The 43664-nt window shown below is 44.4% G+C and carries 40 protein-coding genes and 1 tRNA gene; 31 read left to right on the forward strand and 10 right to left on the reverse strand.

The window, feature by feature from the left end; all coding sequences use genetic code 11:
* Positions 1–79: 79 nt before the first annotated feature.
* Positions 80–1810: a hypothetical protein gene (locus ACHBIE_RS02930; RefSeq protein ID WP_257117154.1), complete on the forward strand. Its 1731-nt coding sequence runs from the start codon at positions 80–82 to the stop codon at positions 1808–1810.
* Between the two features lie 12 nt (positions 1811–1822).
* Positions 1823–4255: an LTA synthase family protein gene (locus tag ACHBIE_RS02935; protein ID WP_394732676.1), complete on the forward strand. Its 2433-nt coding sequence runs from the start codon at positions 1823–1825 to the stop codon at positions 4253–4255.
* Positions 4256–4308: 53 nt separating this feature from the next.
* Here the strand turns inward: ACHBIE_RS02935 and ACHBIE_RS02940 are convergent.
* Positions 4309–4390 (reverse strand) — tRNA-Leu (locus tag ACHBIE_RS02940).
* 262 nt (positions 4391–4652) lie between these two features.
* Between ACHBIE_RS02940 and ACHBIE_RS02945 the strand changes: the two genes are divergently transcribed.
* The 9 genes from ACHBIE_RS02945 (at position 4653) to purR (ending at position 12105) form a co-directional block, all read left to right on the forward strand.
* The gene (locus ACHBIE_RS02945; protein WP_394732677.1) at positions 4653–4964 is read left to right on the forward strand and encodes a cation:proton antiporter; all 312 of its coding nucleotides are present in this window, start codon (positions 4653–4655) and stop codon (positions 4962–4964) included.
* Between the two features lie 25 nt (positions 4965–4989).
* On the forward strand, positions 4990–5832 hold the full coding sequence (locus ACHBIE_RS02950) for a cation:proton antiporter (RefSeq protein WP_394732678.1): 843 nt from the start codon (positions 4990–4992) through the stop codon (positions 5830–5832).
* 135 nt (positions 5833–5967) lie between these two features.
* Positions 5968–6843, forward strand: a complete 876-nt coding sequence (gene rsgA / locus ACHBIE_RS02955) for a ribosome small subunit-dependent GTPase A (RefSeq protein WP_394732679.1) — start codon at positions 5968–5970, stop codon at positions 6841–6843.
* Between the two features lie 13 nt (positions 6844–6856).
* A complete protein-coding gene (gene rpe / locus ACHBIE_RS02960) occupies positions 6857–7516 on the forward strand; it encodes a ribulose-phosphate 3-epimerase (protein ID WP_257103987.1) in 660 nt (219 codons plus the stop codon).
* Complete coding sequence (locus tag ACHBIE_RS02965; protein WP_394732680.1) at positions 7509–8141, forward strand: thiamine diphosphokinase; 633 nt, start codon at positions 7509–7511, stop codon at positions 8139–8141. Before rpe ends, ACHBIE_RS02965 begins: the two co-directional genes overlap by 8 nt.
* The gene (locus tag ACHBIE_RS02970) at positions 8142–9380 is read left to right on the forward strand and encodes a DNA recombination protein RmuC (RefSeq protein ID WP_105136986.1); all 1239 of its coding nucleotides are present in this window, start codon (positions 8142–8144) and stop codon (positions 9378–9380) included. It abuts the gene before it with no gap.
* On the forward strand, positions 9370–10314 hold the full coding sequence (locus ACHBIE_RS02975) for a 3'-5' exoribonuclease YhaM family protein (protein WP_105122241.1): 945 nt from the start codon (positions 9370–9372) through the stop codon (positions 10312–10314). The genes ACHBIE_RS02970 and ACHBIE_RS02975 overlap by 11 nt, the downstream gene beginning before the upstream one ends.
* A 2-nt stretch (positions 10315–10316) precedes the next feature.
* Positions 10317–11195, forward strand: coding sequence for a phosphotransferase (locus ACHBIE_RS02980; RefSeq protein WP_172067719.1), 879 nt, complete (start codon positions 10317–10319; stop codon positions 11193–11195).
* Positions 11196–11286: 91 nt separating this feature from the next.
* Entirely contained in the window at positions 11287–12105 is an 819-nt protein-coding gene (purR, locus tag ACHBIE_RS02985) for a pur operon repressor (RefSeq protein WP_105111720.1), read from the forward strand.
* 121 nt (positions 12106–12226) lie between these two features.
* On the opposite strand, the gene ACHBIE_RS02990 is transcribed toward purR, so the two are convergent.
* On the reverse strand, positions 12227–12562 hold the full coding sequence (locus tag ACHBIE_RS02990; RefSeq protein ID WP_105111719.1) for a thioredoxin family protein: 336 nt from the start codon (positions 12560–12562) through the stop codon (positions 12227–12229).
* Positions 12563–12842: 280 nt separating this feature from the next.
* On the opposite strand from ACHBIE_RS02990, the gene relB reads away from it, so the two are divergent.
* The 6 genes from relB to pnuC all read left to right on the forward strand — a co-directional run bounded on the left by relB (position 12843) and on the right by pnuC (position 18336).
* Entirely contained in the window at positions 12843–13064 is a 222-nt protein-coding gene (relB, locus tag ACHBIE_RS02995) for a type II toxin-antitoxin system RelB family antitoxin (protein ID WP_105111718.1), read from the forward strand.
* A gap of 1 nt (position 13065) precedes the next feature.
* Complete coding sequence (locus tag ACHBIE_RS03000) at positions 13066–13326, forward strand: type II toxin-antitoxin system RelE/ParE family toxin (RefSeq protein WP_105111717.1); 261 nt, start codon at positions 13066–13068, stop codon at positions 13324–13326.
* Between the two features lie 179 nt (positions 13327–13505).
* Positions 13506–13964 (forward strand): CtsR family transcriptional regulator, encoded by a 459-nt coding sequence (locus tag ACHBIE_RS03005; RefSeq protein WP_105111716.1) that lies wholly within the window; start codon positions 13506–13508, stop codon positions 13962–13964.
* Positions 13965–13968: 4 nt separating this feature from the next.
* Positions 13969–16419 (forward strand): ATP-dependent Clp protease ATP-binding subunit, encoded by a 2451-nt coding sequence (locus ACHBIE_RS03010; protein ID WP_394732681.1) that lies wholly within the window; start codon positions 13969–13971, stop codon positions 16417–16419.
* A 60-nt stretch (positions 16420–16479) separates the two neighbouring features.
* Positions 16480–17517 carry an AAA family ATPase gene (locus tag ACHBIE_RS03015; RefSeq protein WP_394732682.1) on the forward strand — a complete coding sequence of 346 codons (1038 nt, stop codon included), beginning with the start codon at positions 16480–16482 and terminating at the stop codon, positions 17515–17517.
* A 15-nt stretch (positions 17518–17532) separates the two neighbouring features.
* Positions 17533–18336, forward strand: coding sequence for a nicotinamide riboside transporter PnuC (pnuC, locus tag ACHBIE_RS03020; RefSeq protein ID WP_394732683.1), 804 nt, complete (start codon positions 17533–17535; stop codon positions 18334–18336).
* 213 nt (positions 18337–18549) lie between these two features.
* On the opposite strand, the gene ACHBIE_RS03025 is transcribed toward pnuC, so the two are convergent.
* The 4 genes from ACHBIE_RS03025 to ACHBIE_RS03040 form a co-directional block, all read right to left on the reverse strand.
* Positions 18550–19104: a C39 family peptidase gene (locus ACHBIE_RS03025; protein WP_394732684.1), complete on the reverse strand. Its 555-nt coding sequence runs from the start codon at positions 19102–19104 to the stop codon at positions 18550–18552.
* 301 nt (positions 19105–19405) lie between these two features.
* On the reverse strand, positions 19406–20410 hold the full coding sequence (gene dusB, locus ACHBIE_RS03030) for a tRNA dihydrouridine synthase DusB (protein ID WP_105138349.1): 1005 nt from the start codon (positions 20408–20410) through the stop codon (positions 19406–19408).
* Complete coding sequence (hslO, locus tag ACHBIE_RS03035) at positions 20403–21269, reverse strand: Hsp33 family molecular chaperone HslO (RefSeq protein WP_394732685.1); 867 nt, start codon at positions 21267–21269, stop codon at positions 20403–20405. The genes dusB and hslO overlap by 8 nt, the downstream gene beginning before the upstream one ends.
* Before the next feature lie 56 nt (positions 21270–21325).
* Positions 21326–22096, reverse strand: a complete 771-nt coding sequence (locus tag ACHBIE_RS03040) for a DeoR/GlpR family DNA-binding transcription regulator (RefSeq protein ID WP_248055564.1) — start codon at positions 22094–22096, stop codon at positions 21326–21328.
* A 174-nt stretch (positions 22097–22270) separates the two neighbouring features.
* Between ACHBIE_RS03040 and ACHBIE_RS03045 the strand changes: the two genes are divergently transcribed.
* From ACHBIE_RS03045 to ACHBIE_RS03080, 8 genes are read left to right on the forward strand one after another with little or no spacing between them, the layout of a single operon-like run.
* Positions 22271–23698, forward strand: coding sequence for a rhamnulokinase family protein (locus tag ACHBIE_RS03045; RefSeq protein ID WP_394732686.1), 1428 nt, complete (start codon positions 22271–22273; stop codon positions 23696–23698).
* Positions 23682–25469, forward strand: coding sequence for an L-fucose isomerase (locus ACHBIE_RS03050; protein WP_394732687.1), 1788 nt, complete (start codon positions 23682–23684; stop codon positions 25467–25469). The genes ACHBIE_RS03045 and ACHBIE_RS03050 overlap by 17 nt, the downstream gene beginning before the upstream one ends.
* Positions 25470–25483: 14 nt before the next feature.
* The gene (locus tag ACHBIE_RS03055) at positions 25484–26128 is read left to right on the forward strand and encodes an L-fuculose-phosphate aldolase (protein ID WP_032498113.1); all 645 of its coding nucleotides are present in this window, start codon (positions 25484–25486) and stop codon (positions 26126–26128) included.
* A gap of 3 nt (positions 26129–26131) precedes the next feature.
* Entirely contained in the window at positions 26132–26560 is a 429-nt protein-coding gene (locus tag ACHBIE_RS03060; RefSeq protein WP_394732688.1) for an RbsD/FucU family protein, read from the forward strand.
* 25 nt (positions 26561–26585) lie between these two features.
* Positions 26586–27056 (forward strand): PTS sugar transporter subunit IIB, encoded by a 471-nt coding sequence (locus ACHBIE_RS03065; RefSeq protein ID WP_024419517.1) that lies wholly within the window; start codon positions 26586–26588, stop codon positions 27054–27056.
* Between the two features lie 17 nt (positions 27057–27073).
* Positions 27074–27847, forward strand: a complete 774-nt coding sequence (locus ACHBIE_RS03070; protein ID WP_277937364.1) for a PTS mannose/fructose/sorbose/N-acetylgalactosamine transporter subunit IIC — start codon at positions 27074–27076, stop codon at positions 27845–27847.
* Positions 27844–28644 (forward strand): PTS system mannose/fructose/sorbose family transporter subunit IID, encoded by an 801-nt coding sequence (locus ACHBIE_RS03075; RefSeq protein WP_277937365.1) that lies wholly within the window; start codon positions 27844–27846, stop codon positions 28642–28644. Before ACHBIE_RS03070 ends, ACHBIE_RS03075 begins: the two co-directional genes overlap by 4 nt.
* A 52-nt stretch (positions 28645–28696) precedes the next feature.
* On the forward strand, positions 28697–30982 hold the full coding sequence (locus ACHBIE_RS03080; RefSeq protein WP_394732689.1) for a glycosyl hydrolase family 95 catalytic domain-containing protein: 2286 nt from the start codon (positions 28697–28699) through the stop codon (positions 30980–30982).
* A 299-nt stretch (positions 30983–31281) separates the two neighbouring features.
* On the opposite strand, the gene lacB is transcribed toward ACHBIE_RS03080, so the two are convergent.
* From lacB to gshAB, 4 genes are all read right to left on the reverse strand, one after another.
* Positions 31282–31797, reverse strand: a complete 516-nt coding sequence (gene lacB / locus ACHBIE_RS03085; protein ID WP_394732690.1) for a galactose-6-phosphate isomerase subunit LacB — start codon at positions 31795–31797, stop codon at positions 31282–31284.
* 26 nt (positions 31798–31823) lie between these two features.
* Positions 31824–32246, reverse strand: coding sequence for a galactose-6-phosphate isomerase subunit LacA (lacA, locus tag ACHBIE_RS03090; protein WP_002941127.1), 423 nt, complete (start codon positions 32244–32246; stop codon positions 31824–31826).
* Positions 32247–32451: 205 nt separating this feature from the next.
* Entirely contained in the window at positions 32452–33219 is a 768-nt protein-coding gene (locus ACHBIE_RS03095; protein ID WP_024397918.1) for a DeoR/GlpR family DNA-binding transcription regulator, read from the reverse strand.
* A 247-nt stretch (positions 33220–33466) separates the two neighbouring features.
* A complete protein-coding gene (gene gshAB, locus ACHBIE_RS03100; protein WP_394732691.1) occupies positions 33467–35716 on the reverse strand; it encodes a bifunctional glutamate--cysteine ligase GshA/glutathione synthetase GshB in 2250 nt (749 codons plus the stop codon).
* Positions 35717–36106: 390 nt separating this feature from the next.
* On the opposite strand from gshAB, the gene ACHBIE_RS03105 reads away from it, so the two are divergent.
* From ACHBIE_RS03105 to ACHBIE_RS03130, 6 genes are all read left to right on the forward strand, one after another.
* The gene (locus tag ACHBIE_RS03105; protein WP_105122235.1) at positions 36107–37399 is read left to right on the forward strand and encodes an adenylosuccinate synthase; all 1293 of its coding nucleotides are present in this window, start codon (positions 36107–36109) and stop codon (positions 37397–37399) included.
* A gap of 473 nt (positions 37400–37872) precedes the next feature.
* A complete protein-coding gene (yajC, locus tag ACHBIE_RS03110) occupies positions 37873–38196 on the forward strand; it encodes a preprotein translocase subunit YajC (RefSeq protein WP_105111707.1) in 324 nt (107 codons plus the stop codon).
* 111 nt (positions 38197–38307) lie between these two features.
* A complete protein-coding gene (locus tag ACHBIE_RS03115; protein WP_105111706.1) occupies positions 38308–39063 on the forward strand; it encodes an isoprenyl transferase in 756 nt (251 codons plus the stop codon).
* Between the two features lie 9 nt (positions 39064–39072).
* Positions 39073–39879, forward strand: coding sequence for a phosphatidate cytidylyltransferase (locus ACHBIE_RS03120; protein ID WP_105122233.1), 807 nt, complete (start codon positions 39073–39075; stop codon positions 39877–39879).
* Positions 39880–39888: 9 nt separating this feature from the next.
* Complete coding sequence (rseP, locus tag ACHBIE_RS03125) at positions 39889–41148, forward strand: RIP metalloprotease RseP (protein ID WP_394732692.1); 1260 nt, start codon at positions 39889–39891, stop codon at positions 41146–41148.
* 195 nt (positions 41149–41343) lie between these two features.
* A complete protein-coding gene (locus tag ACHBIE_RS03130) occupies positions 41344–43197 on the forward strand; it encodes a proline--tRNA ligase (protein ID WP_105122287.1) in 1854 nt (617 codons plus the stop codon).
* Positions 43198–43664 lie beyond the last annotated feature (467 nt).

Raw genomic sequence — 43664 nt, forward strand, 5'->3', positions numbered from 1 at the left:
GAAAAATATTGTCTGCAAATTGGCAGAATATTTACAAAAACAAGAGAGGATTTCCCTCTTTTTTTATGAAGGTATCGATATGTTAAAAACTATGCTAAAAAAGCATCCCCATTTAGTAGCCCTGGGCCTATTTGTGGGCTTTTCTTTATTATTATTGGTTCCCCACTTGCTCACTAAGGGCATGGTGACAGGTGCGGACTTGATTTTCCACTACAATCGTTTCTATGATGCGGCTATGCAGATGAAGGAGGGGAATTTCTCCTATATCATCAGTTTGTATGGCTACCAGCAGTCAGGACGGATTGTCAATGCTCTCTATGGACCTTATTTTGCCTATTTACAGGGGGCGCTAGTTCTTTTAAGTGGGACCTGGTTCCGCTATCAGATTTTATCCAATCTTTTCTTGGGAACTCTGAGTGCAACCTCCCTCTATTTCCTCATGCGTGAGGTCAAGGTCAAATATACTCATTCCATTCTCTTATCTATGTTCTTTGTGACGACCTACTCCATTCAGTATTGGTGGGCAACCCAAGGATTTACCAGCTGGGGAGTGGCTCTCTTTCCGCTTTGTTTAATCCCTGCAGTGCGTTTCTTGCAGACCAAAAAAGTACCGAAATTCCTCATGGCAGGAGCGGTAGGGCTCATGTTGCAGGTTCATATGCTATCGACCTTGTTCTTGGTCATTGCCTATGGCATTCTCTTCCTTATTGGTTGGTGGAAATCAGACCAAAAAATGAAGATTATTGGGCAAGTAGCCCTGTCGGTAGGGATTTTTCTGCTCCTGACTATCAATATCTGGTTGCCACTGGTTTATATCAATGCAACCAACGCTTTGGTACCACCATTTGTTAACAAAAAATTTGTACTCAATACCGTAACGTGGCTCAAAACAGCCTTTCTATACTATCCATATCCATTGCCAATTTTCTTTGGGACCTATCTCTATTTCTTGGTGAAAAATTGGAAGAAACAATCGCTGGTTCTGGCTGGTCTTGCTTTTACCTACGCAGTATTTTTGATTTTGTCAACCAACCTCTTCCCTTGGCAATTAGTAGCTGGCAAGGGGATTGACTTAGTTGAGTTGATCCAATTTCCATTCCGCTTTTTCCTCTATGCCAATGCTCTTTTACTGGCAGTCGTAGGGGTCCAGGTTTCTGGTTTGTCAGAAAAAATGCAGAAAATCTTTTCTGGTTTGACGATTATTTCTTTGCTTGTTTCGGTTGGTTTCCTCTGGAATGAAAGTTATAAGGAAATCAATGGGCATTATTACAGTGATACTTTCCTGCAAAAACGAATTCATACGACCTTGTACGGGACGACGGAAGAGTTACAGGCTTCATTTCATTCTAAAGACTTGGGCGAATTTATCCAGATTGCTCAGAAATCCACGCCGGACTATGTACCAGATTTATCAGAAAAGACTGGACATCTGACCAACGAAGAGTCGGATAATACCTATTTTACCTATCGTGACCAAGTGATTTTACCAAATCAAGATTTTGCCAAAGAAGTTGATGGTAATCAGCTGGTGGTGACTTGGACGGCGTCAGAAGCAGAAGAAACTGCGGTACCAGTTATTGTTTACCAAGACAGTCAGCTTGTTTTGAATAACACCGTTTTAGATAGAGAGGCTGTAGAACTTTCCGAAATCGGTGTGCCAACGGTTACCAGCCAACCGGGGAAGAATACCCTTGTCCTATCCTACAAACAACAATGGTGGTTACTGCCAGTTATCATTATCAGTTTGACTGGATGGCTAGTCTGGTCGATGTACTACATCTTTATTTACCGAAAATCAAGCCTTTCCTAAGAGAGAAATGTTATGAAACAAATCAATCCAAAGGCAAGCAAGCAATTTATTCTGGTTATGATTATGACCGTTTTGCTGGCGATGGGTCGGGCTCTATTGCTAAGTGGAGTATCTTTCCCGCTCTGGTTTATCCCCCTGCCCTTGCTTGCCTATCTTATTTTTACTTTTTATATCTTGGTCCTGCTGGATAGGTATGAAGACTTTATCAAAACCAAGGTCTTTGCCAAGTATGTGGGCTACTTCATCGGTGGCCTCTATCTGGTCAATCTGGTCTATCGCCTCAACGCTAAGAAATTCCAGCCCTGGAACATCTTCCGCAACAATCTCTTCCAGTATGAGTTGGTGCTTATGTTGCTCCTGCCTCTTTTGCTGGCTATTTACTGGCGAAATAATGGGCGAATCCGTGGGAAATTGAGGAGCTGGTCAGACAAGTATCTGGTGGCAGATGGCTACCTGCTTTTGACCAGTCTCTTGTCCTTGAGCCCTCTGGCCATTTCCTACTGGAAGGACAGCCACTATGAAACGCTGGTGGAAAAAGGCATCTACAAGGACTTCTTCGTACAGGTACCGATTTTTGCGGTGCTACACTTTGTGGCGATCTATTTCTTCCTACGCTATCTGGTCAAGACCTGGCAGGAGTTTCGGGCCCACAGGACCAATGTCCACAGCATGGTCTTTATCAGTCTGGTGCTGGCAAGTCTGTCCCATATCGGCTATCAGGTCTCTATGGCTGGGGCGACGGGGTCTTATTTTACCCGCCATCTCTTCCCTGGTGCCATCATTTTTCAGATAGTCTGTCTCTTTTTGCTCAACGTCATCATCAGCCTAGTGCTCAATCGTCAGGTCCTGTCGGCGGCTGTTATTGCCAGCCTCAATGTGACCTTGATTACAGCCAATTTCCTCAAATTCCGCTACCGGTCAGAGCCTCTGACTCCAAATGATTTCAAGTGGATTGGAAATATGGGGATGATTCTCAGCTTCATCAGTTTGCGCATTGTCCTTGTATCAGTCGTCTTTCTAATCATCGCCGCTTATTTCTATCGTCGTATTCACAGGCGCTATTTCCTGGGGCCAATTGTAAAGACCTTCTGGAAGCGCTTGGTGACGGTTGCCATGATTGTTTTCTTGATTGTGGGAATGGGCTTTGCTATCCGCAAGGAAAAAGACCACAAGATTGCCAGTTGGATACCGATTTTGTCCCAGGTCAATAATTGGCGGAACGTGGATTGGAAGGGCTATGCTTTCGTGGCTCGTTATCGCACGCTATCCTTCCTCTGGCTGCAACAGTTGAGTAAGACCAGCATGGAAGAACCGCAGGGATATTCGGAGAAAACCATTAAGGCTATCGTCAAGAAATATGAAAAGCTGGCAGAGGAAATCAATGCTGAACGTGCCAATCAGCTGACCGACCAGACCGTTATTTACATTCTCAGCGAGAGTCTGGCGGACCCGAGACGGATTCCGGGTGTGATCTTGAGCCAGAATGTCCTGCCAAATATTGAACAGATTATGAGCCAGACGACCAGCGGTCTCATGAAGAGTGACCATTATGGTGGGGGTACGGCTAATATTGAGTTTCAGGTTTACAGTGGCTTGCCTTTTTACAATTACAATTCGTCCATTTCGTCTGTATATCTAGATGTGGCACCTCGGATGAAGAAGTTGCCAAGTATCAGTGATTTGTATGCGGACACGGCGCGTGTGGCCATCCATCCTTATTTTGATACCAGTTACAACCGCAATGCCATCTACCAGCAGCTGGGGATTGAGCAATTTTACACATTGAATTCTACGACCCATCCTATTGCGGTGACGGCTGAGGATTATCAGGGGAATTTTGTCAGCGATAAGAAGACCTATGATTTGATACTGGAGCAGGTGCGGTCAGGTAATCCTCGATTTGTCTCGGCTATAACCATGCAAAACCATGTCCAGTGGCACTCAGAGGAGCCTGTTGCCATTACAGGTACAGGGGTCAATTTCACGGCTGAGGAAAATGCCAATTTGACCAGCTATGCAAGACTGTTGTCCTTTACGGACCAGTCGACCCGTGATTTCTTGGACCAGCTCAAGCAGTTGGATCAAAAGGTAACGGTTGTCTTCTATGGCGACCACCTGCCGGGGCTCTATCCTGAGTCAGCTTTTGTGACAGACCCTAGCCTCCAATACAAGACGGATTACTTCATTTGGAGCAATTTTGAGACGGAGGACCGTCATTACGAGTTGGTCAATTCAAGCGATATGAATGCCCTCATGCTAGAGACCACCAATGCCAAGGTCAGCCCTTACTATGCCCTCTTGACGGAAGTCCTCCACAAGGACCGAGTGGGTTTGACCGAGCGCGATGCCAAGGTAGCAGAAGAACTCAAGATGGTCCAGTACGACCTATCGACAGGCAAGGGCTACCTGCTCAAACAAAAGAATTTCTTTAAGGTTACGGAATAACACTAAAACCCAAGCCAGTTGTCTGACTCGGGTTTTGAGTTTTTATCATGATATGCGGAGGAAGGGATTTGAACCCTCACACCCGATGGGCACATGCGCCTGAAGCATGCGTGTCTGCCGTTCCACCACCTCCGCTTATAGATACTATTATACTACGTTTTTCTTCATTTGGCTAGAGGCAAATGCAACTTTACATCTTTCTCTATTTGGCTTATACTGGGAGTGGGCCAGAACTCAGAAAGTTGAAAGAGTTCGTTTGCCCCCACAGCTTCAAAGGTTCCTCGAGCCTTTTGAACAATCAACCCCTGCGCTAATGTGTTTCTCCTAATCAAATAGTTTGGTGTAGGAGTTTATACCAATCTAGATTTGAATTTTTCTTGGAGAAATGAGGGGGTTTATGTTATTGTCTTTGGCCTTAATTTGTATAGCAGCGGTTACTGTTTCTTGGCTATGCCAAAAGGGTGGTCTGCCTAAAATCATTGGTTTCCTGCTTGTTGGTATGATGCTGGGACCCTATGTTGGGAATTGGATTGATAGGAGTTTATTGGATAATTCAGCAGATATTCGTAAGATTGCCCTGATTATTATTTTGATAAAGGCAGGTTTGACCATAAAATTATCGGATTTCAAGACCATTGGTCGGTCAGCCGTGCTTATGTCCTTCCTACCAGCCTGTGCAGAGTTGGTCGGCTGCGCCTCTTTTCTTTGACCTGTCCTATGGGGAGGCCGCTCTGATGGGCAGTGTCATGGCAGCAGTATCTCCTGCGGTTTTTGTTCCGCGCATGGTGGACTTGATTGAAAATAAAGTTGGCCATCAGAAGAAAATTCCCCAAATGATACTGGCGGGGGCCTCATTTGACGATGTGGTGGTGATTGTCCTGTTTACGGCCTTCCTTAGCCTGGTTCAGAAGGGGGATTTCCAAGTCCTATCCCTGGTCAATATTCCACTGACTATTCTGACCAGTATGCTAGTGGGGGTCTTGGCAGGCTTAGCCTTTGCCAGGTTCTTGAAAACAATTCGCCAGTCTGACAGCCTTCCTCCTATCTACCAATACCTCTTGCTCTTTAGCTTGTCCTTCTTGTTGGCGACGATTGAGGCCCGCTATGCCAATCAGTTTCCATTCTCAGGCTTGTTGGCTATTCTGGTGGCGACCATGGTGGTCAATCGTCAGGCCTTGCCGGTTGAGGTTGCAGGGTTTGCTGGTTTCTTTAGCCGTTTGTGGGTCATTGGGGAAATTTTCCTCTTTGTCTTGGTCGGGTCCATCGTGGATATTTCCTACGTTGCAGTGGCTGGTTTGCCAGCGCTGGGCTTGATTGCTCTGACCCTGGTCATCCGCTCCCTGGCTGTCTGGCTTAGCGTCAGTGGCAATGGCTTTAGTAAGCGGGAAAAGCTGTTCTGTGTTATTGCCTATCTGCCCAAGGCAACTGTTCAGGCGGCTATCGGTGGTATTCCCCTGGCGGCCGGTCTGGCTAGTGGGCAATTGATTTTATCTGTGGCTGTTTTGGGGATTCTAGTCACCGCACCTCTAGGGGCTATCCTGCTGGACCGATTTGGCAAAGAATTACTAGAAAAATAGCCGTAAGTAGAAAAACGCACTATGGATAAAAAGAGTCAGTTTTTAGATGAGGGAGTAGCAGTTAAACACCTGTTATTCCCTTTTTTCTAGGGAATTTTGGTATAATACTTATAAGAATACCCAAAGGAGTCTTGTTTGCAAGGAAGAATTATTAAGGCCTTGGCTGGTTTTTACTATGTCGAGGCGGATGGACAGATTTATCAGACCCGAGCGCGGGGAAATTTTCGCAAGAAAGGCCAGACGCCCTACGTTGGAGATTTTGTGGACTTTTCGGCTGAGGAGCAGTCGGAGGGCTACATTTTAAAAATCCATGAGCGCAAGAATAGCTTGGTGCGGCCACCCATTGTCAATATTGACCAAGCGGTCGTGATTATGTCGGCCAAGGAGCCGGATTTTAATACCAATCTCTTAGACCGTTTTTTGGTGCTCTTGGAGCAAAAGGAGATGGAGCCGATTGTTTACATTTCCAAGATGGATTTACTGGAGGACCATGCGGAAATGGATGCCTTCAAGGCCATCTATGAAAAAATTGGCTATCCCTTCATTTACAGCTTGGAGGAGCTGACGCCGCTCTTGACCGACAAGGTCACGGTCTTTATGGGTCAGACAGGTGTGGGCAAGTCGACCTTGCTCAATCGCCTTGCGCCAGATTTGGCCTTAGAAACGGGGGCGATTTCAGACAGCCTTGGTCGCGGTCGCCATACGACACGTGCGGTCAGTTTTTACAATGTATTCGGCGGGAAAATTGCGGATACACCGGGCTTTTCATCCTTGGACTACGAGGTCAAGGAGGCAGAGGCTCTGACGGATTGTTTCCCAGAAATTGCGGAGGCCAGTCAGGCTTGCAAGTTCAGAACTTGTACTCATACTCACGAGCCGGACTGTGCAGTCAAGGCTGCGGTAGAAAGCTCTGCCATTTCCCAAAGTCGCTTTGACAATTACCTGCAATTTTTGAGCGAAATCCAAAATCAGCGCGAAACCTATAGCAAAGTTAGTAAGAAATTCAAATAGAAAGTTGGTTCCTATGTCACATTACAAGATTGCGCCATCTATCTTGGCGGCAGATTATGCAAATTTTCAATCAGAACTGGAGCGCCTAGAGGCGGTTGGTGTTGAATATGTCCACATCGACGTCATGGACGGTCATTTTGTGCCCAATATCAGTTTCGGTGCCGACGTGGTGGCTGCCATGCGTCCCCATAGCAAACTGGTCTTTGACTGCCATTTGATGGTGTCCAATCCAGAAAATCATATCGAAACCTTTGCCCGTGCGGGTGCGGACATTTTAACCATTCACGCTGAGGCGACCCTACATCTGCATGGAACCTTACAGAAAATCCATGCGGCGGGTATGAAGGTTGGCGTGGTTATCAATCCGGGTACGCCTTTGGTGACCATTGAGCCTGTGCTCAATTTGGTAGACCAAGTGCTCCTGATGACAGTCAATCCGGGCTTCGGCGGACAGGCCTACATTCCAGAGGTGGCTGAAAAGATTGCAGCCTTGGTGGAAATGCGCAAGGCTAAGGGATTGGATTTTGACATCGAGGTCGACGGTGGTATTGACGATAAGACCATTCATTCTGCCAAGGACGCAGGCGCTAACGTCTTTGTGGCTGGCTCCTTCCTCTTCAAGGGTGACTTGGAGGCCAATGTTGCCAAGTTGAGAGCTGCTCTTCGTGATTAGGGCCGCAGTCGTCGCTGGTGGACAGTTTGACAGCTTGCCTGCGCCTGGGGACCTATATGTGGGGGTAGATGCGGGTTGTTTACGGCTTTTGGAAAATGACCTTCCTCTTGATATGGCAGTTGGCGATTTTGACTCGGTCAGTCCAGCGGATTTATCGCGGATTGAGGAAAGAGCAGAGCTGGTTATCAAGGCCCCAGCTGAGAAGGATGATACGGACTTGGAATTGGCGCTCAAGGAGATTTTCAAGCGGCATCAAACGGTACAGGTTCAGATTTACGCAGCCTTTGGCGGTCGAATGGACCATGCCATGACCAATTTGTTTCTGGCAGCAGAACCTGATTTGGCGCCATTTATGGAGCATATCGAGCTAGTGGACCAGCAGAATGTCATTCGTTTTCGGCCGGCTGGACAGCACAGGATTTCACCGATTGCGGGTATGACCTATATTTCCTTCATGCCGTCCGACGGCAGTCGCTTGACCATCAAACATGCCAAGTATCCCTTGGAAGACGAAAATTATTTTTACAAAAAATGCTACGCCTCTAACGAATTTATAGGTAGGGACATGGACATCAGTCTGGACACAGGCTATGTGGTCCTGATTTACAGCAAGGATAAGGATTAGATGGAAATACTACAAATCATCTTGCTGCTTTTGGTGGTGGTCGGTTTGGTCTTTCTCTATGGAAAATGGCAGAGCTTGTCTCTGATGTTACAAGACCAGGCCGAGGACACTGCTGACCAATTGTCGGACCAGTTGACCTATCAATTGGAATCAACCAGTCTCAAGCAGCAACAGGTTCTCAGCCGTGAAGTCAATGAACTCCGGCGTGAACTCTATCAACAATTAACAGACATTCGGCAGGATATTCACCACAGTCTCCTGCAAAATCGTGATGCCACTGACCAGCGCCTCCAAGCTATTCAGGAGTCCAACGAAAAACGCTTGGAAGAGATGCGCCAGACGGTGGAAGAAAAATTAGAGAAAACCCTGCAAACTCGCCTGCAAGCCTCATTTGAAACAGTGTCCAAGCAGTTGGAATCTGTCAATCGTGGATTGGGTGAGATGCAGACAGTGGCGCGTGATGTTGGTAGCCTCAATAAGGTTTTGTCCGGAACCAAGTCGCGAGGCATCATGGGTGAGCTCCAGCTGGGACAGATTATCGAGGATATTTTGACGCCCAGCCAGTACGAGAGGGAATTTGCGACGGTTAAGGGTTCCGGAGAGCGGGTCGAATATGCTGTCAAGTTGCCGGGGCAATCAGCAGAGGATTATGTCTACCTGCCCATTGACTCCAAGTTTCCCCTGGCGGATTATTACCGTTTGGAAGATGCTTATGAAACCGGCGACAGGGACCAAATTGACTTTCATCGCAAGCAACTGTTGGCGGCTATCAAGCGCTTTGCCAAGGATATTCAGAGCAAGTATCTGAACCCGCCTGAAACGACCAATTTTGGTGTGCTCTTTTTGCCAACCGAGGGGCTCTATGCGGAAGTGGTCCGCAATCCCATTTTCTTTGATGACCTGCGCCGGCAGGAAAACATTGTAGTGGCAGGTCCGACGACCCTATCTGCCTTGCTCAATTCCCTGTCCGTCGGCTTTAAGACCCTCAATATTCAGCGGTCGGCCGACGACATCAGCAAGGTCTTAGGCAATGTCAAGCTGGAATTTGGCAAGTTCAGCGATCTATTAATCAAGGCCCAGCGCCAGATTAACCAAGCTAGCTCCAATATTGACAAGCTCCTGACGACACGGACGTCAGCCATTGAGCGGACCCTGCGCACCATTGAACTCTACGAAGACGACCAGACCAAGGGTCTGCTCGGCATTTCTCCATTAGAAGAGGATTTAGATGAAAATTAACCAAATGAAAGTAGATGAGTTCTTCGAAGGATTTTATCTGATCAAGTCATCCGATGTTCGTCAGACCAGAGCTGGCAAGGATTATCTAGCCCTGACTTTCCAAGACGATACGGGCGAAATTGATGGCAAGGTTTGGGATGCCCAACCGGGAAAAATCAAGGATTTTGTGGCTGGAGTGGTCGTTCATGTCCAAGGACGCCGCGAGGTTTACAATAATACGCCTCAGGTCAATCAGTTGGTGATCCGTTTGCCGAAAGCTGGCGAGCCAAATGATCCAGCGGATTTCAAGGAAAAACCGCCTGTTGATGTCAAGGACACCAAGGACTACCTGAGTCAGATGATTTTCCAGATTGAAAATGCGACTTGGCAGCGCATCGTTCGGGCTCTCTACAGCAAGTACGAAAAGGAATTTTATTCCTATCCAGCGGCCAAGACCAATCACCATGCCTTTTACTCCGGTTTGTCTTTCCACACGGCGACCATGGTTCGTCTGGCGGACAAGATTGGCGATGTCTATCCGCAGCTCAACAAGAGCCTGCTCTTTGCCGGGATTATGTTGCACGACTTAGCCAAGGTCATTGAATTGACAGGTCCAGACAATACGGGCTATACTGTTCGGGGCAATTTGATTGGGCACATTTCCTTGATTGATGAAGAAATTACCAAGGTTCTGATGGAATTGGGCATTGATGATAGTCTGGAAGAAGTAACCGTTCTCCGCCATGTTATTCTCAGCCACCATGGTTTGCTGGAATATGGTAGCCCAGTTCGTCCGCAAATCATGGAGGCAGAAATTCTCCACATGATTGACAACATTGATGCGGAAATGATGATGATGCTGACGGCTCTGGAAAAGGTGGGACCGGGCGAGATGACCAGCCGTATCTTTGCCATGGACAATCGCGCCTTCTACAAACCGGATATTGACCAATGAAGATGAAAACCAAATTGATTGCGTGCCAGCCCATCACCAAGGGCTGGTCTGCTGACCAAAAGTTTCTGGCTGTGGATGAACATGGTCAGAAATTTTTATTACGGATTGCGCTTGTGGAAAAGTTGGCCGATAAGCAGGCTGAATTTGCCCTACTCAAAATCTTGTTTGAGAGGAATTTGCCAGTGCAAAAAACAGTCGAATTGACTTATGATGGTCAGTCAGTCTACCAGATTTTTGAGTGGATTGAGGGGGAGGATTTGAGACAAGCGGCTCCGAATTTGTTGGATGAAACTCTCTATGAGCTAGGTTGCCAAGCGGGGAAGCTATTAAAAGTCCTTCATCAAATCCCAATTGACCAGACTAGCTTGAATTGGGAGAGCTATTATCAGGCTAAAATTGACAAAAAGACTGCGGCTTACCAGACTGCTAGCCATGCTTATGAGCAGGGGCAGGCTATGTTGGAGTTCATCGAGCGCAGTCGTCACTTGGTAGGGGGTCGTCCGATTGCTTATCACCACGGGGATTTCCATGATGGGAATATGTTGGTGGGCCAGGATGGTCAGCTTTACCTGCTGGATTTTGATCGTTTTGACAAGGGCGATCCTTGGGAGGAGTTCAATCGACTGATATTTACAGTGGAAACTTCTCCAGCTTTGGCTCGAGGGATGCTGGATGCCTATTTTGAAGAGACTATTCCAGAAGAATTTTGGCAGCTGCTGGCCCTTTATCTGACGGTCAATAGCATTGGAGCCTTGGTCTGGGCGGAAGAGGTGAATCCAGACCAGATTTCTCTGATGAAAACGCAGGCTAAACAGCTTTTTGATTGGTATCAGGGCTATAAGGAGGTCATTCCCTCCTGGTATCTAGGTAAAAATAGATAAAAAACGAAAAAAGCGGACTTTCTTGATAGAAAAAGTTCGCTTTTTGTGTGTTGGTGTGGTATAATGAAAAAAAGTGAAAGAGGAAATCGTTATGAAATTAAGAAGAAGTGAACGGATGGTGGTTATTTCCAATTACCTGATTAACCACCCCTATGAATTAACCAGTTTGAATACCTTTGCGGAAAAGTACGAATCAGCCAAGTCTTCGATTTCAGAGGACATTGCCATTATCAAAAAAGCTTTTGAAGAGAGCTCTATCGGACATATCGAGACCATTACGGGTGCTAGTGGGGGTGTTGTCTTTACGCCGTCTATTTCTAAGGAAGAGTCGATTGAGATTGCCCAGAGTCTTCGCAATCAGATGGCGGAAAGTAGCCGTATCCTGCCTGGTGGCTATATTTATTCGTCGGATTTGCTGTCGACGCCCCATGTATTAAAAAATGTTGGCCGCATTATCGCGGATGCCTTTAAGGCAGAGAAGATTGATGCTGTTATGACCGTGGCGACCAAGGGGGTTCCTTTGGCCAATGCCGTTGCCAACGTCCTCAATGTTCCCTTTGTTATCGTTCGTCGGGACTTGAAAATTACTGAAGGTTCGACCGTTTCGGTCAACTATGTGTCGGGTTCTAGCGACCGGATCGAGAAGATGTTCCTCTCTAAGCGCAGTCTCAAGGCCGGTAGCCGGGTGCTCATTGTCGATGACTTTTTGAAAAATGGTGGCACTATCAACGGTATGATTAGCCTCTTGACAGAGTTTGACTCGACCTTGGTCGGTGTAGCAGTTTTTGCGGAAAATCAAAAAGGCGACCGCAGTGTGGCTAACTACAAGTCTCTGCTAGCCGTGACCGATATCAATGTCAAAGAAAACCGAGTGGACGTTGAGTTGGGAAATATTTTTGATAGCAAGTAATAATCCGTCTCAAGACCGATGGAGAGATGGAAAATTTGGGGTATACTAATACCAATCCTAAATATTTTTCATAATCTCCTTAAAAAGCACTGGCCGTGATGGTCAGTGCTTTTGTGCTGAATTAAGAAAGGAAATTCAAAATCTCTTCTTCCGTCATGCTAGAGTCGCAACGAACTTGGACACCGTCTGCTTTGGCGACGAGGAGACCTGGTACAGTTGGGACACCGTAGTGGTCACGAAGGTTTTGAAGAGCTGGGCTCATCTGGCTAGAGTCCAGGAAGTTGACGGTCAGCTGATTTTCCTGAGCGACCTTGTGGAGTTTCGGTACAAAGCGATTGCAGTAGGGGCAGGTGGCGCGACCGATGAAGAGAATGTCCCCCTCTTTATCTGCCAAGAGCTTTTCAGCCTCTTGCACAGTAACAGTTGTAAAATCTTCGATGTAAGTTTGGAAATCCATAATGTTCCCCCCTTTTTTTCTTACATTATAGAAGAATTTAGCAAGAATTACAAAAGTCTGCTACGTTGGGAGCTTTATCTTCTGTAGTTATTGCTCTTGTCCCGTGTTTGTAACTCCTGAACCGTCTTCTAATTCTTGAGGTCACTGGCCTCCTAGAGCGTCGGACAGGGTGGGGAAAAATAGAGGGCGCAGAATTAGCGTAAGTAGAACCATATAAGAGGGGGGATAGTTTGCCTTTTTTGGCAAATGTGCTACAATGTAACACAAAAGAGGGAAAAGCATGGGTACAGTGACAGTTCGATTGAACCAAGAAGAGGAAACTTTTTTCAAAAGTTACGCGCAGTTGACAGGCCAAAGCCTCTCGAGTTTATTTAAGAAGGCGCTGGAGCGGACTATAGAAGATGAGTTTGATTTAAAAATCTACCACCAAGCCTATAAGGAGTACCAAGACGACCCTGAAACCATTTCGCACGCTGACTTCAAGAAAGAGCTAGGTTTTTAACATGTACCGTATTGACTATTCCAAAAGAGCACAGCGTCAGATTCGTAAAATGGATAAGCAGGTACAGAGGTTACTATTTGCCTGGATTGACAAACATCTGGACGGTACAGAAAATCCTAGGCAGCATGGCAAGGGCTTGACAGATAAGCGAGCTAATGAATGGGGCTATCGTATCGGAGATTACAGACTGATTTACGATATTCAAGAGGATAAGATGGTTATTCTAGCCCTTGAGTTTGGATACCGGAAAGATGTTTATTAGGCTGGTTTGACCAGTCTTTATTGTTTTCCTTGCTTGGTAGATATTTTGAAGAAAAACTAAAAAATAAATGTTTTTCAGGCATATTATATGTTCCCATTTGCTTGGAAAAGAGTTTTACTTTAAAAAATCCTCTTTTTAGGGTATAATGGTCAAAGAAAGTCAAAGAAAGAGGCGATTCCATGGCGATGAAAAATACATCAGACTATATCGAAGAGCATATCAAGGCTATCTTGGAGCAGGTCAATGTGGCGGAACTCCGTCGGAGTGAATTGGCTAGTCGGTTTGAGGTCGTGCCCAGTCAGATAAACTATGTCATTAAGACACGGTTTACAGCCAGTCGGGGTTATATTGTGGAAAGTAAACGCGGTGGCGGAGGCTATATTCGAATTGGCCGCATTACCTTTTCGGACAAGCATGAATTGGTTCGTGATTTGTTAAATAATATGGGCGACCAGTTGTCTGCGACCGTTTATAATGATATTTTACAGCTCTTGTTTGATGAGAAATTGATGACAGAGCGCGAGGGCAATTTGTTTCTTGCGACGGGTACAGATGAGGTGCTCGGCAAGGAAGCAGCAGGTATCCGGGCCCGCATGATGCGTCAGATTTTACGCCGTTTAGATAGGAAAGAGGATTAGGGGAATGAATATTTCAAAGGGATTGAAACGGGTCTTTGAGGATGCCCAGCTGATTGCCCAACGTTATAGTAGTGATTTGTTGGAGACCTGGCATGTGCTCTTGGCCTTTGTTATCAACCAAGATACAGTGGCTGGAGCGGTCCTGGCAGATTATCCACCTAGTGTGGCAGACTATGAGCATGCTACCTTTGTCGTGACCGAAAAAGTCTATCAGGAGGACATAGAGTCCTTCAAGATTTTGCCGTCGTCCAAGCGTTTGGATGAGAAGGCAGCCAATGCCAAAACCATTGCGCAGGCCGTCAAGGCTAAGGAAGTAGGAACAGAGCATCTTTTCCTAGCCATGCTTTTGGACAAGAAAACAGTGGCCAGTCAGATTTTGGACAAGGTTGGTTTTCACCATGAAGACTCGGATGATAAGATTCGCCTGCTAGATTTGCGGAAAAATCTTGAGACCCGTGCAGGCTTCAACAAGGAAGATCTTAAGGCCATTCGTCTGGCCTTGAAGGGGCGCAAGGCTCCTCAACAGACCATGGGGCAGATGATGGGTGGCGGTATGCCTCAGCCCCAGACAGGTGGTTTGGAAGATTACACCCGTGACTTGACTGCCTTGGCTCGTGAAGGCAAGATGGAGCCTGTTATCGGTCGTGATACTGAGATTTCGCGTATGGTGCAGATTTTATCGCGCAAGACCAAGAATAATCCTGTCTTGGTCGGTGATGCGGGTGTCGGGAAAACAGCCCTGGCCCTGGGACTTGCTCAGCGTATAGCGTCGGGAGATGTTCCGCCTAGTCTGGCTAAGATGCGGGTCTTGGAGCTGGATTTGATGAGTGTGGTTTCTGGGACCCGTTTCCGTGGGGATTTTGAGGAGCGGATGAACAATATCATAAACGACATCGAAGAAGATGGTCAGGTGATTCTTTTCATTGATGAGCTTCATACTATTATGGGCTCTGGTTCTGGGATTGATTCGACCATGGATGCGGCCAATATCCTCAAGCCTGCTCTGGCGCGTGGCACTCTGCGGACGCTTGGTGCGACGACCCAGTCGGAATATCAGAAACATATCGAAAAGGATGCTGCTCTGGTTCGCCGTTTTGCCAAGGTCATCATCGAAGAACCAACAGTGGCGGACAGCATTGCCATTTTGGCAGGTCTCAAAGGGACTTTTGAAAAATACCACAGGGTCCAAATCACAGATAGTGCTGTCGAGACGGCCGTGACCTATGCCAAGCGGTATTTGACCAGCAAACGCCTGCCGGATTCAGCAATTGACTTACTAGACGAATCAGCGGCAAGGGTGCAGAACCGTGTCAAGGGTCAGCCAGTTGCGACAGGCTTGACAGTCCTTGACCAGGCCCTCATGGCTGGCAAATACAAAACGGTCAGCAAGCTCCTCCTGGCTGAGAAAGAGGCTGTTAAAGCCGGCCAAGGTTACGACTTAGAAGTGACGGAGGCAGATATTTTGGAGACCCTCAGTCGCCTGTCGGGTATTCCAGTGCAGAAACTCAGCCAGACAGATGCCAAGAAATACCTGAACCTGGAAGCAGAACTCCACAAGCGGGTCATCGGTCAGGACCAGGCCATCTCAGCCGTCAGCAGAGCCATTCGACGCAATCAGTCTGGCATTCGGACCGGTCGCCGTCCAATCGGTTCCTTTATGTTCCTGGGGCCAACAGGTGTCGGCAAGACCGAGCTGGCTAAGGCCCTGGCAGAAGTCCTCTTTGATGATGAGTCGGCACTAATCCGCTTTGATATGTCCGAGTATATGGAGAAATTTGCGGCCAGCCGCCTCAACGGTGCGCCTCCAGGCTATGTTGGCTATGAAGAGGGTGGCGAGTTGACGGAAAAAGTCCGCAACAAGCCTTACTCTGTCCTTCTCTTTGACGAGGTTGAAAAGGCCCACCCAGATATTTTCAATATCCTCCTCCAGGTCTTGGACGACGGTGTCTTGACAGACAACAAGGGGCGTAAGGTAGATTTCTCTAATACGATTATTATCATGACCTCCAACCTTGGGGCAGCTGCCCTGAGGGACGATAAGACGGTTGGTTTTGGTGCCCTTGATTTGTCCAAGAGCCAGGAGCATGTGGAAAAACGGATTTTCGAGGAATTGAAAAAGGCCTACCGCCCAGAGTTTATCAACCGTATTGATGAAAAGGTTGTATTCCACAGTCTATCTGAAGCGGATATGCAGGATATTGTCAAGGTCATGGTGCAGCCGCTGATGGCCATCACGGCCGAGCGTGGTCTGACCCTCAAGTTGCAACCGTCTGCTCTCAAACTCCTAGCGACAGAAGGCTACGATCCAGAAATGGGTGCCCGTCCGCTCCGCCGTCTCTTGCAGACCAAGCTGGAAGATTCATTGGCAGAAATGCTCTTGCGTGGTGACCTGGTTGGCGGTCAAACCCTTAAAGTGGGCGTCAAAGCTGGCCAATTGAAATTTGACATAGTGTAAGAAGAAAAGGGAGAACGCATTCGCCATTTTCCTAAAATATAAAATGTAAATAGGTATCTTATGAAAAAAACTGTTGCTGTTATTTTTGGGACCTTTGCGCCTATGCACAAGGGTCACATTGACCTGATCCAGCGGGCCAAGCGAGCCTGTGACCGAGCGGTGGTCATCGTATCTGGTTATGAAAATGACCGTGGGGACAAGATTGGCCTGGGTCTGCAAAAGCGTTTTCGCTATATTCGTGAAACTTTTAATGACGAGTCCTTGATTTCGGTTTATAAGCTAGACGAAACAGGCATGCCTCCTTATCCAGAAGGTTGGACGCCCTGGCTAGAGGCCTTGCAACAGCTGGTGCAGGCTGGCGAAGACGAGGAATTGGTCTTCTATGTTTCTGAAAAAGAATACTCTGCGGAGCTGGAAGAGCGTGGCTTCGGAGCATCTTTCACCGAGCGTAATTTCGGTATTTCGGCTACCCTGATTCGGGAAAATCCAGCCAAGCACTGGAACCTGATTGCCAAGCCCTTCAGACGGCATTTTTCAAAAAATGTCTTGGTGGTTGGTTCGGCCTCAAACGGCAAGACTACCCTGGTCAAGGATTTGGGACGCTATTATTCCTGTCCTGTCTCCCTAGAGTACGCCCGCTATTACCAAAAGCGCTACAATGTTCGTGACGATGAGTTGACAGGCAAGGATTACAATTACTTGCTGACGGGCCAGTATCGCCAGACCTCTGACTTGATTGACTCAGACACCAATCGTGGGCTGGTCATTGCGGATACCAATGCGACTGTGACCGAGGCCTACTATAACTATTATATCGGCGAAAGCTCCAGCTCCTTCCATTCCCTTTGTGCTGACACGGTCAAGAATGAAAAGTGGGACTTGATTATCTTTGTCCTGCCGACAGGTAACTATGTGGACGACGGTTTTCGGGACATGTCTATGGCCGACCAGGAAGTTCGCCATGCTTTTACGGAGTTATTGAAAAAATTAGTGGCAAAAAATCACCCAGATGCGCATTTGGCCTTTATCGGTGGGTCCTATCTGGAAAACTATCAAAAATCCATTGATCTGATTGATGCCATCTATCAGGAATTTTAGGAGAAAAGAGGAGATATGGAAAAAGTAAAACAGATGCTGACTGGCTGGGTGGAGGGCATCCGAAATGTCCCTGCCACCTTTGCGAAATTAGGACAGGCAGCCAAGGAATTAGGATTTTTCGGGCTCTTGAAGGCAGACTTTGCGGATATGTTTTTGGGACGGACAGCCTTTCAGTGGCTCTATCTCATCGGCCTATCCAGTGTGCCGCTGATTTTAGAGTTTACCAGCGGTAGCGACAAACACGACTGGATGGGGCTCTTTGCCTCCTGGACAGGGATTGTTTGCGTCATTATGGTAGCAGATGGCCGGGCTAGTAACTATGTTTTTGGTTTTATCAACAGTCTGATTTACTTTGTGCTTTCCTATAATAGTGCCTTTTATGGGGAAGTGATGACAGCTGTTTTCTTCTTGGTCATGCAGCCTATTGGCCTTTATACTTGGTTGGCTGCCCGTGTCAATGAAACCGAGGATGAGACGCCTGAAATCAGCGAATTTGAAACCCGCAGTCTGTCTTTCTTTGGCTGGGTCAAATGGCTGAGCTTCACGGCTCTTGTCTGGGGGATTTTTGGTCTTCTCTACCAATCTATCGGATCTGCCAGACCCTTCCGAGATTCTGTGACAGACGGAACCAACTGGACAGGGCAATTTCTCATGACTTATCTTTACAGGGAACAGTGGCTCTTCTGGATTGCGACCAACCTCTTTTCTATCTACCTCTGGTGGGGAAATTCCATCCACATGCAGGCCATGTACTGGGTCTACGCTCTCAATAGTGTCGTCGGCTGGTACCAATGGTCCAAGGCTATGAAAAAGGGATAGGAAATTAAAAACGTAAATACAAAAACAACCTCCGAGTTAGCATTCGGAGGTTTTACTATTGCTACCACCCATAATTTGGCTCTTCACAGGTCATCAGGGCTTGGAATAGTTCTTCGGGCGTAGTGACTTTCAGCCCACCGTATCTAGGGTCCTGGACATTGGGAGAGGGGGCGAGGTAGTAGAGCTGCTCAATATCCTTCCCGTCTTCTGTGGTCAGATAGCCAATACCAATGACGTTGTGCTCCCCTTTTTACTAGGATACATCACAGCGGAGTCAAAAGTATAGTACATAGGGTAGCCAGCATCAATATTTTCCCTGACCCTCTGCTTAAACAAGGCTATCTCTTGTCCAGCTGGATTAGGGTCCGTCACCGTCGCCAGCCGATAGCCAGCCTGACCATCTGTGGGATATTCATAGCCGAAAAGATGTTTGTTGAGGATGCGAATGGCGTCACTATTATGGGTGCCAAAAGGCTCGTAGGTTCTCATTTCAAACGCCAACTGCTTCTGCCCAACATGGACGCCCTGACTAGATAGCATCATACTGACAGTCGTCGGAGCGCAGTAGTTCCAGACAGTTTGGATTTGCGGTTGGACACTCAGCTGTTTTTTGATTTGCTTGGATGCCGGCTTCACCTGCTCTGGTTCGAAACTCGGTGTGGTCTCATTTGGTTCATTTTCTTGGGTAATGGCAGAGCTACTGGAGTTTGAAGAGCTAGGGTTTTTAGTCTGTTCTCCACTTGTTTTGACAACAGAGCTACTTGTCACCTTTACTTCAGGGGAGGTCTGCTCCTGCCGAGGGATAAGCAGAAAAAGCTGGTAGAGGCAAGAATGAGAGCTAAAGAAGACAGACAGAGACTGATAAGAATAGCTTTTGATTTCATAGCCACCTCCTGGAGGATTTTGTAAATCATTTCATAATATTAGCATATTATAATTATATGTATTTAGCAAGAACTATCCATAAAAAATGGCTGAGGCATGCCCAACCATTTCCTTATATTTTATTTAGTAACATGTCTTTTGCGGAGATGACAAAGGAGACCAGCTGGAACTGATCTCCTTTTGTTTATTTAACTTGTTTTGCCTGATAGGCAGCGCGTGCTTGGTCGAAGAGTTCTTGGACTTCTTCGATGGTTTCGGCACGGGATACGGCGCCACGGATCTTGGCAGCACCTGCTGAGCCACGGAGATAGTGGGGAGCTAGGCCACGGAATTCGCGGACGGCAATGCTTTCGCCCTTGAGATTGGTCAATCGGGTTAGGTGGTCAAAGGCGACATTGAGCTTGTCCTCAAAGGATAGGTCGGGTAGGATTTCACCCGTTTCCAGATAGTGGTTAATCTGGTTGAAGATGTAGGGATTTCCCATTGCGGTCCGGCCGACCATGACAGCGTCAGCCCCAACTTCCTCGATACGCTGACGGGCGTCTTCCACATTTCGGATGTCGCCGTTTGCGATAAATGGAATCTTGGTCAGGCTGCCAGCTACTTTGGTCAAGGTCTCTAGGTCAACGGTTCCTGTGTACATCTGCTCGCGGGTCCGTCCGTGCATGGCCAGGGCAGCTACACCGCCACTTTCTGCGGCCAGGGCATTTTCGACCGCTAGGTCGGTATTGTTCCAACCCGTCCGCATCTTAACGGTCAGGGGAATATCGAGGACCGAGGTTACTTCCTTGATGATGTGGTAAATCTTGTCAGGGTCTTTGAGCCACTTGGCACCTGCCTCGTTCTTGATGACCTTGTTGACAGGGCAGCCCATGTTAATATCTACGATATTGGCCTTGGTGTTTTTCTGAATGAAGTCAGCTGCACGTTTGAGGCCCTCAGCCTCGCCACCGAAGAGCTGGATAGACATAGGGTATTCGTTATCGTCTATATGGAGCATGTGGAGGGTCTTCTCGTTGTTGTAGAGAAGGCCTTTTTCAGAAATCATTTCCATAACCACCAGACCTGCACCCATTTCTTTGGCAATGGTGCGGAAGGCCGAGTTGGTCACGCCAGCCATTGGGGCCAGCACGCAGCGATTGGGGATTTCCACATCACCAATCATGAAAGGAGTGTTGAGATTAGCCATTGATGAGTTCCTCCAAATCGTTTTCGTCAAAGTGGTAATGGGTCTGGCAGAATTGACAGGTGATGTCCACGCCCTTGTCCTCGTCTTTCATCTCTTGCAGGTCCGCTTTTGGCAGACTGGCCAGAGCATCGAGGAAGCGGTCCTTAGAGCAGTCGCAGACAAAACCGATTTCTTCTTCTGATAGGCGTTTGAAGTCGTCGTCGCCATAAATGGCGGATAGCAGAGCTTCTATATGGTTTTCAGAAGCCAGTAAGCTCGAAATGGCAGGCATTTCTTGGATGCGTTTTTCGAAACGGGCAATTTCAGCCTCGGTCGCACCTGGTAAAACTTGCAGCAAGAAGCCACCAGCTACCTTGACAGTTTCATCTTCATTCAGGAGGACATTGAGTCCCACTGCAGACGGTGTTTGCTGGCTATCCGTCAGGAAGTAGGCAAAGTCTTCACCGATTTCACCAGAGATCAAGGGGGTCATGGAGTTGTAAGGGCGACCTGTTCCGTAGTCTGTGATAACTAGGAATTGGCCTGTTCCTACAAGTGGTCCAACAATAACTTCTCCAGTTGAGCCACGCTTATAGTCGAGATTCGGGTTTTGGATGTAGCCCTTGACCTGACCTTTGGTATTGGCAACGGCGATGATGGCCTTAGATGATCCGTTTGCCAAAATTTTCAAGGTGATTTTTGTGTCTCCCTTTTCATTAGCAGCTAATATTTGGCTTGCAATTAAGGTTCTTCCAAGTGCAACTGTTGAGGATGGCCAAGTGCCATGTTTTTCCTGAGCGGTCCGAACTGTTTCAGTACTGTCCAATACATAGGCACGGAAATGCCCGCTCTTTGATAGTGTTTTAATAATTTTATCCATAAGGATTATTATAGCACAAGTGGGGAAAATGGGGAAAGGGAGAGGTTTTGAGAAGGTTATTTATAAGATAGCCACTCAACGCCAGATTTTTCAGCTTCTTCTAACATAAGCTCATCAGGAAGTTGGTCGGAAATAATAGCCTTGTACTGTGAAAGATTGTTGATTTTGAAGAATCCTGTCTGGTGAAATTTGGAACTATCTATGAGAAGGATGGTTTCTTTTGCACGATCAATGACGCTTTTCTTAGCCAAGGCTTGACTGAAAGATGCTTCATAAACAAACTCTTTATCTATACCACGCGCGGAGCAGAAAGCCAAGTCAACACTGAAGTGATCTAGCAAAGTATTTTCGATGGCATGATTCACAACAGAAGCAGAGTGATGTTTAATTTCCCCACCAGTAATGAAGATTTTCATTGTTGGATTAGCAAATTCTGACAAACGTTGAGCAGTGTTCAGTCCATTTGTAAAAATAATTAAATTATCAATTTTTGTGAGGAAGTTACAGAGTTCGTAAACAGTGGTGCTAGAATCCAGATAGATACACATGCCTGGGCCTATAAAATCTTTTGCCATATCCGCAATCATTTTTTTAGCTAGTCTATTTTCTGATTCTCGAATGGTGTGAGATAGTTCAATCGTGTTGAAGGAATTTAAGATGACCTCTCCATGCTGTCGTTTAAGAAAACCTTGCTGTTCAAGGAAAATCAAATCACGACGTAAAGTTGATACACTGGAATAGGTCGATTTCTCCAATTCTTTTACCCCTATACGTTTTTTAACTTGTAAGATAGCCTTGATTTCTTGGATTCGCTGTTCTTTGCTCATGGGAGAACCTCCTTTTTTGTTATATTATACATAAAAAACCAATATTTTTGAACAATATTTCAATATATTTTTGAAAAAATGACCATTTTCCAACTTTCTGTTCAAGTATTGAAACGAAGTGTTCAGGAATCTATAATAAAAAATGTAAGCGATAACATTCTAGGAGGAAGACCTATGGAATCTGTTTTAGCAATTGATCTAGGAGCTACCTCGGGCAGGGGAGTCCTTTACTGGATAGAGGAGGGATTACTGAAGGCAGAGGAATTGAGTAGATTTGAAAATATTCCAATCAAAGAAAGAGGGAATCTCTGCTGGAACAGCCATCAATTAATGGAACATATTGTCCATGCTATTAAGCTAGCCCAAGAGAAAAGTGACCTGCAATCGGTAGGTATAGATACTTGGGGTGTGGATTTTGCTTTATTAGATAGTCAGGGAGAATTGATAGCTCAGCCGGTTCATTATCGTGACAGTCGGACCAATGGAGTGCTAGAAGAAATAGGGAGCTACTCCTCCTTAGAGGAGCTCTACTATAAAACAGGTAACCAAATCATGGAAATCAACACACTATTCCAGTTGATTCGTTTAAAGAACAGGCAACCTGATCAGTACTATAAGGCAGATAGATTAGTGATGGTGTCTGACTATCTGAACTATATGCTTACAGGACAAATAGCCATTGAGAAAACCATTGCTTCTACAATGCAGCTACTCAACCCTTATACCAGAGAATGGAATAAAGAGTTATTAGCTAGTTTTGAAATAGCTGACAATCTATTTCCATCCTTGGTTAAACCCGGAAATATTCTTGGAAGGATACAAAAAAAATGGGGGCTACGTGCTTCCAAAGTCATCAATGTCTGCCAACATGATACGGCAAGTGCTATTGCATCTATTCCAGATGATGGGGATAAGGTACTCTATATTTCATCAGGGACATGGTCTTTAATAGGGACTATTTTAAGCTCCCCTCTAATTAGTAAGGAAAGTTACGACAAAGAATTTACGAATGAATTTGGATTAGATGATAGCATAACCTTCTTGAAGAACTGTACAGGTTTGTGGATTTTTGAAGAATTAAGAAGACAGTTTAAGGAGCAGGGACAAGAATACTCGTTCCAAATGATTACAGAAATGATTGGAAATTGCCAAGAAGATGTTGCTAGGATTGATACAGAAAATCCAGAGTTTGCTAGTGCAGGTAATATGATAGAAAAAATTACCGCCTATGCAAATAGGACCAACCAAGTTCTGCCATCCAGTCCAGCTCACTATTTCAAAATAGCTTATTATGGTTTGGCTGAGAAATACAAGCAAGTGATTTCTGAACTGGAAGATCTGTTAGGTTATTCTTTTGAAAAACTCTATCTACTGGGCGGTGGTTCCAAGTCGAACTATTTCTCACAATTAGTAGCAGATGTTACAGGTAAGACGGTGGTTACTGGTCTGTATGAAGCAACCTCAATCGGTAATGCCCTCGTTCAATTTAAGGCACTTGGCTATGTTGAAGATATGAAAGAAGCCAAGAAACTTGTAAAAGAGTCTATAACATTTAACCATTTTTATCCAAAGAAGGAGGAAAAAAATGACACTTTATCCTAAAATTGGAATCCGTCCAACTATTGATGGTCGACAGGGCGGTGTAAGGGAATCCTTAGAAGAAAAAACCATGCAAATGGCTCTAGCTGCTAAGGATTTGATTGAGTCCAATTTGCGTTACGCAGACGGAACCCCTGTACAGTGTTTGCTGGCCAGTCGAACCATTGGTGGTCAAGGGGATGCTGGGATTGTCTATGACGAGTTTGCTCGTGACAATGTGGTCGCTACCCTTTCTGTCACACCAAGTTGGTGCTATGGGACAGAAACCATGGATATGGATCCACACACGATTAAAGCTATTTGGGGCTTTAATGGGACAGAGCGGCCTGGAGCAGTTTATCTAGCCGCAGCCATGAGTGGCTACGCTCAAAAGGGTTACCCAGCATTCAAGATTTATGGTCATGATGTTCAGGATCTGGATGACAATAGCATTCCTGCTGATGTAGCTGAAAAAATCTTGCTATTTGCCAAGGGAGCCATTGCTGCTGGTCAGATGAAAGGCAAGTCCTATGTCAACATTGGAGCTTCTTCAATGGGAATTGCGGGTTCTCAGGTTACCACTTCCTTCTTTGAAGACTATCTGGGAATGTTGGTCGAATTTGTGGACATGACTGAGATTCTTCGCCGTATGGAGTTGGAAATCTACGATAAAGAAGAATATGAAAAAGCTCTTGCTTGGATTAAGGAATATTGTAAAGAGGGTGTTGACATCAATGCAGGAAAGGAATTCCCAGAAGTGATTACCAAGTCCAAGGTGATTCCAGCTGACAAGGATTGGGAATTTATTGCCAAGCAAACCTTGATTATCCGTGATATTCTCTTTGGAAATCCTCGCTTGGCAGAGATTGGCTGGGAAGAGGAAGCTCGTGGCAGAAATGCAATTTCAGGTGGTTTCCAAGGCCAACGGCAATGGACTGACTGGCTACCAAATGGTGATTTTGCTGAAGCGATTCTGGCTTCCACTTTTGACTGGAATGGTCCACGTCCTGTGACTGCCTTTGCAACAGAAAATGATACTTTGAATGCGACCGCCATGTTATTTGGAACCCTCCTAACCAATAAGGCTCCAATTTTCTCTGATGTTCGGACTTATTGGAGCCCAGAGGCGGTCAAACGGGTGACAGGTCAAGAGCTAACAGGTAGGGCTAAGGATGGCATCCTCCACCTTATTAACTCAGGAGCTTCAGCCCTTGATGGAAGTGCTGCAGCACGAGATGAAGCTGGTCAGCCGACCATGAAAGAATTTTGGAATATGACGGAGGTGGATGTCAAAGCCTGTCTGGAAGCGACAGACTGGTGTCGAGCTAACTATGAATATTTCCGAGGAGGTGGCTATTCTTCTCACTTCAAAACTCAAGGTGAGTTACCTGTGACCTTGATTCGTGTCAATCTAGTCAAGGGTGTTGGTCCAAGTTTGCAAATTGCAGAAGGCTACACCTGTCCATTGGATGATGAAGTGCACCGTATCTTGGATGAACGGACAGATAAAACCTGGCCAACAACCTGGTTTGCTCCGAATCTTGGAGAACCTGGTTTTGAAACCGTCTATGATGTCATGAACCATTGGGGTTCTAACCACGGTGCCTTTGTTCATGGGCACATTGGTGCAGAAGTTATCACTCTGGCTAGTATGTTGCGAATTCCTGTAGCCCTCCACAATATTCCAAGGGAACGAATTTTCCGTCCAAGCATTTTTGATGGTGTCGGTACTAAGGATTTGGAAGCGGCAGATTTCAAGATGTGTGAGGTTTTAGGACCGCTATATAGTAAATAGAAGGAGAACACTTTATGTTCATGGAAAAAGAAAGAAAGGAACTTATAAAGTACGGCAAAAAGTTAGTTACTGAAGGCTTAACCAAAGGTACTGGTGGGAATCTGAGCGTATTTAACCGTGAAAAAGGTCTAATGGCAATCACTCCATCTGGAATTGATTTCTTTGAAATCAAGGAAGAAGATATTGTCATCATGGACTTGGAAGGACAAGTAGTCGAAGGAGAAAAACTTCCTTCAAGTGAGTGGTATATGCATCTAATTCAATACCAGCAAAGGGAAGATATTGATGCAGTCATTCATGCCCACACAACTTATGGAACTGTTTTGGCAGTACTAAGAGAGCCATTACCAGCTAGCCACTATATGATTGCGGTAGCTGGAAAAGATGTCCGAGTAGCAGAATACGCTACATACGGAACGAAAGAACTAGCCGAAAATGCTGCGGAGGCTATGAAAGACAGACGTGCAGTCTTTCTTGCCAACCACGGTATCTTGGCTGGTGCTCAAGACTTACTAAATGCCTTCAATATCATTGAGGAGGTTGAATACTGTTCTAAAATTTATTGTGTTGCCAAAAGCATGGGAGAACCAGTCATCCTCCCAGATGAAGAAATGGAATTGATGGCTGAAAAATTTAAAACTTACGGACAAAGGAAATAAAAAATGGTTTTAAGACATATACCTAAAAACTTATCTCCTGAATTGCTTAAAGTATTGATGGAAATGGGGCATGGTGATGAAATTGTTTTGGCAGATGCGAATTATCCAGTGGTTTCAAATGCTAAAAGAGTAATCCGTTGTGATGGTTTAGGAATTCCTGAAATCCTGAAGTCTATCTTATACTTGTTTCCTTTGGATACTTACGTGTCTAAATCAATATTTTTCATGGAACCAGAGGATGGGGATGACCTTCCTATTATCTGGGATGAATATATAAATATACTTAGAGATTCAGATGTAAGTGAATATCAAATTGAATATTTGGATCGTATAGATTTTTATTATCAGAGCAAGAATGCTTTTGCAATCGTAGCAACTGGTGAAACTGCACTTTATGGGAATATTATATTAAAAAAAGGTGTAATTAAATAGCAATTTAGAAGTAGGGAGGAATAAAATGACAATATCATTTGTTAGAATTGATGACAGACTTGTACATGGACAAGTTGTGACAACATGGTTAAAAAAATATGATATTGAACAAGTCATTATTGTTAATGACGATATAGTTCAAGATAAAACGAGGCAAACAATCTTAAAACTTTCAGCTCCTACGGGTTTAAAGATCATTTTCTTTAGCATAGATCGGTTTGTCGAAGTTTTAAGTACAGTTCCAATAAATAAAACAACTATGCTTATTTATACTAACCCTCAAGATGTATATAGGTGTGTCGAAGGTGGTTTAGAATTATCTTATCTTAATGTAGGGCAAATGAGTAAGAGAGAGGATAATACCAAGATAACAGGAGGTGTAGCAATTAGTTCTAAGGATAAGGAATATTTTAAAAAATTAGTAGAAAAAGGTATTAGGGTAGAGATTCAAATGGTCCCTAACGATAAAGTGACAATGTTGGAAAAATTTATATAAAATAGGAGGGTACTACAATGTTCATGCAGGCTTTACTGATAACATTGGTTGCTATAGTTGCTACGATTGATTATAACGGGCCGTTATTTATGATTCATCGTCCTTTAGTAACTAGCGCTATGGTAGGTCTTGTACTGGGGGACTTGGTACAAGGAATTATTATTGGCTCAGTATTAGAGCTAACTTGGTTAGGTGTAACGGGAATAGGAGGCTATACTCCACCTGATACAATTTCAGGAGCAATTGTCGGGACAGCTTTTGGTATTATGTCTGGTCAAGGTGTAACGGCAGGTATTGCTATTGCGATTCCAATTGCTGTTGCAACTCAACAGTTAGATGTATTGGCTAAAACGGCTGATATATACTTCGCGAAGAAGGCAGATGCAGATGCTAGAAAGGGAGATTATAGCAAAATTGGTTTTTATCACTATTCTAGTCTCATACTAATTATTTTATTTAAGATAGTTCCTATATTTTTAGCGATTATGTTGGGTGGCGAATATGTAGCAGATTTATTTGCTAAAATTCCTCCAATTATTATGCAAGGTCTAAATTCAGCAGGGGCTTTATTGCCTTCAATTGGTTTTGGTATGTTGCTCAACATGATGCTTAAGAAAAAATTATGGGTATTCTTGCTAGTTGGTTTTGTATGCTCAGTTTATGGAGGGATATCCACTATTGGTATCTCACTTGTCGGAATGATTGTAGCATACTTCTATGATTTAATTCTGAATCAGCAACTTCAATCAGCTAATATAAATGTTACTAATGAGGAGGAACTAGATTTATGAAAAAGATAAAATTAGACAAGCAAGATATTCAGAAGGTATTTCTAAGAAGTTTTATGTATGGAGCTTCTTGGAACTATGAGCGTATGCAGAATCTGGGTTTTCTTTACACTATTTTGCCTGTACTGAAAAAATTATACCCGGATAGTAAGAGTGCTTCGCCAGCTATGCAACGACATTTGGAGTTTTTTAATACTCAACAGAGTGCAGCACCTTTTATATTAGGTGTGACAGCAGCGATGGAAGAACAGGAAGGAAACAGCGGTGCAGATTCAGTTACAGGTATCAAGGTAGGTTTGATGGGACCGTTGGCGGGTCTTGGAGACAGTTTGATATGGTTAACTCTAGTTCCAATTTGCTTTAGTATAGGAGCTTCATACTCAAAAGATGGTAATGTTCTTGGATTGATCTTGGCTCTAGGTATTTTCAATCTAATTAATATTCCTTTGAAGTATTTTGGATTAAACTTTGGATACAAAAAAGGTTCTGAATTAATAACAGCCAATGCTTCCAGAGGAATGCTCGAGCGTATAACCAACATGGCGAGTGCGCTAGGTTTAGTATTGGTTGGTGGATTAATACCACAGATGGTTGGAATTAATTTTGGATTGGAATTTAAACAGGGAGAATTGGTTATTTCAATACAGGAAATTATTACAAAATTGATTCCGGGTTTTATTCCTATGGCTCTAACTTTACTAATGTGCAGATTGATCCGCAAAGGTAAGAATCCTGTCGTTTTAATTTTTACTCTTATGACAATAGGGGTTATATTAGTGGTTTTAGGAATCTTGAAATAAATAAAGTTAGGAGATGATGTGGGATCATCTCCTTTCCGTAGAAGAGGTAAGTATGAAGATATGGTATCAGCAACCAGCGTCTCAATGGAATGAAGCATTACCGATTGGAAATGGTCATATTGGTGGTATGATCTATGGAACACCTGTTAGAGATTGTGTTCAGTTAAATGATGAGACCATTTGGTATCGTGGTAAAACTGATCGAAATAATCCAGATTCATTCGAGAATCTATCTAAGATTAGAAAACTTATTTTGGAAGGAAAGGTTGAGGAAGCAGAAGAATTAGTTAAGTTGACAATGTTTGCTACGCCAAGAGACCAGAGTCATTACGAATTACTTGGAGAATTGTATATTGAGCATACTAATCTAGAAGTTGAAGATGTAATAGATTATCGAAGGGAATTAGATTTGGATACTGCAATATCCAGTGTAGAATTCTTATCTAATAAAACAGGAGTTAGATACAATCGTCAGTATTTTACAAGTTTTTCTGATAATGTTTTGATTTGTAAAATCTCTTCTTCTAAATCAAAAATGTTACAACTTAAAATAAACCTAGGTCGAAAGAAACGATTTAATGATGGTGTTTCAAAAATTGGCACCTCTGGAATTTGTATGTATGGATCTGCTGGTGGAAAGAACGGAACTAGATTTAAGGTTATATGTTCAGCGCAAACAGATGAGGGAACTGTTTCTGTTCTAGGAGAGACACTATTAGTTACAGATGCAACAGAAGTAATACTCGTGTTGAGATCGCTATCAAATTATTGGGATCCGGATAATTGGGAAGAAATTGAAGATTTACAACCATCTGTATCCATTACTAGACATATTACGAGCTATCAGAAGCAATTTAAGCGCATAGAATTTTTATTAAGCTATTCTAAAGCATCTGAAATAATTCCTACAGATAGACTGTTGGTAGATTATAAAAATCATGAGCAATATTTGACTACATTAATGTTTCATTATGGTAGATATTTGTTAATATCATCTAGTCAACCTGGAGGTCTTCCATCTAATCTTCAAGGAATATGGTGTGATGAAATTAATCCTATTTGGGGCTCGAAATATACTATTAACATTAACACTCAAATGAATTATTGGATGGTAGGCCCTTGTAATATGGCTGAGGTTGAATATCCACTTTTTGAAATGCTTGCCAGAATGATGGAACAGGGAAGCGAGACAGCAAAAAAAATGTATGGTTTAGAAGGTTTTACAGCTCACCATAATACAGATGGTTTCGGAGACACTGCTCCCCAGTCACATGCCATAGGTGCAGCGATCTGGGTTATGACCGTCCCTTGGCTATGTACACACATTTGGGAGCACTATCAATACTTTCGAGATATTTCTATTGTAGAAAAGTATTTTAATTTAGTAAAAGAAGCTTTTAAATTTATTGAAGGGTATTTATTTGAAGTTGATGGAAAGTTATTAACTGGTCCAACTGTATCTCCAGAAAATAGTTATTTTCTTCCAAATGGTAAAACTGCTAGCATTTGTTTGTCTTCTACAATCGATAACCAAATACTTAGATATTTTTTTGACTCTTGTATAAAGATGAATTTGCTATTAGGAGGAGAAGTTGATTTTGAAAATAGAATAAAACAACTAAAACATAAATTACCATTAACTAAAATTGGTAAATATGGACAAATCCAGGAGTGGTTGGAAGATTATGATGAAGTAGAGCAAGGGCATAGACATATTTCACCACTATTTGGTTTATATCCATATGATGAAATTGATATTGTTAAAACACCCGAATTAGCGAACGGGGCCAGAATAACAATACAAAGAAGATTAAAAAATACTTCATTTTTGGATTGTAATAATCGAGAACAGGTGATTACGGATTGGCTTGATGGAGGTCTTCACGAAAATACTCAAACAGGATGGAGTGCAGCATGGTTAATACACTTTTTTGCTCGCTTACAGGAAGGTGAAGAAGCCAGGAAGATGATTCTTGAATTATTTAGAACAGCTACTTTAGGTAATTTATTTATGGATCATCCACCATTTCAAATTGATGGGAATTTAGGCTTAGTGAGTGGAATATGCGAACTATTGGTTCAAAGCCATAGAGAAGAAATTGATATTTTGCCAGCATTGCCTTTGGAATGGACTACAGGGATTATTAAAGACATTAGAGTAAGAGGAGGCTACAATTTACACATTGAATGGAGTAATTGTAAGATTGATAAATTGTTTATATATGGAGGTTGTCCAGGTGAAGAAGTTAAAATCAACGTTTATAATAGATGTCTAGGTTCAAAAGAACAAATAATATTAAAATTTGATAGCAACGGAAATGCACAGTTTAAACAATAGTGAAATTATATGAATATTTATCTGAGAGTAATTGATAAGTTATTGAGGTAGTCAATATATCTTACTAAAAAGGTTCTTGATAACAAACTGCACCCCAAAAGTTAGAAAACAAATCTAACGCAAGGGGTGCAGTTATTCTGTAATTAGATTATAAAGAAAAGATTAAAATGTATTACTGAATATAGTATCATGTATATAGGTCCATCAGCAATAAAAATTTAATGCGAAGTAAATCGCATAAAGTTAGTGATCCGACTGATAGATATATTGTTTGCAAATTTCAAAATCATGTGAGCCTCCTAGTCGTGGTATTCTCCACGATCCCACTTTTCAAGAAATTCAGTAAAGAACTCTGGATTAGCCTGCTCTTGATTGAGCGTTTCAACTGCAGCAATCTTTTCAATCAAACGTTGGTTTTCTTCAGTCGGTTTGTATTCTGCTTTAATGAAGGCTTCAATGATGTCGCACATGAGCAACTCACCTGTAATCTTTCCTCCAAAACCAATGACGTTGGCATTTAACTCTTCTTTTGCATAGAGTGCAGAGGTCATATCACGAACCAGGGCTGATCGAACGCCAGGTACCTTGTTTACAGCATTGTTGATTCCAACACCTGTTCCACAAATACAAATTCCCAAATCTGCTTGCCCGCTCACAACTGCTTCACCAACTTTTTTACCAAAGATTGGGTAATGAGTACGAACATTGTCATAAGTCCCAAAGTCCAATACTTCATATCCTTGATTTTTCAAATAATCTACCACAGCAATTTTTTCATAGGTTACAATGTGGTCACAACCGATTGCAATTTTCATCTCTTATTCTCCTTTGATTACAACAATTAGCACATTTTATTTAGCATATCAACACGAATTTGGTGACGGCCGCCATCATACTCACCTTCAACAAATCCTTTAACGATATTTTTAGCAATTCCTTCTCCTACAATCTCACTACCGATTGTAATAATACGCGAATTGTTGTGTCCTCTTGTCATATAGGCAGAGCGTTCGTCTGAAACTTCTGCTGCGATCATCCCTTTGACTTTAGTTGCGGTCATAAATGGACCAACACCATAAGCATCAATCACAATGCCAAGATTTCCTTCCTCTTGATTAACTTCTGCAACTACTGCCAAAGTTGTATCAACAAAATCACTTCCATCACTGACATCTTTAAAGTCATATGATTTTTCTAGCAAATAATCTTTAATAACGTCTTTTAGTTTTGAACCCGCTGGATCAGCACCGATAATGATTGTCATAACCTATCTCCTAACAAAAATAGAAAGTTGTAGCCATATTTGGCAGAAAATCTTTGTTTTGCAAAACTTAGAAAAAGCGTTTTCGCTTTTTATGTTTAAATTATACAACCAAACAAACACAAAGTCAACATATTTTGTTTTATTTTTGTTTATTTTTTTCGTATACAAACAAAAAACCAACATTTCACTGTTGGTTTTGATAACTTTATGATTTTGTAGTGATAATTTCGATGTGCTTACTTAATAATTGGTAATTTTCATCCTTTGCAGTCATATCTGTCACTAGAGCAGTTACATCATTCAAATCACAAAAGGAAGTAAAATCATCTTTTCCAATTTTCGAGGCATCCAGTAGTAGATATTTTTCTAAAGAATGTTTAATGGCAATATTTTGCGTATAGGCTTCCGCTAGGGTAGAGGTCATGACATCAGTTCCCTTAAGTCCGTTACCTGAAAAGAAAATCTTGCTGAATCGCATTTTTTCTAAACTTGTATTGGTAATTTCTCCTACAAAAGATTCTGTCACTTGACGATATTCTCCCCCCAAGAGAAAGACTTGAAACTCCTCGGTCTTCTTTTGAGATAGGATGGTAAAAACAGGCATACAGTTTGTGATGACCGTTAGGCGAGGATTTTTAATGGCTTCAGCCAGAAAGGCCACTGTTGTTCCTGGGCCTAAGAACACCGTGTCTCCATCTTCTATCAGTTGTGCTGCTCTTTCCGCTATCTCTTGCTTGGCTTCCTTATTCTGAATGTGTTTCTCAGAATGGGAATATTCCCGATATTGAAAAGCCTTATTACTTCTAGCACCGCCGTGAATTTTTGTCAAGACACCTTGCTCTTCCAATTCAATAAAATCACGTCGAACAGTCATATCAGTAACATTTAGCAATTCAACAATCTCAGAAATTCGAACTGTGCCTTTTTTGTTTACCAATCGTGTAATTTCTTCTAGTCGTTCTCGTTTATTCATGTTTAATCCTTTGTTGTTTTATTACATTATATCAAAAATAAACAAGAATATGTTGGATTTTTGAACATTTGTTGAAAAGAATTAGTCGGAAGAGTCAGAAAGGTAATGGTTTATTAAGAAAAATAGGTAAGAAATAGATGAAATCCCCCCAAAAACTTCTCAAAGTCCTTTCTTAAAGTAATTTTTGAAAATATTTTTTTATCTGTAGGTGCTCGGTAATAATTGTAGTAATCGCTAGTTTAAATTTTTATATTTCCCCAAACAACTTCCGCAAAATCTTCGGCGTAATGCTCTGACCAGGTCCTGCGTAGGTATAGGTATGCAGGTACATGGCTGGGTTAAAGTTAAGCTCGATACAGGTGCAGTTGGGCTCTTCCTTGCTGGCGGGCTTGGTGCGGTCAGGAATAATCAAATCTACACCGCAGGCCCAGGCTCCCATAGCAGTCGCCATATCAGCAGCCAGTTGTTTGTAGGATTCATCCATTTGGTCGGTCATGTCAATGGAGTCGCCACCGGTGGAGATATTGGAATTGCCACGCAGAAAGGCTTGGACGCCTTCTGGCAAGACCGTATCAGGCGTATAGCCTTGTTGCTCCAACATAAGCAGTTCGATATCACCCAGATTGATGATTTCAAGCGGTGAGCGGTGATCTCGACCCCGCAGGGGGTCTTGGTTTTTCTTGTTTACTAATTCACGAATGGTTGACTGTCCATCCCCAACGACATTGGCTGCGACGCGGAGCAGGACAGCCTCGCACTTGCCGTCAAGGATAAAGAAACGGTACTCTGTTCCCGCTACAAACTCCTCAACTAGTACATGGCTATCTTCTGAAAAGGCGATATCCAGAGCTTTTTCATAGTCCGCTTGGCTGGCTGGTTCTTGGAAGATAGAGATGCCGAGGCCGAAGTTGGTGGATTTTGGTTTGACAACAATAGCAGAGCTGGCTACCTGTCCGTAATAGCGCTGGGCATCTTCCTTGTTAGAAAATTCCGCTCCCGCAGGCACTGGGAAACCAGCCTGGTCTAGAATCTTCTTGGTCACCACCTTGTTGGCCATGGCCAGAGGGATGACGTAGTTGTCCTTGGAGGTCATGTTGCCATTTTTGATGTATTCAACATGATCACCATGCCAGAGCTTGAGAAACTGGTCTTCTTCATCCAAAATCTCGACATGCAAGCCCATTTGAATGGCGTCAAAGAGAATCATCTGGGTGGAGAGTTCCATGTTTTCATAGCCCTTGAGGGCGTAAGGGGCTGTCCAAGCATAGTCATGGAAGAGCTGGCCTTGCTGCTGGCCAAAGTGTTCCAAAGACCCGTCTTCAACCTGCTCTGCTATTTTTCCAGAAAGGGTCAAACGAGGGTCTTGAAGGGCTACCTCCACCTGAGCGACGAGCTGACTGTAGTAATCATCTAGTCTGAAATGCTGAACGATAGCCTTCATGGTGGTCAGGATAGGGCTGGCGTCTGCCTCTGCTGGTAGGGGGGTGTGGGGATGACTGAGGGTGATGCGGTTGTTGAGGTCTGCTGCCTGAGCTAATTCCTTGTCAACCTGGTCCATGTCATCAAGCCAGAGCAGAGCTAAGGCAAAGAGGTGGGTGGTGTCGAGGGTTTCTTGGCTAATGGCCAGAGGCTCGAAGGGGTTGAGGTCGAAGTTGCGGAACTCCAGATAGGTGATGCCCTTGGTCAAAAAGTCCCGGCTGGTCTTGGCACCGCGGAGGCGAACCGCAGAGTAAAATTCCTTTTCAGCAGACAACTGCCCGCTAGCCACAGCCTGCTCGATGTCGGTCACGTATTGCTCTAGGGAAGAGAAGGAGATGTGGACATCGGGGGCGTTGACATAGCCGTAGTTGGAATTGCGGATAGACCGCACGCAGCCAATTTCCTCTGTCAAAAATCCTTTTTCAGCCAGACTACTTGCTCCGTAGAGGTAGGTCAAGAGCCAACGGTAGCGTAAGAAATTCTGGGCCAGTTTGAGATAGAGGGCGTTTTTGAAGGGGATGAGGTCGTCGTAATCGCTGGCTTCAAAGAGTTGCTGGGTCAGGTCCTTGCCGAGTTCAAAGTTGTAGTGGATGCCTGACATAGATTGAAGTAGCTTGCCGTAGCGTTCTGCCAAACCAACACGGTACTGATACTCATAGTCACTTTCCAGTTGAGCAATCTGAATTTCATCCGCTGAAATCACAGGTGGCATAGACAGAGGCCAGAGGTATTCCGTTTTTTCCATAGACCGCACTGCTACATCCGTGATAGCTCCGAGGAAACGGCGGGCTTCCTTGGTCGAATGAGCTACTGGTGTAATCAGTTCTAGTTGCGGCTCGCTGTAGTCCGTTTGGATATAGGGATGAAAGCTGCGCGAGCCCAAGCTCTCAGGGTGGGGCGTTTGAGCCACACGGTTGTCGGAGTTGATGCGTAAGGATTCTCGTTCCAAACCAAAGGTGGCTTGGAGGATGGGTGCGGTAGAGGGCAAGTGTTTCAGCATAGTGTCTATTCCTGTCATTTTCTTATTCCAATTTTATCTAGTTTGTTGAAGAAATACAAATTTTCGCTACGTTTTGGCTTGAAAATCCAGAGAAACCGACCAAAGGCAAGGTTCAGACTTCGGAATTTTCCATCAAAGGACATAATATTTTTGTAAAAACAGCACCAACAATCGTATTTTGCTTATTTTAGAAACAGTCAAAAAATAAAAGTTCGTAATTTTTGAAATACGGGCTATTTCTTGATGAAACGTTCGTTTTTTGATAGAATAGATTGTAAACGAAACTTGCAGGTGAAATTCCTGCCAGAAGTGTTTGAAAGGAATTGGACACCAAGGAAAAGTTGGAGCTGTCAAAGGTTTAAAGGCAGACTTTCTAGTCGATTTGTGGTGTTCTAGGTATCTTAAATTATGACATCAGTAGTTGTTGTTGGAACCCAGTGGGGCGATGAAGGAAAAGGCAAAATCACGGATTTTCTCTCTGCCAATGCGGAAGTCATCGCACGTTATCAAGGTGGTGACAATGCCGGTCACACCATCGTCATCGACGGCACCAAGTACAAATTGCACCTGATCCCGTCAGGAATTTTCTTTCCAGAAAAAATCTCTGTCATCGGTAACGGTGTCGTGGTCAATCCAAAATCCTTGGTTAAGGAAATCAACTATCTCCATGATTCAGGTGTGACGACAGACAATCTGCGCATTTCAGACCGCGCTCATGTCATTTTGCCATACCATATCAAATTGGACCAATTGCAGGAAGAAGCCAAGGGGGATAATAAAATCGGGACAACCAACAAGGGTATTGGTCCTGCTTACATGGACAAGGCTGCGCGTGTGGGTATCCGTATCGCCGACCTCCTGGACAAGGATATTTTTGCAGAACGTCTCCGTACCAACTTGGTTGAGAAAAATCGTCTTTTCGAGAAAATGTATGAATCAACGCCAATCGAATTTGACGAGATTTTTGAAGAATACTACGCCTACGGTCAAGAAATCAAGCAATATGTGACCGATACGTCTGTCATCCTCAACGATGCTTTGGATCAAGGCAAACGCGTCTTGTTTGAAGGTGCGCAAGGGGTTATGTTGGATATTGACCAAGGTACTTATCCATTCGTTACCTCTTCAAACCCTGTTGCCGGTGGTGTGACGATCGGTAGTGGCGTCGGTCCAAGTAAGATTGATAAGGTTGTCGGTGTATGTAAGGCCTATACCAGCCGTGTTGGTGATGGACCATTCCCGACAGAACTCTTTGATGCAACGGGTGACCGTATCCGTGAAATCGGTAAAGAATACGGGACAACAACTGGCCGTCCGCGTCGTGTAGGCTGGTTTGACTCTGTTGTCATGCGCCATAGCCGTCGTGTATCAGGTATTACAAACTTGTCACTCAATTCTATTGATGTTCTATCAGGCCTTGAAACAGTGAAAATCTGTGTGGCTTACGACTTGGATGGTGAGCGTATTGACCACTATCCAGCTAGCCTTGAGCAACTCAAACGTTGCAAACCAATCTACGAAGAAATGCCAGGATGGTCTGAAGATATTACAGGCGTGCGTAGCTTGGATGAGTTGCCAGAGGCGGCCCGCAACTATGTTCGCCGTATCAGCGAATTGGTCGGTGTCCGTATCTCGACGTTCTCGGTAGGACCAGGTCGCGAACAAACCAACATCCTTGAAAGTGTCTGGAGTTCTAAATAGGATATTGAGCGGGAAATCAGTAGAGTTAGGAGGAGAAAAATAGTATGTTCCTCATATTGGGTGTTACTGGAGTCCTGTTCTTATTCAGCATATTGGTGGGCTACCTGGTTTTCGTGGTTGCTTGGAGTTTGCCACGTATGGAGGATAAACAGCAGCATCGTTACTATTTGATAGGCTCCTTACTAAGTCTGCTCCTATTTCCCTTTATTGGACCCTTGGTTTTTCCTATATTTGGCTTTAGCCTCGGTTATGGAATTTCTGCTCCACTGTCAAAAGGGTGGAGAACCTTCTTGATAATAGTAGGAGTGGTATTGCTGCTCTGTTCAGGTCTAGCTCTTTTTTGGATTGCCGAAACCGTGTTGGATCTATATTCAAATTAAAGATTGAAGGGCAAGTTCTATCTGAACTTGTTCTTTTTTGATATTCTGCTATAATAGATTTTACTAGATTCTATAAAATAAAGAGGTTTACAAATGGAAGGTTTATTTTTACCCCTAATCATGGTGGCTATGGTTGGTTTCATGTTTTATTCACAGCGTAAGCAACAGAAACAGCGTCAAGACGCCCTTAGTCAAATCAAAAAAGGTGACGAAATCGTGACCATCGGTGGCTTGTTTGGTATCGTTGATGAAATCGACGACAAGAAGGTCGTTCTGGATGTGGACGGTGTCTATTTGACTTTTGAACGCGGAGCCATTCGCAATCGTGTGACGCCGGCTACCACGACAACAGTAGTAGCAGAAGAACCAGCTCTAGAAACGGTTGAGCCAGTTCAAGAATCAGTTATTGAGGAATAAAGACGAAAAACCAGGGGAATCCTTGGTTTTTATCTTATCCTCATGATGTGCTTTTTGCTTAAAAACTAGAGACTGTGGTATAATAGACTGATTATAGCTTGAGGAAAAGTCATGTTTAAGTGGAATTTTAAGAAAAAAGAGAAGTTTGAGACGCCTGTGGAGGTGCCCAAACATATTGCCATCATTATGGATGGGAATGGGCGCTGGGCCAAAAAACGGATGCAGCCTCGGATTATGGGTCATAAGGCCGGTATGGATGCCCTGCAAAAGGTAACAAAAACAGCGTCTAAACTAGGGGTCAAGGTCCTGACAGTCTATGCCTTCTCAACGGAAAATTGGTCCCGTCCTGAGAAGGAAGTCAAATTTATCATGAATTTGCCGGTTGAATTTTACGATAAATACGTGCCGGAGCTTCATGCCAACAATGTGAAAATCCAGATGATTGGTGACCATTCTCGCCTGCCAGAGGCGACCTTGAAGGCACTGCGGATGGCAGAAGAAAAGACCAGGAGAAATACCGGTCTCATCCTCAATTTTGCCTTGAATTATGGCGGTCGTGATGAGCTGTCTCGTGCGATTAAGGCGATTTCGCAGGATATTTTGGATGCTAAGTTCAATCCAGGGGATATTGATGACAAGCTGATTGCTGATTATCTGTATACAGGTAGTTTGCCGGTTTCCCTGCGAGACCCTGATTTGGTCATTCGGACCAGTGGTGAACTCCGTCTCAGTAATTTTTTGCCCTGGCAGATAGCCTACAGTGAGCTCTACTTCACTGACGTGGCCTGGCCGGACTTTGATGGAGAAGCTCTGCTATTAGCCATAAAAGAATACAATCGTCGCCATAGAAGATTTGGTGGTGTGTAAGGAGAAATGATGACAAAGGAACTAAGAACACGGGTGATATCGGCGGTCGTTGCACTGGCCCTCTTTATCCCTGTTATATATATTGGTGGGGTGACCTTCCAGTTGGTGCTGGGGCTCTTGGCCATGCTGGCTACTGCGGAATTGATGCGGATGTACAAGCTGGCGCCTAATTCCATTGAGGGTATCCTGGCCATGCTGGGAAGTTTTGTCTTGACCCTTCCGCTTGAGAACTATCTGCCATTTTTGCCGACGGATGGGAACTATGTGGCCTTTACGGTCATTGTCTTTATTCTGATGGGTTCGATCGTTTTCCATACAGGCACCTATACTTACTCAGAAGTGGTCTATCCTATTGCCAGCAGTTTTTATATCGGGGTTGGTTTCCACAATCTGGCCCTGGCGCGTATGGATAGTCTCAACAAGCTATTCTTTGCCCTGCTGCTTGTCTGGGCGACGGATATTGGTGCCTATATGCTTGGTCGTCAGTTTGGCAAGCGCAAGCTGGCTCCTCTGGTATCACCTAATAAATCCATTGAAGGTTTTCTCGGTGGGATTGCTTCGGCAGTTGTAGTGGCAGCCATCTATCTCATCTTCTCCAAGGAAATTCGTGACGTCTATTCAATTCCCTTGATGCTGGTCTTGGCGGCTGTATTTTCTGTCGTGGCCCAGTTTGGAGATCTGGTTGAGAGTGCTATCAAGCGCCGTTTTGGTGTCAAGGATTCTGGTAATCTGATTCCAGGGCATGGCGGTATCTTGGATCGTTTTGACAGTGTCATTTTTGTCTTTCCAATCATGCACTTCTTCGGCTTATTTTAAGGAGGTTCCATGAAGGGAATTTTAGCATTTATTTTTATATTTGGCGTGATTGTGGTTATCCATGAATTTGGTCACTTCTATTTCGCCAAAAAAGCAGGCATCCTAGTTCGGGAATTTGCCATTGGTATGGGTCCGAAAATTTTCGCTCATACGGGCAAGGACGGGACGGCCTATACGATTCGTATTCTTCCGCTTGGCGGCTATGTTCGTATGGCTGGCTGGGGCGAGGACAAGACGGAGATTAAGACCGGGACACCGGCCAGTTTGACCCTCAATTCAGACGGCATTGTGACTCGAATCAACCTATCGGGTAAGGGCTTTGATGTCAACAGTCTGCCCATGAATGTGACCGGCTTTGACTTTGAAGATAGGCTGGAAATCACTGGTCTGGTCCTGGATGAGACCAAGACCTATAAGGTGGACCACGACGCGACCATTGTCGAGGAAGATGGGACGGAAGTCCGCATTGCACCGCTGGATGTCCAGTATCAAAATGCGACGATCTGGGGTCGGCTCATGACTAACTTTGCGGGTCCCATGAACAACTTTATCCTCGGTGTTTTGGCCTTCACCCTGCTTATGTTCATGCAGGGCGGTGTGGCCGATACGTCTAGCAATCAGGTGACGGTTGTAGAGGGTAGTGCCCTTGCAGCTGCTGGATTAGAGACTGGAGATAAGATTCTCTCGGTCAATGGTCAGGCAACAGATTCTTACGCCGATATTTCTAAGGTGATTGGGCAGGCAGTGCAGGATGCTAGCAGTGCTCCTAAGTTTGACTTGCTTGTGGAGCAGGACGGGACTGAGAAGAATGTGTCTGTGACTGCCAAGCAGGAAGATGGCACCTACAGACTAGGTGTTTCCCCTATTTTGAAGACGGGTGTCTTGGACAAGATTATTGGTGGTGTCCAGCAGGCCGGAGTGACAGCTCTCATGATTGTCACAGCCTTGAAAAATCTGATTGCCAGCTTTGATGTCAAGCAACTAGGTGGTCCTGTGGCTATCTACTCTGTCAGCAATCAAGCGGCTCAAGATGGTTGGATGTCCATTATTGGACTGATGGCTACGTTGTCGATAAACGTAGGAATTTTCAATCTCATTCCGATTCCGGCCCTTGATGGTGGTAAAATTGTTATGAATATCCTGGAAGGAATTCGTCGCAAACCGCTCAAGCCAGAAACGGAATCCTACATCACGCTGGCAGGCGTTGCAATCATGGTCGTCCTCATGCTGGTCGTGACCTGGAATGACATTATGCGGGTATTTTTCTAAAATAAAATTTGCAAGGAACTGAATGCGTGCTAAACGCAGGAAGTTCTGAAAACTAAGAAAAAGAAAGGAACAGAGAGTTTTTAGATTTAAACTCGAGCGAAAAGCTCGGAATTTAGATAAACGACTTCTGAAATCAGGATTTCAGGTCGTTTCCTAAAATTCGGTCGCTTTTTGGTCGCTCTCTGTATCATCAACATGAAACAATCTAAAATGATTATCCCGACTCTTCGGGAGATGCCTTCTGATGCGCAGGTCATCAGTCATGCGCTTATGGTGCGTGCTGGTTATGTGCGTCAGATTTCCGCTGGGATTTACAGCTATTTGCCGTTGGCCAACCGTGTGATTGAAAAAGCCAAAAATATCATGCGGGAGGAATTTGATAAGATTGATGCTATTGAATTTTTGGCACCAGCCCTCTTGTCAGCCGACATTTGGCGCGAGTCTGGTCGTTACGATACCTACGGTGACGACCTCTACAAGCTCAAAAACCGCGAGGGTTCCGACTTTATCTTGGGTCCAACCCATGAAGAAACAGTGACATTATTGGCGCGTGATGCGGTGCAATCCTATAAGCAATTGCCACTCAATATCTACCAAATCCAGCCTAAATACCGCGACGAAAAACGTCCACGTAACGGTCTCTTGCGCGGTCGCGAATTCATCATGAAGGATGGCTACAGTTTCCACGCTAGCTACGAGAGTTTGGATGAAACCTACGACGATTACAAGCGTGCCTACGAGGCGATTTTTACTCGTGCTGGTCTGGAATTCAAGGCTATCATCGGTGATGGTGGTGCCATGGGTGGTAAGGACAGTCAAGAATTTATGGCCATTACACCAGACCGTACCGACCTTGACCGCTGGGTTGTCTTGGACAAGTCGGTAGCTTCTTTTGACGAAATTCCAGAGGACGTATTGGCAGCCATCAAGGCGGAACTTTTGGCTTGGAATGTTTCTGGTGAAGATACCATTGCCTACTCTAGCGCGTCTGGCTACGCTGCCAACCTAGAAATGGCAACCAGCGAGTACAAACCAAGTACAGCAGTTGTCGTCGAAGAGGACTTGGTTAAAGTTGCTACACCTGATGCTAAAACCATCGATGAGGTGGCATCTTTCTTGAATGTTGCGGAAGAGCAGACCATTAAAACCATGCTCTTTATGGCTGACGGAGAGCCAGTTGTTGCCCTCCTTGTTGGCAATGATCAAGTTAACGATGTCAAGTTGAAAAACCACTTGGCAGCAGATTTCTTTGATGTAGCAAGCCCAGCTGATGCAGAAAAAGTCTTCGGTGCTGGATTCGGTTCCCTTGGACCAGTCGGCTTGCCAGAAAACATCAAGATTATTGCAGACCGCAAGGTGCAAGATTTGAAAAATGCTGTTGTTGGTGCCAACGAAGATGGTTTCCACTACACAGGTGCCAATGCAGGGCGTGATTTCCAAGTGACTGAGTATGTGGATATTCGCGAAGTCAAGGAAGGCGAGCCTTCTCCAGACGGACACGGTGTGCTCAACTTTGCCCGCGGTATCGAGATTGGTCACATCTTCAAGCTGGGTACGCGCTACTCAGACAGCATGAATGCGACGATTTTGGATGAAAATGGTCGTGCCATGCCGATTATCATGGGTTGCTACGGGATTGGTGTTAGCCGTCTCTTGTCAGCAGTTCTGGAGCAACACGCTCGCCTCTTTGTCAATAAGACGCCAAAAGGTGAATACCGTTACGCTTGGGGCATCAACTTCCCTAAAGAATTGGCACCGTTTGATGTACATTTGATTCCAGTCAATGTCAAAGATGAAGAAGCGATGGCCTTGACCCAGTCAATCGAAACAAGCTTGGTAGCTGCTGGTTATGAAGTCTTGACAGATGACCGTAACGAGCGTGTCGGCGTTAAATTCTCTGATAGTGACTTGATTGGCTTGCCAATCCGTGTGACGGTCGGTAAGAAAGCTGCCGACGGCGTGGTCGAAGTCAAAATCAAGGGCACTGGCGACACTGTCGAAGTCCATGTCGACCAGCTCTTGGAAACTTTGAAAATTTTGAATAAGTAACAAATAAAGGAGAGGTTGGGCATAAAGTCCAGCCTCTAACTATTTTATTATGTGATTTTTAGTTCGGGAGCGAGAAAGAACTCGATAGATGAAAAGAGAGTTCGTTTTCCCCGCACAGCTTCAACTGTTTGGGAGACAGTTGAAGGTCGGAAATTGAGCGAACTCAGTTCGCATCATACGTAAAGGTCTGGTTCGGAGCGTAAAACACGAAGTGCTGAGGATTGTTTCACAATCCCAATTTCCCACCTTTCACAGTTCCCCAAATTGTGAAAGCCAATCAACCCCTGCGCTGAGATGTTGACACAAACTAAAGAAAGCGAGCCTAGGCTTTTATACGAAAACTCAAAAGAATGCAAAAACTCCTTCCCTATGATATAATCAAAGTGAAATTTTTTTATGTTAGGCTACTAGCTCGTCCCTAGTAGTCTTTTTCTGTGCTAAAAATTCAGGATACGTTATCTGCTCTT

The sequence above is a fragment of the Streptococcus sp. A23 genome, assembly GCF_043674155.1.
GTDB classification, from domain to species: Bacteria; Bacillota; Bacilli; order Lactobacillales; family Streptococcaceae; genus Streptococcus; species Streptococcus suis_V.

Coding starts and splice junctions, on each gene's coding strand:
- ACHBIE_RS02930 (WP_257117154.1), top strand. CDS start 80: ATGTTAAAAACTATGCTAAAAAAGCATCCCCATTTAGTAGCCCTGGGC.
- ACHBIE_RS02935 (WP_394732676.1), top strand. CDS start 1,823: ATGAAACAAATCAATCCAAAGGCAAGCAAGCAATTTATTCTGGTTATG.
- ACHBIE_RS02945 (WP_394732677.1), top strand. CDS start 4,653: ATGTTATTGTCTTTGGCCTTAATTTGTATAGCAGCGGTTACTGTTTCT.
- ACHBIE_RS02950 (WP_394732678.1), top strand. CDS start 4,990: ATGGGCAGTGTCATGGCAGCAGTATCTCCTGCGGTTTTTGTTCCGCGC.
- rpe (WP_257103987.1), top strand. CDS start 6,857: ATGTCACATTACAAGATTGCGCCATCTATCTTGGCGGCAGATTATGCA.
- ACHBIE_RS02970 (WP_105136986.1), top strand. CDS start 8,142: ATGGAAATACTACAAATCATCTTGCTGCTTTTGGTGGTGGTCGGTTTG.
- ACHBIE_RS02975 (WP_105122241.1), top strand. CDS start 9,370: ATGAAAATTAACCAAATGAAAGTAGATGAGTTCTTCGAAGGATTTTAT.
- ACHBIE_RS02980 (WP_172067719.1), top strand. CDS start 10,317: ATGAAAACCAAATTGATTGCGTGCCAGCCCATCACCAAGGGCTGGTCT.
- purR (WP_105111720.1), top strand. CDS start 11,287: ATGAAATTAAGAAGAAGTGAACGGATGGTGGTTATTTCCAATTACCTG.
- ACHBIE_RS02990 (WP_105111719.1), bottom strand. CDS start 12,562: ATGGATTTCCAAACTTACATCGAAGATTTTACAACTGTTACTGTGCAA.
- relB (WP_105111718.1), top strand. CDS start 12,843: ATGGGTACAGTGACAGTTCGATTGAACCAAGAAGAGGAAACTTTTTTC.
- ACHBIE_RS03000 (WP_105111717.1), top strand. CDS start 13,066: ATGTACCGTATTGACTATTCCAAAAGAGCACAGCGTCAGATTCGTAAA.
- ACHBIE_RS03005 (WP_105111716.1), top strand. CDS start 13,506: ATGGCGATGAAAAATACATCAGACTATATCGAAGAGCATATCAAGGCT.
- ACHBIE_RS03010 (WP_394732681.1), top strand. CDS start 13,969: ATGAATATTTCAAAGGGATTGAAACGGGTCTTTGAGGATGCCCAGCTG.
- ACHBIE_RS03015 (WP_394732682.1), top strand. CDS start 16,480: ATGAAAAAAACTGTTGCTGTTATTTTTGGGACCTTTGCGCCTATGCAC.
- pnuC (WP_394732683.1), top strand. CDS start 17,533: ATGGAAAAAGTAAAACAGATGCTGACTGGCTGGGTGGAGGGCATCCGA.
- dusB (WP_105138349.1), bottom strand. CDS start 20,410: ATGGCTAATCTCAACACTCCTTTCATGATTGGTGATGTGGAAATCCCC.
- hslO (WP_394732685.1), bottom strand. CDS start 21,269: ATGGATAAAATTATTAAAACACTATCAAAGAGCGGGCATTTCCGTGCC.
- ACHBIE_RS03040 (WP_248055564.1), bottom strand. CDS start 22,096: ATGAGCAAAGAACAGCGAATCCAAGAAATCAAGGCTATCTTACAAGTT.
- ACHBIE_RS03045 (WP_394732686.1), top strand. CDS start 22,271: ATGGAATCTGTTTTAGCAATTGATCTAGGAGCTACCTCGGGCAGGGGA.
- ACHBIE_RS03050 (WP_394732687.1), top strand. CDS start 23,682: ATGACACTTTATCCTAAAATTGGAATCCGTCCAACTATTGATGGTCGA.
- ACHBIE_RS03055 (WP_032498113.1), top strand. CDS start 25,484: ATGTTCATGGAAAAAGAAAGAAAGGAACTTATAAAGTACGGCAAAAAG.
- ACHBIE_RS03060 (WP_394732688.1), top strand. CDS start 26,132: ATGGTTTTAAGACATATACCTAAAAACTTATCTCCTGAATTGCTTAAA.
- ACHBIE_RS03065 (WP_024419517.1), top strand. CDS start 26,586: ATGACAATATCATTTGTTAGAATTGATGACAGACTTGTACATGGACAA.
- ACHBIE_RS03070 (WP_277937364.1), top strand. CDS start 27,074: ATGTTCATGCAGGCTTTACTGATAACATTGGTTGCTATAGTTGCTACG.
- ACHBIE_RS03075 (WP_277937365.1), top strand. CDS start 27,844: ATGAAAAAGATAAAATTAGACAAGCAAGATATTCAGAAGGTATTTCTA.
- ACHBIE_RS03080 (WP_394732689.1), top strand. CDS start 28,697: ATGAAGATATGGTATCAGCAACCAGCGTCTCAATGGAATGAAGCATTA.
- lacB (WP_394732690.1), bottom strand. CDS start 31,797: ATGAAAATTGCAATCGGTTGTGACCACATTGTAACCTATGAAAAAATT.
- lacA (WP_002941127.1), bottom strand. CDS start 32,246: ATGACAATCATTATCGGTGCTGATCCAGCGGGTTCAAAACTAAAAGAC.
- ACHBIE_RS03095 (WP_024397918.1), bottom strand. CDS start 33,219: ATGAATAAACGAGAACGACTAGAAGAAATTACACGATTGGTAAACAAA.
- gshAB (WP_394732691.1), bottom strand. CDS start 35,716: ATGACAGGAATAGACACTATGCTGAAACACTTGCCCTCTACCGCACCC.
- ACHBIE_RS03105 (WP_105122235.1), top strand. CDS start 36,107: ATGACATCAGTAGTTGTTGTTGGAACCCAGTGGGGCGATGAAGGAAAA.
- yajC (WP_105111707.1), top strand. CDS start 37,873: ATGGAAGGTTTATTTTTACCCCTAATCATGGTGGCTATGGTTGGTTTC.
- ACHBIE_RS03115 (WP_105111706.1), top strand. CDS start 38,308: ATGTTTAAGTGGAATTTTAAGAAAAAAGAGAAGTTTGAGACGCCTGTG.
- ACHBIE_RS03120 (WP_105122233.1), top strand. CDS start 39,073: ATGACAAAGGAACTAAGAACACGGGTGATATCGGCGGTCGTTGCACTG.
- rseP (WP_394732692.1), top strand. CDS start 39,889: ATGAAGGGAATTTTAGCATTTATTTTTATATTTGGCGTGATTGTGGTT.
- ACHBIE_RS03130 (WP_105122287.1), top strand. CDS start 41,344: ATGAAACAATCTAAAATGATTATCCCGACTCTTCGGGAGATGCCTTCT.